The organism is Sulfurimonas sp., assembly GCF_050296975.1.
Taxonomy (GTDB): domain Bacteria; phylum Campylobacterota; class Campylobacteria; order Campylobacterales; family Sulfurimonadaceae; genus Sulfurimonas.
On the sequence record NZ_JBNKRX010000018.1, the window covers coordinates 1 to 57,671 of the forward strand.

The 57,671-nt window shown below is 34.3% G+C and carries 56 protein-coding genes (1 of these 56 running past the window's edge); 28 read left to right on the forward strand and 28 right to left on the reverse strand.

What is annotated here, in order from left to right; all coding sequences use genetic code 11:
- The 6 genes from rpoB to ACQY56_RS04970 form a co-directional block, all read left to right on the forward strand.
- Window positions 1-3,211 (forward strand): DNA-directed RNA polymerase subunit beta (rpoB, locus tag ACQY56_RS04945; protein WP_428743736.1); only part of this gene is annotated, 3,211 nt, incomplete at its 5' end.
- Window positions 3,204-7,724 (forward strand): DNA-directed RNA polymerase subunit beta', encoded by a 4,521-nt coding sequence (gene rpoC / locus ACQY56_RS04950; protein WP_428738350.1) that lies wholly within the window; start codon window positions 3,204-3,206, stop codon window positions 7,722-7,724. The genes rpoB and rpoC, both read left to right, overlap by 8 nt.
- A gap of 189 nt (window positions 7,725-7,913) precedes the next feature.
- Window positions 7,914-8,288, forward strand: a complete 375-nt coding sequence (gene rpsL, locus ACQY56_RS04955) for a 30S ribosomal protein S12 (protein ID WP_428738349.1) — start codon at window positions 7,914-7,916, stop codon at window positions 8,286-8,288.
- A gap of 92 nt (window positions 8,289-8,380) precedes the next feature.
- Window positions 8,381-8,848, forward strand: a complete 468-nt coding sequence (gene rpsG / locus ACQY56_RS04960; protein ID WP_428738348.1) for a 30S ribosomal protein S7 — start codon at window positions 8,381-8,383, stop codon at window positions 8,846-8,848.
- Window positions 8,849-8,866: 18 nt separating this feature from the next.
- Window positions 8,867-10,957, forward strand: coding sequence for an elongation factor G (fusA, locus tag ACQY56_RS04965; protein ID WP_428738347.1), 2,091 nt, complete (start codon window positions 8,867-8,869; stop codon window positions 10,955-10,957).
- A 114-nt stretch (window positions 10,958-11,071) separates the two neighbouring features.
- A complete protein-coding gene (locus ACQY56_RS04970) occupies window positions 11,072-11,743 on the forward strand; it encodes a hypothetical protein (protein ID WP_428738346.1) in 672 nt (223 codons plus the stop codon).
- A 6-nt stretch (window positions 11,744-11,749) separates the two neighbouring features.
- Here the strand turns inward: ACQY56_RS04970 and ACQY56_RS04975 are convergent, their stop codons facing one another.
- The gene (locus tag ACQY56_RS04975; RefSeq protein ID WP_428738345.1) at window positions 11,750-12,469 is read right to left on the reverse strand and encodes an arginyltransferase; all 720 of its coding nucleotides are present in this window, start codon (window positions 12,467-12,469) and stop codon (window positions 11,750-11,752) included.
- A gap of 43 nt (window positions 12,470-12,512) precedes the next feature.
- On the opposite strand from ACQY56_RS04975, the gene ACQY56_RS04980 reads away from it, so the two are divergent.
- A complete protein-coding gene (locus ACQY56_RS04980; protein WP_428738344.1) occupies window positions 12,513-12,839 on the forward strand; it encodes a hypothetical protein in 327 nt (108 codons plus the stop codon).
- A gap of 2 nt (window positions 12,840-12,841) precedes the next feature.
- On the opposite strand, the gene prfB is transcribed toward ACQY56_RS04980, so the two are convergent.
- Window positions 12,842-13,942 carry a peptide chain release factor 2 gene (prfB, locus tag ACQY56_RS04985; protein WP_428738343.1) on the reverse strand — a complete coding sequence of 367 codons (1,101 nt, stop codon included), beginning with the start codon at window positions 13,940-13,942 and terminating at the stop codon, window positions 12,842-12,844.
- Between the two features lie 131 nt (window positions 13,943-14,073).
- On the opposite strand from prfB, the gene ACQY56_RS04990 reads away from it, so the two are divergent.
- Genes ACQY56_RS04990 through panC form a run of 5 tightly spaced genes read left to right on the forward strand, consistent with a single transcriptional unit; the run spans window position 14,074 to window position 18,145 of the window.
- Window positions 14,074-14,706, forward strand: a complete 633-nt coding sequence (locus ACQY56_RS04990) for a hypothetical protein (protein WP_428738342.1) — start codon at window positions 14,074-14,076, stop codon at window positions 14,704-14,706.
- Between the two features lie 44 nt (window positions 14,707-14,750).
- Window positions 14,751-15,380 (forward strand): response regulator transcription factor, encoded by a 630-nt coding sequence (locus tag ACQY56_RS04995; RefSeq protein WP_428738341.1) that lies wholly within the window; start codon window positions 14,751-14,753, stop codon window positions 15,378-15,380.
- Complete coding sequence (locus ACQY56_RS05000; RefSeq protein ID WP_428739910.1) at window positions 15,367-16,416, forward strand: sensor histidine kinase; 1,050 nt, start codon at window positions 15,367-15,369, stop codon at window positions 16,414-16,416. Before ACQY56_RS04995 ends, ACQY56_RS05000 begins: the two co-directional genes overlap by 14 nt.
- 51 nt (window positions 16,417-16,467) lie before the next feature.
- A complete protein-coding gene (locus tag ACQY56_RS05005) occupies window positions 16,468-17,280 on the forward strand; it encodes a transporter (protein WP_428738339.1) in 813 nt (270 codons plus the stop codon).
- A 43-nt stretch (window positions 17,281-17,323) separates the two neighbouring features.
- A complete protein-coding gene (gene panC / locus ACQY56_RS05010; protein WP_428738338.1) occupies window positions 17,324-18,145 on the forward strand; it encodes a pantoate--beta-alanine ligase in 822 nt (273 codons plus the stop codon).
- Here the strand turns inward: panC and ACQY56_RS05015 are convergent.
- Genes ACQY56_RS05015 through flgB form a run of 4 tightly spaced genes read right to left on the reverse strand, consistent with a single transcriptional unit; the run spans window position 18,122 to window position 21,164 of the window.
- On the reverse strand, window positions 18,122-19,882 hold the full coding sequence (locus ACQY56_RS05015; protein WP_428738337.1) for a peptidoglycan D,D-transpeptidase FtsI family protein: 1,761 nt from the start codon (window positions 19,880-19,882) through the stop codon (window positions 18,122-18,124). The two genes, panC and ACQY56_RS05015, sit on opposite strands and share 24 nt — an antisense overlap.
- A gap of 18 nt (window positions 19,883-19,900) precedes the next feature.
- Window positions 19,901-20,206 (reverse strand): flagellar hook-basal body complex protein FliE, encoded by a 306-nt coding sequence (fliE, locus tag ACQY56_RS05020; RefSeq protein WP_428738336.1) that lies wholly within the window; start codon window positions 20,204-20,206, stop codon window positions 19,901-19,903.
- Between the two features lie 20 nt (window positions 20,207-20,226).
- Window positions 20,227-20,721, reverse strand: a complete 495-nt coding sequence (flgC, locus tag ACQY56_RS05025) for a flagellar basal body rod protein FlgC (RefSeq protein ID WP_428738335.1) — start codon at window positions 20,719-20,721, stop codon at window positions 20,227-20,229.
- 11 nt (window positions 20,722-20,732) lie between these two features.
- Window positions 20,733-21,164, reverse strand: a complete 432-nt coding sequence (flgB, locus tag ACQY56_RS05030; RefSeq protein ID WP_428738334.1) for a flagellar basal body rod protein FlgB — start codon at window positions 21,162-21,164, stop codon at window positions 20,733-20,735.
- A 197-nt stretch (window positions 21,165-21,361) separates the two neighbouring features.
- On the opposite strand from flgB, the gene ACQY56_RS05035 reads away from it, so the two are divergent.
- The 3 genes from ACQY56_RS05035 (at window position 21,362) to ACQY56_RS05045 (ending at window position 24,338) form a co-directional block, all read left to right on the forward strand.
- A complete protein-coding gene (locus ACQY56_RS05035; protein WP_428738333.1) occupies window positions 21,362-21,883 on the forward strand; it encodes a type II secretion system protein in 522 nt (173 codons plus the stop codon).
- 103 nt (window positions 21,884-21,986) lie between these two features.
- Window positions 21,987-22,493 carry a type II secretion system protein gene (locus ACQY56_RS05040; RefSeq protein WP_428738332.1) on the forward strand — a complete coding sequence of 169 codons (507 nt, stop codon included), beginning with the start codon at window positions 21,987-21,989 and terminating at the stop codon, window positions 22,491-22,493.
- A 3-nt stretch (window positions 22,494-22,496) separates the two neighbouring features.
- The gene (locus ACQY56_RS05045; RefSeq protein WP_428738331.1) at window positions 22,497-24,338 is read left to right on the forward strand and encodes a primosomal protein N'; all 1,842 of its coding nucleotides are present in this window, start codon (window positions 22,497-22,499) and stop codon (window positions 24,336-24,338) included.
- A 107-nt stretch (window positions 24,339-24,445) separates the two neighbouring features.
- Here ACQY56_RS05045 and ACQY56_RS05050 read toward each other — a convergent pair whose 3' ends face one another.
- Together ACQY56_RS05050 and ACQY56_RS05055 are read right to left on the reverse strand one after the other, a co-directional pair.
- Complete coding sequence (locus ACQY56_RS05050) at window positions 24,446-25,003, reverse strand: NUDIX hydrolase (protein ID WP_428738330.1); 558 nt, start codon at window positions 25,001-25,003, stop codon at window positions 24,446-24,448.
- The gene (locus ACQY56_RS05055) at window positions 24,996-26,195 is read right to left on the reverse strand and encodes a peptidoglycan DD-metalloendopeptidase family protein (protein WP_428738329.1); all 1,200 of its coding nucleotides are present in this window, start codon (window positions 26,193-26,195) and stop codon (window positions 24,996-24,998) included. The genes ACQY56_RS05050 and ACQY56_RS05055 overlap by 8 nt, the downstream gene beginning before the upstream one ends.
- Before the next feature lie 126 nt (window positions 26,196-26,321).
- Between ACQY56_RS05055 and ACQY56_RS05060 the strand changes: the two genes are divergently transcribed.
- From ACQY56_RS05060 to ACQY56_RS05070, 3 genes are read left to right on the forward strand one after another with little or no spacing between them, the layout of a single operon-like run.
- Window positions 26,322-27,128: a plasminogen-binding N-terminal domain-containing protein gene (locus ACQY56_RS05060; protein ID WP_428738328.1), complete on the forward strand. Its 807-nt coding sequence runs from the start codon at window positions 26,322-26,324 to the stop codon at window positions 27,126-27,128.
- Window positions 27,129-28,514: an FAD-linked oxidase C-terminal domain-containing protein gene (locus ACQY56_RS05065; RefSeq protein ID WP_428738327.1), complete on the forward strand. Its 1,386-nt coding sequence runs from the start codon at window positions 27,129-27,131 to the stop codon at window positions 28,512-28,514.
- A 1-nt stretch (window position 28,515) separates the two neighbouring features.
- Window positions 28,516-29,379 (forward strand): YihY family inner membrane protein, encoded by an 864-nt coding sequence (locus tag ACQY56_RS05070; RefSeq protein ID WP_428738326.1) that lies wholly within the window; start codon window positions 28,516-28,518, stop codon window positions 29,377-29,379.
- Here ACQY56_RS05070 and ACQY56_RS05075 read toward each other — a convergent pair.
- Both ACQY56_RS05075 and ACQY56_RS05080 read right to left on the reverse strand, forming a co-directional pair.
- Entirely contained in the window at window positions 29,281-30,567 is a 1,287-nt protein-coding gene (locus ACQY56_RS05075; protein WP_428738325.1) for a ComEC/Rec2 family competence protein, read from the reverse strand. The genes ACQY56_RS05070 and ACQY56_RS05075 overlap by 99 nt on opposite strands.
- A 3-nt stretch (window positions 30,568-30,570) precedes the next feature.
- Window positions 30,571-32,025: a replicative DNA helicase gene (locus tag ACQY56_RS05080; RefSeq protein ID WP_428738324.1), complete on the reverse strand. Its 1,455-nt coding sequence runs from the start codon at window positions 32,023-32,025 to the stop codon at window positions 30,571-30,573.
- A 120-nt stretch (window positions 32,026-32,145) separates the two neighbouring features.
- Here ACQY56_RS05080 and ACQY56_RS05085 point away from each other — a divergent pair, with 120 nt between their 5' ends.
- Genes ACQY56_RS05085 through ACQY56_RS05095 form a run of 3 tightly spaced genes read left to right on the forward strand, consistent with a single transcriptional unit; the run spans window position 32,146 to window position 35,680 of the window.
- Window positions 32,146-33,228, forward strand: a complete 1,083-nt coding sequence (locus ACQY56_RS05085; RefSeq protein WP_428738323.1) for an outer membrane beta-barrel protein — start codon at window positions 32,146-32,148, stop codon at window positions 33,226-33,228.
- The gene (locus ACQY56_RS05090) at window positions 33,228-33,641 is read left to right on the forward strand and encodes a hypothetical protein (RefSeq protein WP_428738322.1); all 414 of its coding nucleotides are present in this window, start codon (window positions 33,228-33,230) and stop codon (window positions 33,639-33,641) included. The genes ACQY56_RS05085 and ACQY56_RS05090 overlap by 1 nt, the downstream gene beginning before the upstream one ends.
- Entirely contained in the window at window positions 33,638-35,680 is a 2,043-nt protein-coding gene (locus tag ACQY56_RS05095) for an ATP-binding protein (RefSeq protein ID WP_428738321.1), read from the forward strand. Before ACQY56_RS05090 ends, ACQY56_RS05095 begins: the two co-directional genes overlap by 4 nt.
- Here the strand turns inward: ACQY56_RS05095 and ACQY56_RS05100 are convergent.
- The 10 genes from ACQY56_RS05100 to ACQY56_RS05145 all read right to left on the reverse strand — a co-directional run bounded on the left by ACQY56_RS05100 (window position 35,659) and on the right by ACQY56_RS05145 (window position 45,893).
- Window positions 35,659-36,324 carry a response regulator transcription factor gene (locus tag ACQY56_RS05100; protein ID WP_428738320.1) on the reverse strand — a complete coding sequence of 222 codons (666 nt, stop codon included), beginning with the start codon at window positions 36,322-36,324 and terminating at the stop codon, window positions 35,659-35,661. The two genes, ACQY56_RS05095 and ACQY56_RS05100, sit on opposite strands and share 22 nt — an antisense overlap.
- Before the next feature lie 6 nt (window positions 36,325-36,330).
- Window positions 36,331-38,073, reverse strand: a complete 1,743-nt coding sequence (gene dsbD, locus ACQY56_RS05105) for a protein-disulfide reductase DsbD (protein ID WP_428738319.1) — start codon at window positions 38,071-38,073, stop codon at window positions 36,331-36,333.
- 15 nt (window positions 38,074-38,088) lie between these two features.
- Window positions 38,089-39,009, reverse strand: a complete 921-nt coding sequence (locus ACQY56_RS05110) for an FAD:protein FMN transferase (RefSeq protein ID WP_428738318.1) — start codon at window positions 39,007-39,009, stop codon at window positions 38,089-38,091.
- Window positions 39,009-40,118, reverse strand: a complete 1,110-nt coding sequence (locus tag ACQY56_RS05115) for a DUF3570 domain-containing protein (RefSeq protein WP_428738317.1) — start codon at window positions 40,116-40,118, stop codon at window positions 39,009-39,011. Before ACQY56_RS05115 ends, ACQY56_RS05110 begins: the two co-directional genes overlap by 1 nt.
- On the reverse strand, window positions 40,109-40,330 hold the full coding sequence (locus tag ACQY56_RS05120; RefSeq protein ID WP_428738316.1) for a DUF4266 domain-containing protein: 222 nt from the start codon (window positions 40,328-40,330) through the stop codon (window positions 40,109-40,111). Before ACQY56_RS05120 ends, ACQY56_RS05115 begins: the two co-directional genes overlap by 10 nt.
- A gap of 2 nt (window positions 40,331-40,332) precedes the next feature.
- Window positions 40,333-40,827, reverse strand: coding sequence for a TlpA disulfide reductase family protein (locus ACQY56_RS05125; RefSeq protein WP_428738315.1), 495 nt, complete (start codon window positions 40,825-40,827; stop codon window positions 40,333-40,335).
- Between the two features lie 10 nt (window positions 40,828-40,837).
- Window positions 40,838-41,419: a hypothetical protein gene (locus ACQY56_RS05130; protein WP_428738314.1), complete on the reverse strand. Its 582-nt coding sequence runs from the start codon at window positions 41,417-41,419 to the stop codon at window positions 40,838-40,840.
- Window positions 41,420-41,433: 14 nt separating this feature from the next.
- Window positions 41,434-42,693, reverse strand: a complete 1,260-nt coding sequence (locus ACQY56_RS05135; protein ID WP_428738313.1) for a hypothetical protein — start codon at window positions 42,691-42,693, stop codon at window positions 41,434-41,436.
- A 79-nt stretch (window positions 42,694-42,772) separates the two neighbouring features.
- Window positions 42,773-43,831, reverse strand: coding sequence for a flavodoxin-dependent (E)-4-hydroxy-3-methylbut-2-enyl-diphosphate synthase (gene ispG / locus ACQY56_RS05140; RefSeq protein WP_428738312.1), 1,059 nt, complete (start codon window positions 43,829-43,831; stop codon window positions 42,773-42,775).
- Window positions 43,832-43,916: 85 nt separating this feature from the next.
- Window positions 43,917-45,893, reverse strand: coding sequence for a TonB-dependent receptor (locus ACQY56_RS05145; RefSeq protein ID WP_428738311.1), 1,977 nt, complete (start codon window positions 45,891-45,893; stop codon window positions 43,917-43,919).
- A 189-nt stretch (window positions 45,894-46,082) separates the two neighbouring features.
- Here ACQY56_RS05145 and ACQY56_RS05150 point away from each other — a divergent pair, with 189 nt between their 5' ends.
- Window positions 46,083-46,238 carry a hypothetical protein gene (locus ACQY56_RS05150; RefSeq protein WP_428743737.1) on the forward strand — a complete coding sequence of 52 codons (156 nt, stop codon included), beginning with the start codon at window positions 46,083-46,085 and terminating at the stop codon, window positions 46,236-46,238.
- Here the strand turns inward: ACQY56_RS05150 and ACQY56_RS05155 are convergent.
- Window positions 46,188-47,177, reverse strand: a complete 990-nt coding sequence (locus ACQY56_RS05155; RefSeq protein ID WP_428738310.1) for an agmatine deiminase family protein — start codon at window positions 47,175-47,177, stop codon at window positions 46,188-46,190. The two genes, ACQY56_RS05150 and ACQY56_RS05155, sit on opposite strands and share 51 nt — an antisense overlap.
- 14 nt (window positions 47,178-47,191) lie before the next feature.
- On the opposite strand from ACQY56_RS05155, the gene ACQY56_RS05160 reads away from it, so the two are divergent.
- On the forward strand, window positions 47,192-48,205 hold the full coding sequence (locus tag ACQY56_RS05160; protein ID WP_428738309.1) for an alanine racemase: 1,014 nt from the start codon (window positions 47,192-47,194) through the stop codon (window positions 48,203-48,205).
- Here ACQY56_RS05160 and ACQY56_RS05165 read toward each other — a convergent pair.
- Genes ACQY56_RS05165 through ACQY56_RS05185 form a run of 5 tightly spaced genes read right to left on the reverse strand, consistent with a single transcriptional unit; the run spans window position 48,202 to window position 50,513 of the window.
- Window positions 48,202-48,714, reverse strand: coding sequence for a C40 family peptidase (locus ACQY56_RS05165; RefSeq protein WP_428738308.1), 513 nt, complete (start codon window positions 48,712-48,714; stop codon window positions 48,202-48,204). The two genes, ACQY56_RS05160 and ACQY56_RS05165, sit on opposite strands and share 4 nt — an antisense overlap.
- A complete protein-coding gene (locus ACQY56_RS05170) occupies window positions 48,714-49,103 on the reverse strand; it encodes a hypothetical protein (protein ID WP_428738307.1) in 390 nt (129 codons plus the stop codon). The genes ACQY56_RS05165 and ACQY56_RS05170 overlap by 1 nt, the downstream gene beginning before the upstream one ends.
- Entirely contained in the window at window positions 49,103-49,324 is a 222-nt protein-coding gene (locus ACQY56_RS05175) for a PP0621 family protein (protein WP_428738306.1), read from the reverse strand. Before ACQY56_RS05175 ends, ACQY56_RS05170 begins: the two co-directional genes overlap by 1 nt.
- On the reverse strand, window positions 49,321-49,905 hold the full coding sequence (gene rsmG, locus ACQY56_RS05180) for a 16S rRNA (guanine(527)-N(7))-methyltransferase RsmG (protein WP_428738305.1): 585 nt from the start codon (window positions 49,903-49,905) through the stop codon (window positions 49,321-49,323). Before rsmG ends, ACQY56_RS05175 begins: the two co-directional genes overlap by 4 nt.
- A gap of 44 nt (window positions 49,906-49,949) precedes the next feature.
- Window positions 49,950-50,513: a PAS domain-containing protein gene (locus ACQY56_RS05185; RefSeq protein WP_428738304.1), complete on the reverse strand. Its 564-nt coding sequence runs from the start codon at window positions 50,511-50,513 to the stop codon at window positions 49,950-49,952.
- Window positions 50,514-50,616: 103 nt separating this feature from the next.
- On the opposite strand from ACQY56_RS05185, the gene ACQY56_RS05190 reads away from it, so the two are divergent.
- Window positions 50,617-51,063 (forward strand): CZB domain-containing protein, encoded by a 447-nt coding sequence (locus ACQY56_RS05190; RefSeq protein ID WP_428738303.1) that lies wholly within the window; start codon window positions 50,617-50,619, stop codon window positions 51,061-51,063.
- Here the strand turns inward: ACQY56_RS05190 and ACQY56_RS05195 are convergent.
- Window positions 51,058-53,532: a sensor domain-containing protein gene (locus tag ACQY56_RS05195; protein WP_428738302.1), complete on the reverse strand. Its 2,475-nt coding sequence runs from the start codon at window positions 53,530-53,532 to the stop codon at window positions 51,058-51,060. The two genes, ACQY56_RS05190 and ACQY56_RS05195, sit on opposite strands and share 6 nt — an antisense overlap.
- A 9-nt stretch (window positions 53,533-53,541) precedes the next feature.
- The gene (gene ribA / locus ACQY56_RS05200) at window positions 53,542-54,105 is read right to left on the reverse strand and encodes a GTP cyclohydrolase II (protein WP_428738301.1); all 564 of its coding nucleotides are present in this window, start codon (window positions 54,103-54,105) and stop codon (window positions 53,542-53,544) included.
- A gap of 77 nt (window positions 54,106-54,182) precedes the next feature.
- On the opposite strand from ribA, the gene hemB reads away from it, so the two are divergent.
- The 4 genes from hemB to ACQY56_RS05220 all read left to right on the forward strand — a co-directional run.
- A complete protein-coding gene (gene hemB, locus ACQY56_RS05205; protein WP_428738300.1) occupies window positions 54,183-55,154 on the forward strand; it encodes a porphobilinogen synthase in 972 nt (323 codons plus the stop codon).
- A 36-nt stretch (window positions 55,155-55,190) separates the two neighbouring features.
- Window positions 55,191-56,114: an ornithine carbamoyltransferase gene (gene argF / locus ACQY56_RS05210; RefSeq protein WP_428738299.1), complete on the forward strand. Its 924-nt coding sequence runs from the start codon at window positions 55,191-55,193 to the stop codon at window positions 56,112-56,114.
- A gap of 3 nt (window positions 56,115-56,117) precedes the next feature.
- Window positions 56,118-57,302 (forward strand): multiheme c-type cytochrome, encoded by a 1,185-nt coding sequence (locus tag ACQY56_RS05215; RefSeq protein WP_428738298.1) that lies wholly within the window; start codon window positions 56,118-56,120, stop codon window positions 57,300-57,302.
- 68 nt (window positions 57,303-57,370) lie between these two features.
- Window positions 57,371-57,671 carry the 5' portion of a response regulator transcription factor gene (locus tag ACQY56_RS05220; RefSeq protein ID WP_428738297.1) on the forward strand. Its footprint extends 368 nt past the window's final position, so the window shows 301 of its 669 coding nt (coding positions 1-301); it begins with the start codon at window positions 57,371-57,373; its stop codon lies beyond the right edge, outside the window.

Genomic DNA, 57,671 nt, shown 5'->3' on the forward strand with positions numbered 1-57,671 from the left:
AGTATTGTATGATACTTTAACGCAACTAGATGAATCAAAACTTGCAAAAATTATCGAACAAGGCTGTGAAAGCGTTGAGATAGCAAATGACTTGGCAACAGGTGTTGATGATGCTATTATTAACTCGTTCATTGCAGATAATGAAACATTAAAGCTTCTTCGCCAAACAGAAGGTATAGAAGATGAGAATGATTTAGCAACAATTAGAATTTATAAAGTTATGAGACCTGGTGAGCCTGTTACAAAAGAAGCTGCCAAGTCTTTCTTCAATGATTTATTCTTTAACTCTGAGAGATATGACTTAACAAAAGTCGGTCGTATGAAAATGAATCATAAACTTGGTCTAGATGTACCAGAATATGTAACAGTGCTTACTCATGAAGATATCATTGAATCTGTAAAATACGTTATTAAAGTTAAAAATGGTCAGGGTCATATCGATGATAGAGATCACTTGGGTAATAGACGTATTCGTGCAATTGGTGAGCTTTTAGGAAATGAGTTACACAATGGTTTAATCAAAATGCAAAAAGCTATTCGTGATAAACTATCTACTATGAGTGGACCAATGAATGAGCTTATGCCGCATGATCTAATCAACTCTAAAATGATTACGTCAACTATTATTGAGTTCTTTTCAGGTGGACAATTGTCTCAATTTATGGATCAAACAAACCCATTGTCTGAAGTTACTCATAAACGTCGTTTATCAGCTCTTGGTGAAGGTGGTCTTGTAAAAGAGCGTGCTGGATTTGAAGTACGTGACGTTCACCCAACTCACTACGGACGTATCTGTCCGATTGAGACTCCTGAGGGTCAAAATATTGGTCTTATCAATACTTTAGCTTCATATGCAAAAGTTAATGAGCATGGATTTATTGAAGCACCATATAAAGTGATGAAAGATGGTCAAGTTACAAATGAAATCGTGTACTTAACAGCAACTCAAGAAGAGGGTGCAATGATTGCAGCAGCTTCAAATGAGTTAGATAAAGATGGTCAATTTGTAGCAAATCTGATTACAACAAGACATGATGGTGAGTATTTATTACGTCCAGCAAAAGATTGTCAATACGCAGATCTTTCATCTAGTATGGTTGTTGGTGTTGCAGCTTCACTTATTCCATTTTTAGAGCATGATGATGCCAACCGTGCACTTATGGGTTCAAACATGCAACGTCAAGCAGTTCCATTACTTAAAGCTCAAGCTCCAATGGTTGGAACTGGTGTTGAAAAACTTGTAGCTCGTGATTCTTGGGAATGTGTAAAAGCTAAGCGTGGTGGTAAAGTTGAAAAAGTTGATGCAAAACATATCTATGTAATGGGTGAAGATGATGGTGAAATTTTTATTGATTACTATCCATTACAAAAGAACTTAAGAACAAACCAAAATACAACTTTTACTCAAAAACCAGTTGTAAATGTAGGTCAAATAGTAGAAAAAGGGCAAATTATTGCTGATGGTCCAAATATGGATCAAGGTGAGTTGGCTCTTGGTGTAAATGCTATGGTTGCTTTCATGCCTTGGAATGGGTATAACTTCGAGGATGCGATTGTAATTTCAGAAAAACTAATTCGTCAAGATGCTTTTACGTCAGTTCATATCTATGAGAAAGAAGTTGAAGCACGTGAACTTAAACATGGTGTTGAAGAGATCACTCGTGATATCCCTAACGTTCGTGACGATGAATTAGCTCATTTAGATGAGTCTGGTATCGTTAAGATCGGTACACAAGTAAAAGGTGGCATGATCTTAGTTGGTAAAGTATCTCCAAAAGGTGAAGTAAAACCAACTCCAGAAGAGAGACTTTTACGTGCAATTTTTGGTGAAAAAGCTGGTCACGTTGTAAACAAATCTCTTTACTGCCCACCATCGATGGAGGGTGTAGTAGTTGATATTAAAGTATTTACGAAAAAAGGTTACGACAAAGACCCTCGTGCATTAGAACTTGAAAAAGAGGAGCGCGATCATTTAGAGCGTGAGCACTATGATAGACTTATTATGATTGATAAAGAGGAGATGTTACGTGTAACAAAACTTCTTACTCGTGAACCTTTAGAAAGTGATGTAAAAATAGGTGATAAAAACTATAAAGCAGGTGAATTAATCAATGGTGATGATTTAGCTGGAATCAACCGTTTTGCTATGAACAATGTTGTAAAAGCATTTTCAGAAGATGTACAAGATCAGTACAATAAAACGAAAAACCATTTCCAAAAGCAAAAAAGACTTTTCAGAGATGAGCATGAAGAAAAACTTTCTATTTTAGAAAAAGATGACATCCTTCCAAACGGTGTTGTGAAATACGTAAAAGTTTACGTTGCAACAAAACGTCACTTAAAAGTTGGTGATAAAATGGCTGGACGTCACGGAAATAAAGGTATTGTTTCAAATATTGTTCCTGAAGTTGATATGCCATATATGGAAGATGGAAGAAGTGTAGATGTATGTCTTAACCCACTAGGTGTACCTTCTCGTATGAACATCGGACAGATTTTAGAGATGCACCTTGGTATGGCTGGTCGTGAATTAGGAAACCAAATTCAAGCTGAGTTTGAAACGAAACAAAAAGATTTCTTAGACAATTTACGTACAAAAATGGCTGAAATTGCTGATGTTGCTGGTCTTATGAACGCAAAAGCTACAATTGCAGCTATGGATGATGAAGAGTTCTTAAAACATGCGCGTGACTGGGCAAAAGGTGTTAAGTTTGCTACTCCTATTTTTGAAGGTGTAAATGCACTAGAGTTTGCTAAACTTTATGAGGCTGCAAAAATGGCTGAAGATGGAAAAGTTGTACTTTATGATGGTAGAACTGGTGAGAAGATTAAAGAGCGTGTAAACGTTGGTTATATGTATATCTTAAAACTACACCACTTAGTTGATGAGAAAATCCATGCTCGTTCAACTGGGCCATATTCGCTGGTCACTCAACAGCCTGTTGGTGGTAAAGCACTATTTGGTGGACAGAGATTTGGTGAGATGGAAGTTTGGGCTCTTGAAGCATATGGTGCTTCAGCAGTACTTAAAGAGATGCTTACAATTAAATCGGATGATGTTGATGGTCGTGTACGTGCCTATAAAGCACTTACAAAAGGTGAGTCAGTACCAGCTTCTGGTATCCCTGAGACTTTATTTGTATTAACAAAAGAGCTACAAGCGTTAGCTCTTGATGTAGAGATTATGGACGAGGTAGAAGACGATGAGTAAATTAGTGCCAGTAGAAGTAACAGAAGATAATAGACCAACTGATATTAAACAGCTTCAGTTCAAGTTAGCATCGCCTGAAAAAGTGATGTCTTGGTCAAATGGTGAAGTTAAAAAACCTGAAACTATTAACTACCGTACATTAAAACCTGAGCGTGACGGACTTTTCTGTGCAAAGATTTTTGGTCCTGTTCGTGATTATGAGTGTCTTTGTGGAAAATATAAAAAGATGCGTTACAAAGGTGTTGTATGTGAGAAGTGTGGTGTTGAAGTAACATCAACAAAAGTTCGTCGTACTCGTATGGGTCACATTGAACTTGTAACTCCAGTTGCACATATTTGGTATGTATCTTCATTACCATCTCGTATCGGTACACTTTTAGGTATCAAAATGAAAGACCTTGAGCGTGTACTTTATTATGAGGCATATATTGTAGAACAAGGTGGTGAGGCATATTATGATGCTGAAGCAAAAACACCAGTACTTAAATATGATGTACTTAATGAAGAGCAATACAGAACGTTAGTTCAAAGATTTGGTGAACTTGGTTTCAAAGCTCGTATGGGTGGTGAAGTTGTTCGTGATCTATTAGACTCGATCGATCTAGTTGAAGTATTTAATCAACTCAGAGAAGAGATCGAAGAGACAAAAAGTGAAGCAAAAAGAAAAACTATCAATAAACGTTTAAAAGTTATTGAGTCTTTCTTAAATAGTGGAAATAATCCAGCGTGGATGATGCTTACTATTTTACCAGTATTGCCACCAGATTTACGTCCACTTGTTTCACTTGATGGTGGAAAATTTGCAGTATCTGATGTAAATGATTTATATCGTCGTGTTATCAATAGAAACCAACGTCTTAAGCGTCTAGTTGAATTAGAAGCTCCTGAAATTATTGTTAGAAATGAGAAGCGTATGCTTCAAGAATCTGTTGATGCTCTTTTTGACAACGGTCGTCGTGCAAATGCAGTTAAAGGTGCTAATAAACGTCCTCTAAAATCTCTTTCAGAGATCATTAAAGGGAAACAAGGACGTTTCCGTCAAAACCTTCTTGGTAAGCGTGTTGACTTCTCTGGACGTTCTGTAATTGTTGTTGGACCAGATTTAAGAATGGATCAATGTGGACTTCCAAAGAAAATGGCACTTGAACTATTTAAGCCGCATCTTATTGCTAAGTTAGAAGATAAAGGTTATGCAACTACAGTTAAAGCTGCGAAAAAAATGATCGAAGAGAAAACTAATGAAGTATGGGAGTGTTTAGCGGAGATTGTTGATGGTTATCCAGTAATGCTTAACCGTGCACCAACACTTCACAAGTTATCAATTCAAGCATTCCATCCGAAACTAATCGATGGTAAAGCTATTCAGCTTCACCCATTAGTTTGTGCGGCGTTTAATGCCGACTTCGATGGTGACCAGATGGCTGTTCACGTGCCTTTAAGCTCAGAAGCTATTGCTGAAGCAAAAGTTCTTATGCTTGCATCTATGAACGTTTTACTTCCAGCTTCTGGTAAAGCTATTGCTACACCTTCACAAGATATGGTACTTGGTATTTACTACCTATCTTTAGAGAAAAATGGTGTTAAGGGATCAAATAAACTATTTGCTAATGTTGATGAAATTAACATTGCACTAGAAAATAAAGCACTTGATCTTCATGCAAAAGTAAGAACAAGAGTTGATGGAAGAATTATCCATACAACTGCTGGTCGTCTTTTAATTAAAGCGATTTTACCAGATTTTGTTCCAGCAGATCTTTGGAATAAAACTATGAAGAAAAAAGTGATCAACGAGATTGTTGATTATGTACAAAAACATGGTGGTATTGGTGTAACTGCATCATTTCTTGATAGACTTAAGAATCTTGGTTTCAAACATGCAACAGAAGCTGGTGTATCTATCTCAGCTGATGATATTCGTGTACCAGATATGAAAGCTGGAAAAATCAATGAATCTAAAAACCGTGTAATTGAGATCCAAAAACAGTTTGAAGCAGGTCTTTTAACTGAACAAGAACGTTACAATAAAATTATCGACGTTTGGACAGATACAAACAATACACTTGCTGCTGAGATGATGGAACTTGTACAAAACGATAAAGATGGTTTCAACTCTATTCATATGATGGCTGATTCAGGTGCGAGGGGTTCTGCCGCTCAGATTCGTCAGCTTGCGGGTATGCGTGGTCTTATGGCTAAGCCAAGTGGAGATATTATTGAGACTCCGATCGTTTCAAACTTTAAAGAGGGTCTAAACGTAATCGAGTACTTTATTTCAACACACGGTGCACGTAAAGGTCTTGCCGATACAGCACTTAAAACAGCAAATGCTGGTTACTTAACTCGTAAACTTGTTGATGTTGCACAAAATGTGAAAATTGTTGAGCATGACTGTCATACTCACGAAGGTATTGAAATTTCAGATATCTCTGATCAAAATACATTGATCGAGTCTTTAGAAGATAGATTGAACGGTCGTGTTTTAGCTGATGATGTAATCGATCCAATCTCTAATGAGATCCTTTTTGCAGAGGGTACGCTTCTTGATGAAGAGAGTGCAAAAGTTATTGCTGAGGCTGGAATCAAATCAGCACACATTAGAACTCCTACAACTTGTAAAAGTGAAGATGGTATCTGTGCACTTTGTTATGGTGTGAATCTTGCAACAGGACATATTGTACGTCCTGGTGAGGCTGTAGGTATTGTGGCTGCACAATCAATTGGTGAGCCTGGTACGCAGCTTACACTTAGAACATTCCACGTTGGTGGTACTGCGAGTTCAACTGCGCAAGAGCGTCAAGTTGTAGCTGAAAAAGAAGGTTTTATCCGTTACTATAACCTTAGAACTTACCAAAATAAAGAGGGTAAAAATATAGTTGCAAATCGTCGTAATGCGGCAGTGTTACTTGTTGAGCCAAAAATTAAAGCACCATTTAATGGAAAAATTGACATTCAAACTATCCATGATGAAGTGTTATTAAGTATCACAAATGGAACTGATACAGTTCGTTACTCTTTACGTAAAAATGAGATTGCTAAACCAAATGAACTTGCTGGTGTAAGTGGTCAAATTGAAGGAAAATATTACTTCCCATATGAGAGTGGAAGTGATGTAGTTGCTGAAGATTCTATTGTTGAGACTATTAAAGATGGATGGAATGTACCTTCTCGTATCCCTTATGCATCTGAATTATTAGTTGATAATGGTGCTCCAGTTACTCAAAAAATCTATGCTAAAGAGCAAGGTACTGTGAAGTATTTCTTACTTAAAGGTGACTATTTAGAGAGATTTGAAGGGCTTAAAGCTGGTTATGAAGTAAAAGAGAAAGGTCTTTTTGCAGCTGTGATTGATGAGAACAACCGTGAAGCTGTTCGTCACTATATCGCTCGTGGTTCAGTGATTGTAACTGAAGATGATGAAGTCGTTGAGAGTTCAAGTTTAATTGCTAAACCTGCATCTGATGAGTCTGTTGTTATTGCAGAATGGGATCCATACTCAAATCCTATTATCTCTGAAGCAAATGGTACAGTTAAATATGAAGATATTATCGTTGGAACTACTGCAACAGAGCAGTTAGATGAGTTAACTGGTAAAACACGTTTAATGATCAACGATCACATCTCATCTGAGTACAAACCGACAATCGTTTTAGCAACTGAAAACGGTGAATTGTTACGTTATGCGATTGAGCCTAAGTCTTCTTTATTTGTTAAAGACGGTCAAGAGGTGAAAATTGCAGATATTATTGCTAAAACACCAAAAGCACTTCAAAAATCATCAGATATTACAGGGGGTCTACCACGTGTATCTGAACTTTTTGAAGGTCGTCGTCCAAAAGCTACTGCACTTATTTCAGAGATTGATGGAACGGTTAGTTTTGGTAAACCTTTACGTGGTAAAGTTCGTATCGTAGTTAGCAATAGTGAAAATGGAATTGTAAAAGAGTATTTTGTAGATAAATCACATGAGCCAGTTGTAAATGCTGGTGACTTCGTTCATGCTGGTGAGCGTTTAACTACGGGTATCCTTTCTTCACACGAGTTACTTAGAATTATGGGTGTTAAAGCACTTTATAACTACCTCGTATCTGAAGTACAACAAGTTTACCGTTCTCAAGGGGTTAACATCGCTGATAAACACATCGAAGTTATCTTTACTCAGATGTTAAGACAAGTTAAAATCTTAAAATCAGGTGATACGAAGTTTATCGAAGGTGATCTTATCTCTAAACAAAAATTTGCTCAAGAGAATGAAAAAATTATTCGTCTTGGTGGTCGTCCAGCTATTGCTGAGCCATTCCTTGTTGGTATTACACGTGCTGCAGTTTCAGCGGACTCTATTATCTCTGCTGCATCATTCCAAGATACAACAAAAGTTCTTACTGAAGCTGCAGTAAGTGCTAAAGTTGATTATCTTGATAACTTAAAAGAGAATGTTATTATTGGTAGAACTATCCCTGTTGGAACTGGTATCTACAAAAATAAAACTATCAAGTTTGAATCTACACAAGAGTAAGCCTTTAGGCTCTCTTGTACTATCTACAGCTTTTCAAAAATCTACTCAACTTTTTAAATAAATTAAAAAACACTTAAAATAAGCTAACTTTAATTCATTTTTCTGTAAAATTGCGCGTCTATAACTCCCTAAAAAGTATCGCTTTATAGAGAGTTACATTCTACTGGAAAATTCAGATAAAGGAAATATATGCCTACAATCAATCAATTGATTCGTAAAGAGCGTCAAAAAGTAGTAAAAAAATCAAAATCTGCTGCTTTAAAAGCGTGTCCACAGCGTCGTGGTGTATGTACTCGTGTTTACACAACTACACCTAAAAAACCTAACTCGGCTTTAAGAAAAGTTGCAAAAGTTAGATTAACTACTGGAATTGAGGTTATCTCATACATTGGTGGTGAGGGTCACAACCTTCAAGAACACTCTATCGTACTTGTACGTGGTGGTAGGGTAAAAGATTTACCAGGTGTTAAGTATCACATTGTTCGTGGTGCACTTGATACTGCTGGTGTTGCTAACCGTTTAGTTGCTCGTTCTAAATATGGAACGAAAAGACCAAAAAAATAATTTAAATTAAAGTTCAAAGATAGCTACAGGGTACTAGTAGAAGTATTTTGAGTAAATTTTTTGAAAAAAATTGAAGATAAGGAAAAAAACAAATGAGAAGAAGAAAAGCTCCTGTTCGTGAAATTATGCCAGATCCAGTATATGGAAGCAAAGTTTTAACGAAGTTTATTAATAAAGTAATGTTAGATGGTAAAAAATCTACTGCAGAAAAAATTATCTACAGTGCGTTAGATGTAATCTCTGCAAAAGGTGAAAAATCAGGAATCGATACATTTAATGAAGCTATTGAGAATGTAAAACCTATTATTGAGGTTAAAAGTCGCCGTGTTGGTGGTGCTACTTATCAAGTTCCAGTAGAAGTACGTCCAGTACGTCAGCAATCACTAGCTATTCGTTGGTTAGTTGATGCGGCACGTAAAAGAAATGAAAGAACAATGGCTGAGAGATTAGCTAACGAGTTTATGGATGCAGCAACTGAAAAAGGTTCAGCATTCAAGAAAAAAGAAGACACATACAAAATGGCTGAAGCAAATAAAGCATTTGCTCACTACCGTTGGTAATAATAAGGTAATTTAAAAATGGCAAGATCTCATAAATTAAGCGATGTAAGAAACATTGGTATTGCTGCTCACATTGATGCTGGTAAAACAACAACAACTGAGCGTATCCTTTTCTATACAGGTGTTGAGCATAAAATCGGTGAAGTTCACGATGGTGCTGCGACAATGGACTGGATGGAGCAAGAGCAAGAGCGTGGTATTACAATTACTTCAGCTGCAACAACTTGTGAATGGGCAGGAAAACAAATCAACATTATCGACACTCCGGGTCACGTTGACTTCACTATTGAAGTTGAGCGTTCTATGCGTGTACTTGATGGTGCTGTTTCAGTATTTTGTGCTGTTGGTGGGGTTCAGCCACAATCAGAAACTGTTTGGAGACAAAGAAACCGTTATGGTGTGCCTTCAATCGTTTTTGTTAACAAGTATGACAGAACTGGTGCTGATTTCTATGAAGTTGAACGTCAAATTCGTGAGCGTCTTAAAGGAAATCCAGTTCCAATCCAATTACCAATCGGTGCTGAAGATAAATTCGAAGGTGTAGTTGATCTTGTAAAAATGAAAGAGATTGTATGGGATGAAGATGCTGCTATGGGTTCTGCTTACCATACACAAGATATCCGTGCTGATTATCAAGATAAAGCTGAAGAATACCGTGAAAAGATGATCGAAGAGATCTCTTCAGTTGATGGTAATGAAGAGCTTATGGAGAAATTCTTAGAGGGTGAAGAGATTTCTGAAGAGGAGATTAAAGCAGCTATCAAGCGTGCTACAATTGCAATGCATATCGTTCCAATGACTGTTGGTACTGCATTTAAAAACAAAGGTGTTCAAACTTTACTTGACGCTGTTGTAGACTACCTTCCAGCTCCAACTGAAGTACCACAAATTAAAGGTACTATGATGGAAGATGAGACGAAAGAAGTTACTGTTGAATCAACAGATAATGGACCTTTCGCTTCATTAGCATTTAAAATTATGACTGATCCATTCGTTGGACAGTTAACATTCATCCGTGTATACCGTGGTTCGTTAGAAGCTGGTTCTTATGTACACAACTCTACAAAAGATAAAAAAGAGCGTATTGGTCGTATCATGAAAATGCATGCTATCAAACGTGAAGAAGTAAAAGAGATCTACGCTGGTGAAATTGGTGCGGTTGTTGGTCTCAAATTTACTACAACTGGTGATACTCTTTGTTCTGAAAAAGATCTTGTTGTGTTAGAGCGTATGGATTTCCCAGATCCAGTTATTTCTGTTGCTGTTGAGCCAAAAACAAAAGCTGACCAAGAAAAAATGGGTATAGCTCTAGGTAAACTAGCTGCAGAAGATCCATCTTTTAGAGTTGCTACTGATGAAGAAACAGGTCAGACTATTATTTCTGGTATGGGTGAGTTACACCTTGAGATCATCGTTGATCGTATGAAACGTGAGTTTAAAGTTGAAGCTGAAGTTGGTGCTCCACAGGTATCTTACCGTGAAGCTCTTGGAACTGAAGTTGACAAAAACTACAAATACGCTAAACAATCTGGTGGACGTGGACAATATGGTCACGTTGTATTCAAACTTAAACCAGGTGAAGCAAATACTGGTCTAGTATTTCACAACGAAATTAAAGGTGGGGTAATTCCAAAAGAATATATCGCAGCAGTTGAAAAAGGTATGGAAGAATCTATGAAAAAAGGTGTTCTTGCAGGTTTTCCTATTGAAGATGCTGAAGTTACACTTTATGACGGTTCTTACCACGAAGTTGATTCGAATGAGATGTCATTCAAAATCGCTGCATCAATGGGATTTAGAGAAGCTGCTCGTGAAGCTAAACCAGTTATTCTAGAACCATTAATGAAAGTTGAAGTTGAAGTACCAGAAGACTACATGGGTGACGTTATCGGTGACCTTAACCGTCGTCGTGGTCAAGTTAACAACATGGGTGATAGAAGCGGTAACAAAATCGTTGATGCATTCGTTCCACTTTCTGAGATGTTTGGATACTCAACTGACCTTCGTTCAAATACACAAGGTCGTGCTACTTATTCTATGGAATTTGATCACTATGAAGAAGTTCCAAGAAATGTATCTGAAGAGATTATCAAAAAACGTAACGGATAATTTTAATTATCTACTTCTAAAAAGACCTCCTTTATGGAGGTCACCTTTCTTTCTTTGATTTCTATGTCAAAAGTTTGATATAATGCTGGAAAATAATTTTTTAGGTTATCTCAAATGAAAAAACTCATTTTGTCTTTTATATTACTTTCTTCATTACTATTTGCTAAAAATCCAAGTGTTTATGCTGCTTTAGGTGATGTTATATATAATAATGTTGATGGAATTGAAAATCTTCAAAATATAGATCAATTTAGTGTGTTTAAACAAAAAATTCAAGATTATGTAGCAAAAGTCAAAACAACAAAAGAACAAGGTTTTGAAATTGAAAGTGGTAAAACTGAAAATAAAAAAGAGTATCTAAATAGTCTTCGAGATCTTTCAAAAGAGAATGATTTTTTTGTAAGAACAGCCAATAAATTCTATAACTCTTCACTGAGATATGAAAACTCTACACTCTTTACACAAATGGTTAATAGTGGACTTGTTGATACAAAAGATAAAAAACAAGAGATCATAGACTACTATTTTGCACATACAGAAGATATCAATACTACAGGTGTAATTCAAGAATTTTTAGATGAAGATGCAGCCCTTAAAGCACAAAAAGAAGCAGAATTAAAAAATCGAAAATCAAAAAAAGAGCGTGATTTAGAAAGAATAAAACAGATCAGAGAAAAAGATCAACAAGAGCAAGAAGCACTAGAAAACAAATTACAAAAAGAGTTAGAAGAGAAAAAAAAGCAACTTCGTAAAGAACAAAAAATAGAGCTTCAAAAAACGAGGTAGTGCAAGTTACTTTTTAAACCAGTGAAACTCTTCATATTCACTGGGTCTTCCATCTAAAGTAAGGTAAGGTTTGTATTCTGCTTTATATTCAAGAGATGGGCACCCTTCAACATAGTATCCTAAGTAGATCCATTTTTTATCGTAGCGTTTTGCAAACTCTATCTGTTTATATAATGATAATCTCCCAGGGGAATATTTTGCAAAATCTGGATCGTAATAAAAATAGATAGAGGAGATACCATCTGCCAAGATATCTATAAGATCAACTCCAACTAGTTTATCTTTAAAAAAGTAGAGTACTTCATACCCAAAATCTTCATGTCCATTTACAAAAGAGTTAAAATAGTGTTCTGGTGTTGAAGGATTAAAATCCCACCCTTTTTTTTCATGCATATGTTTATGGTATTTATCAAACACATGAAGATGCTCTTTTGAAATAGTTGGACGTTGGAGAACAATTGAAAGCTCTTTAGATTTTTTGAGAACTCGTTTAGCAGATTTTGAAAATAAAAACTTATCTACTTCTATTTTAATACTTTGACACTCGTTACACTCAGCACATATAGGTCTAAAATACATCTGTCCAAATCTTCTGTAGCCACGCTCAACTAAATCTTGACATGTTGTAGCAGAACATTTTTCTATAATTTTATAGTGGCTTGTTTGCTTTTTATTGTCTAGATAGGAACATTTGTCTTCAAGTAAAAATTCTTTAAGTAAGTTCATAAGGGAATTTTGACATAATTTTGCTTTATAAAAAAGGATATTTATGGATTTTTTTTTAAAACATCAAAAAATAATTTTAAGAAGTGTAGGTGCATTTTTACTTGTTTTAGGCTTGACACTCTTTTTTTGGGCAGCCCCGCAAAAAGTGATGAATGAAAATGAAAAAGCAGCAGCAAATTTAGCAAGAATGGAATCTTCAGTCAGTGGAGAAGGTTCTTCAAAATCAACGACACAACAATCAAACCATTCAACTATTTCAGCATCTATGGTTGAGACACAAAAAAAACAATTAAGAATGTTAATGATTATGGTTATGGTATTTGGTGCAGGATTTTTAGGATATAGTTTTTTGAAAAAAGAGGATAAGTAGTTTTATCCCTCTTTATTCATTGAGATGAGTACACCCTCAATCATTTTATCTATATCACCATCTAAGATTGCTGGTACATTAGAGTATGCTTCATTGCTTCTTGTATCTTTTACTTGTTGGTAGGGTTGCATGACGTATGATCTAATTTGATGCCCCCAACCGATCTCACTTTTCTCAACTCCAGCCTCTTTAGCTTTTTGCTCTTCAAGTTCAAGCTCATACAAACGAGATTTTAGCATTTTCATCGCAGTTGCTTTGTTTTTATGTTGGCTTCTATCGTTTTGACACTGTACTACAACACCAGTAGCGATATGTGTAATACGTATAGCTGATTCAGTTTTGTTAACATGTTGTCCACCAGCTCCACTTGCACGGTAAGTATCGATACGTATATCTTTATCTTCAATAACGATGTCAATATCATCATCAATCTCTGGCGAAACCATAACAGATGAAAATGAAGTATGACGTTTTGCATTTGAGTCAAACGGAGAGATACGTACAAGTCTGTGGATACCGTTTTCAACTTTTAAATACCCATAAGCATTTTCACCCTTAATGAGAATAGATACATCTTTGATCCCCGCTTCATCTCCAGCTTGATAATCAAGTACTTCCACTTTAAAATCATGTCGCTCAGCCCAGCGTTTATACATACGAAGTAAGATACTTGCCCAATCTTGTGACTCAGTTCCACCTGCACCTGGGTGGATAGATAAAATAGCATTTGAGCCATCACTTTCACCACTCAGTAATACTTCAATCTCCATAGAGCGAATTTGCTTCTCTAAAGTTGGTGCATCTTCAAAAAGCGCTTCAATCGAGTCTTCATCATTCTCCTCTTTAGCCATCTCATAGAGTTCACTTGCATCTTCAACAGCTAAACGAGCTATATCATATTTGTCTAGTTTTCTTTGTAATTGGGTCTTTTCTTTTTGAATTTTTGCAGCATTCGCGGCATCATTCCAAAACTCTGGATCATTTTCTAGTTCTTTAATTTCAGCTAGTCTTGTCTGAATTTTATCTGGTTCAACAACACCTGTAATGTTTTTCATTTTAATAGTGATATTTTTTAAAAGTTCTGTGTATTCGTAGTTATCCATAAATTTCCAATATAAAATTGTATAAGCGAGATTATATTATATTGAAGCATAAAAAATCTATAATAACTACTAACACTTCACTAACGTAAAGATTTTATACTGTCGCTGTAACAAAAATTAAAGGAGATGTTATGAAATTTAGAAATTTAGTTATCGCGAGTTTATTACTCGGAATCAATGCACCAGCTGTTTTTGCAGATGATACGACAACAACTACAACAGATACGACAACTACTGAGGTTGTTACAGATACTTCGACAGATACAACTGATACTACTGCAGAAGAAACTGTAACAGAAGAGACATCTGATACTACAGATACGACAGTTACAGAAGATACTACAACTGATACGACAGATGCAACAGCTACAACAGAAGTAAGTAGTGAAATTACAACATTGATAGATTCGTTAAAAGATGCAACTCCAGAGGAGCGTTTTGAGATTATGAATCAATTAAAAGAGTTAATTTCAAGTTTAAATGAAGAAGATCGTGCAGCTGCAATAGCATTGCTTAGAGATTCAAGACCAGATGGTGGTGAGCATGGAATGCATGAACACCATGGAGAACATCGTCCACCAATGCCACCACCATCTGAAGGTATGCAAGGTGATGGTGAAATGGGTGAAGGTATGATGGAACGTTCACAAGAGCGAGAGATGATGCAAAATTTTGATAGTGCAGATATGGGTATGCAACAAGATTCAATGATGCAGCAAGATCGTATGCAAGATCAAATGATGGATCGTGGTGGTAGACACTAAGGTAATAAATATCCCTTTTTTAGGGATATTTTTAAGGATAAAAAGTGAAAATTTTATTATTAGAAGATGATACTATTTTAGCTGATACTCTAGAAGAACTTCTCAAAGAGCATAACTTAAGTGTCAAAACTGTTCACACTGGAGGAGATGCTGTAGATGAGGTGTTTGATAACAAGTATGATATGTATATTTTTGATATAAATTTACCTGACTATAATGGCATAGATCTGTTGCGTTCGCTTAAAGATACTGAAGATACTACACCAACTATTTTTATAAGTGCTAATGTTGATATATCAACTATTGCAAAAGGGTTTGATGCAGGAGCATTTGATTATTTAAAAAAACCATTTTTACCTGAAGAACTTTTGATCAGAGTTAATGCGAGATTGGTTGAAAAACATATTATCAGATATAAACATATACAGTTTAATACACTCTCACAAGATATTTTTATTGACGGAAAAAAGGTATACTTGAGTTATTCACAATTTAAACTTTTTGAAGTACTTTTTAAAAATATTGGACAAGTTATTGCAAAAGATGAACTTTTTGAATATCTTGAAGGTGGAAATGATAGTGCACTTCGTGTAGCCATGAATAAACTAAGAGGTACGATAAATGTTGACATTAAAAATGTAAGAGGGGTGGGTTATACCATTGAACCATGTTGAAAAAGAATCTTTTTTAAAAGGCTTTTCCTTATTTTTTATCTCACTGAGTATCCTTGTGGGGTTTATTTTATTTATAGAGTATGAAAAAGATGTGCACACTTTAGAAAGCAATATTTTAAATGAGATGAAACTATGCAGTTTTGATCTAAAGTGTAAAAAATACGATATAGAATTTGAAAACAAACAAAAGCATCTCGTTTATACTCTTTATAAAAATGACAAAGAACTTTTCAGCTATTATACAATCCCAAATGTTGAGAAGTATAACCTAAAAATAGCATATAAAAATGATCTATATTTGCAAGACTTAAAAAATTTACAAATAAAAAGATTACAATATTTTTTATTCGCCTTAATTATAATTATTTTACTTTCAGTACTTTTTTCTTTTTATACATTAAGCCCTTTACGAAGAGCATTAAGTCTTACAAATGAATTTATAAAAGATATCTTACATGATCTTAATACCCCTATCTCCTCTTTACTCATAAATGTAAAAACACTTGAAAAAAGTGAAAAAAATTATAAAAAGATTGTACGTATAGAGCAATCAATAAACACCATTGTTTCTTTACAAAAAAATTTCAAAACCTATATCAAAAACTCTTCTGTAGAAAAAGAGGAGTTTGATTTAAAAGAGATAGTAGAGTATAAAGTTGAATATTTACAAGGGCTTTATCCTCATATCAATTTTATAGTTGAAATCTCACCATTGAAGCTCTATACCAATCTTGCTGCAATTGAGCGAATCATAGAAAATCTTTTAACTAATGGTGCAAAATACAATAAAGCTAACGGATTTGTATCTGTAAAATATGAGGATAATAAACTTATCATTCAAGATTCTGGTAAAGGGATAAAAAATCCAGAAAAAATATTTGATAGATTTTATAAAGAGCATCAACGAGGTCTTGGTATTGGCTTACATATTGTAAAAAAACTTTGTCAAGATCTTGGAGTACCAATAACACTAAAGAGTAAAATAGATGAAGGTTCAACATTCATTTTAGATATCTACTCGCTAACACTTCGCTAATGTTTTGCTAATACAATTATATATATACTTTCTAAGGCTAAGGCAAAAATCATGAAAAAACAAATACTACTTTTACTTTTATCTTTTAACACTTTACTCTTGGCAAATGATGCTGATTTTGATGGTGTTGAAGATGATGTTGACAAGTGTCCAAATACAGCTTTTAGCGACCTTGTAGATAAAACTGGTTGTAAAGTAGATACAACTATTTCAAATCATCATTTTGATATTATTTTAGGATATAGTCAAAGCAAAGAAAAAGAGAGTGATACTACATCTGAATATACATATAATTCAAAGCTTGTTAATTTAGACTATTATTATAAAAAATTTTCTCTTTCTGTGGCGTCGTCTGATTATAACTATGACACATATAGCTCTAGTAGCAATGGTTTTAATGATTTTTATGTAAACGCAAAATATAAATTTCGACCTCTAAATAATCTTAGTTTTAAACTAGGTGCTGGGGTTATAGTTCCAAATGATGATAGTCAAACAAATAAGCTTGATTACTCTGGTTCTGCTTCACTTACTTTTAAAGCAAACAAATATATCTCAGTGTTTGGTGGAGGTTCATATACAGTTGTTGGAGATGAAAATACAACCTCTACAGAAGAGATATATCAAAATAGTACAGTATATTATGGAGGGATAGGATTTCATAAAGGCTCAAAAGCTTATGCATCACTCTCTTACTCAAATGTTTCAAGTATATATATAGGTTCAGAAGATCGTGAAACACTTTACTTCTCTGCATCTTATAACATTACGGAGAATTGGTTTATGATAGGAAGATATGGGTATGGCTTAAACGATGCAGCAGCAGATCAGTATCTCTCTTTACAAATAGGATATTTCTTTTAAAGTTTTATGTATAATTCCATATATATTATATGGGAATTTTTACATGAAAATTATTCACGAGCCACAAGAGTTACAAAGATATCTAAAAGAGCAAAATAAAACTATAGGATATGTACCAACGATGGGTGCTTTACACGAAGGGCATATCGAACTTATAAAAAATGCTCGTAAAAACAATGAACTTGTAGTTGTCTCAATCTTTGTAAATCCAACACAGTTTTTAAAAGGGGAAGATTTAGATAACTATCCCCGTCGTGATGAAGCAGATAAAAAGATATGTGAACTCGCAGGTGTTGATGTGATCTTTTTCCCAACAAAAGAGAATATCTATTTTGAAGACGAAGTAAAAATTGAAGCTCCAGAAGTAAGAGGTTATGTTTTAGAAGGTGCTACACGTCCTGGGCATTTTTCTGGAGTTTTACGTATAGTGATGAAACTTTTAAATATCGTAAAACCTACACGCGCTTATTTTGGGAAAAAAGATGCACAGCAACTCAACCTCATTCAACTCATGGTAAAACACTACTATATGGATATTGAAATTATCCCTATCAATACAGTTAGAGAAGCTGATGGTTTAGCACGAAGCAGTAGAAATGTTTATCTCAGTGTTGATGAGCGAAAAGAGGCACTGAAAATCTCTGCATCACTCTATGCAGCTTCTAAAATGATCTCTAAAAAAGAGTTTGATGTTCAAACGATTAAAGATGAGATGTTGAAAATTTTAACACCATTAAAAATTGGTTATGTAGAGGTTGTTAATCGTGAGTTTGAACCTATAAATACAGTTGAGGTGGGTAATACTATTATTTTAGTTGAAGCAGTTGTTGGTAAAACAAGATTACTCGATAATATCTGGCTGTAGATATCCATCTTCAACCATAATATCGATCGCTTTTTTAAACACTGGCACTGCGGTTTGTGCAGCAAATTGACTTTTTTTAGGTTGTACAACTACAACACCCATAGTATATTTATGGGTCTTGTCATTTACAAAACCTATAAAAGAGGTATTGTATTTATTGACATACCGCCCATCTTCAACAATATGAGCAGTCCCTGTTTTTCCACCAACTTCTAAACCTGGAGTAATTGTTTTTACACCTGTACCTTTATTTACTGTTTTGATAAGGATACGTTTCATCCTTTGAGCTGTTGTGCTTGTAATAGCTGGTACACTTTTTTCATAAGGTAGAAGTGTTTCTTGGTTGTATTCATTTATAAAAGAGTGTAAAAGTTTTGGATATACCATTCGCCCATTGTTGTTAAAAGCTGAATAGGCACGTAATAGTTGCATAAGATTTGCTTGTAGTCCATAACCATAAGCTGATGTAGCTTTATATATCTGATTTTCCAAACGTTTTACACTTGGGATTGAACCTGCTTTTTCATAGATAAGGTCAGGTGTAGAGCGTTTTGCAAAACCAAACTTTTTAAGCCCTTCATAAAATTCGTACCCAGAGAGTTTTTGTGCTAGTTGTGCAATACCCACATTTGATGAGTGGACAATCACATCTTCAGCACTCAACCAATCAAACTTATGTTCATCTCTAATCATTTTTCTCCCTATTTTAAAACGACCATTGTGTCCATTTACAAGATCGTAGGGATTGACAAGTTTTTTTTCTAAAAGCAATGAAAAGGTAATGGGTTTGAGAACACTTCCAGGCTCAAAGCTATACTCTATCATCCCACTGTTTAATGAGGGATAGTCACTTTTTTTGATCTCTTTTGGAAGATAACGGTTTGAACTAGCCATTGTCAAAACATCACCTTTTGTAGAATCCATAAGCGCAAACATCACTTGTTTCGCATCAAGTTCTACTTTCATTTGATCTAACATTTTTTCAATTTTTATCTGCAAGGCAACAGGAATAGTGATCTTAATATCTAACCCATTGATTTGAGGTTTTGTAAAACTTTTTTTATTTAATATGATATAACTATTGACATCACGTTTACCACGTGAATACCCATCTTGTCTGGCTGAAAGTTCATCATCAAAACGTTTTTCCAAACCTTTGACACCTTTAACAAAAGTGTATCCATCCTCTTCAAGTTTATGAGGGTAGCCGATGATAGGGGTCAATAAATTTCCATAGTTATACTCTCTACTCTCACCACTTTCAATTATATTAAGCCCATGTACAGAGAGCAAACCAGTTCTAGGGTTTTTTAGCGCTAAAAAAACATTGAGGCGTCTTAACTCTGCTGAGAGCTTTTTTAAATAGTGTGCTTGAATTTGGGGAATGTTATAACTCAAGACCACTACACCTTTATGTGCATTTATCTTTTTCGTAATCTCTTTTTTATTTATTCCAGAGTAGATAGAAAAAAGTTCCACAAAAAGATCTTTTTTTTGTGGATCAATATAGCGAGTATTTACAACAGCTTTAAAAAGTTTTTTGGTCGTTGCTATATGAAAACCATCAGCACTAATGATACTTCCACGAGATGCTTTTGAAGTATCGGCTGTATATTTGGAAGGTAGATGTCTAGGGTCTAGTACTGTAAAAAGCATTACAGAAAGAAAAACTAAAAAACCTATAAATACGATGACATATAAAAGGAGAATTTTTTTGCTTTTGTTGCGATTAACCATTTAGAGTGTGAGTTAGGACTAGAGTTGCGTTCTGCTGATCTCTTTATAAGCATTAAGTGCTTTATTTCTGATCTCTAGCATTAGTTTCATACTTGTTTCCGCTTTGCCGATTGCCATAGCTGCTTGATGAAGGTCTTTTACTTGTCCTGTCGCTAAATCTGCAATAGCATTTTCTTTATCTTCTTGCAGAGCATTTGTTTCATTGATAGCAGATTTGAGTTCTTTAGCAAAGTCAACACCACTATTTTTTGAAGTTGTTTTGGTGTTATTATTTAATAAGTCTGCAGTAGAAAGACCAGAGATATTATTGATATTGTCACTCATAATTTACAACTTCCTTTCTTTTACTGCAATAGTGAGATAGCATTATTAGCCATAGTTTTTGCACTTTCAAACGCTGCAACATTTGCCTGATAAGAGCGTGTCGCTTCAACTAGATCGGCCATCTCTATCACAGGATTAATGTTTGGATAGGCTACATACCCAGAAGCATCTGCATCTGGGTGGTTTGGCTCATATTTTAGTTGCGGCTGTGAATCATCACGCGATATCTTATCAACTATTACACTCATTATAGCAGGATTTACCTTTTTTCCAAAATCACCTTCATCTAAAGGGTCTGAATACGATGCACTTTGTGTCTGCTCATTTAAAGCTTCGTTATAATAATCATTAAAATCAATAGCTTTAAAAACAACCTCTTTACGACGATACGCTCCGCCCTCATCAGTACGAGTTGTTTGGGCATTGGCGATATTTGATGAGATAACATTGACACGGACACGTTGCGCAGATAACCCATATCCACTTATATCAAAGCTATTTAAAAAGTTACTCATAATTATCTACCTTAACTTAGTTTTTGCGATGCTTCAATCACAGAGCTGAAAATTGCTTTATCTTTTTTATGTGCTTGGATAAGTGCATTGAACATAATGGAGTTTTTACTCATCTCTGTTGTTTCTACATCTATATCTACACTATTGCCATCATTTCTAGCCATATGCCCATCTCTAAAATAAAGTGTTGGTTTTGTTGTAGCACTTTGTTTTTCTGAAGTAAGATGTTTGGCATCTGTTGTAGCCATTATTAGTTGATTACTATCTTGATTATAGAGTTCAGCTTTTTTTGATGCAAGTGCACTTTCAAAGCTTATATCTCTTGGTTTATAAAAAGGTGTATCGGCATTTGCAATATTTGAAGCGATCATATCTTGACGAGCTGCACGGTAATCAAGCGCAGCTTTGACAAGTGAATCAGCTTTTGATATCTCTATACTCATTTATATACACCTTATTGCGAATTGATTTATAGTAAGCAAATTATATTCCAAAATAAAAAAATATGATAGTTTCTTAAAAAAAGTGATAAATTTCATAGAGAAAGGAATACTTTAAGCATAGTTTAATAGATATGGTTCCATAATGATAATTAAGATTACAAGAGTAATCCAAATTTCTTAACTTAAAAGGAGTTCTTATGAAAAGAGCTGGTTTTACAATGATCGAATTGATCTTCGTTATCGTTATCTTAGGTATCCTTTCAGCGGTTGCTTTACCAAAATTTGTTGGTGTTTCTGAGCAGGCTAATGTTGGAAAAGGAAAAGCATTTATAGGTACTTTAAATCGTACTACTGCGGCTGCACTTTGGTCTGACTCTATTGCAAATGGCTATAGTGGAGGGGTTGTCTCAGTAGGTGGTTCATCGGGTACAGGTGTATCCCAAGCTGATATGGAAGCACAAATTGATTTTCCAGATATCGGGGAAAGTACAGATAAATTAACAGCATTTAGTTTAGCAAATTGTGGAGCAGCAACTACTAGTGACACGATAGATGGTATTACTGTAGGCAATCCAGATACTACAGGTAATGCAAACGTAAGTACTTTTACGATAGGTACAACTCAGTATGGGATAAGATGTTCTGATGGTGATATGACTAGAGCGCCTCGTTTTTGGTTAATTGATGTTACTAATGGTAATAATTTATTAGCAAAATAATTTTTCCTCGTTCCCAAGCTCCCGCTTGGGAATGCATATATGTTAAAATAATAATCTTCAAATTATTCTCGAATAGTTTTAAAATTATTATTTAAGGTTTTTTATGAAACTTTCCCGCGCTTTTACTGTTATAGAACTTATATTTGTTATCGTTGTTCTTGGTATTCTCTCAGCGATTGCACTACCAAAATTTGCAAACACTGGTACACAAGCTAGAGTGACAAGTGGAAAAGCAGATGTTTCTGCAATCCGTTCTGCGATTATGAGTGAAAGACAAAAAGGGATTATCAAAGGTCAGTCTAGCTTCATTGGGGTTGGTACAGGAACAGATGGTGATGGGAATAAAGAGCTTGATAATGGTGGCTTATTTGGTGGTGTGTTAACTTATGCAAAACAAGATTCAACAGGTGTAGGGCAATGGCATAAAACAGGATCAACAGGAACTACAAGTACATATACGTTTAATGTTGATGGGGCAACTACAGTTTCTTTTACATATTATGAAGTTGCTACGACTGTTGGTGCAACAACATATAATGCAGGGACTTTTACCTGTAATCCAGCAGCTGCTGGTGATGCAGGAAAATATTGTAAACAAATGATTTACTAAAATTTGAACTACTACACAGTTTCTCTTTTAGGCTCTATATTAGAGCCACTTACTTACTCTTTCTCAGAAAAAATCCCATTATTTACTAAAGTTAAAGTTACACTTAACAATAAAGAGCTATATGGTGTAGTTCTTGAAGCAGTTGATGCTCAAGAATTTAAAACTTTAGAGATTTTAGAAATAACACAAGAGTTTTTCTCAAAAAAACAGTATGAGTTAGCGAGTTTTATCGCTAGTTATTATATTTGTTCACTTGGAGAAGCGTTTGGTTTGATGTTGCCTTTTTCTTCTGCTGACACATCTACACATGAGTTTGCTGAAATTAACTCAAAAATTATCCTCTCAGAAAAACAAACAAAAGCACTCGATTTTTTACAACAACATAAAGTTGCTTTACTATTTGGCGATACGGGCAGTGGAAAAACTGAGATATATATGAAATATTTTGAAAAGGTTTTAGCACAAAAAAAACGTATACTTTTTCTTATGCCTGAAATTTCTCTTACACCTCAAATGGCTCATCGACTGCAAGAGCATTTTGGTAATGCATTTATAATGTGGCACTCAAAACTAACCCCTAAACAAAAAAAAGAGACTTTAGAAAAAGTGTATGATGGGAGTGCGAAGATCATAGCAGGAGCAAGGTCAAGTCTTTTTTTACCTATAAAAGATTTAGGTTTAATCGTTGTAGATGAGGAGCATGATGATAGTTATAAATCCTCCTCACGACCACGCTATAATGCACGTGATTTAGCGGTTTATATGGGGCAACTTTACGATGTGAGCGTTGTGCTTGGAAGTGCGACGCCTTCACTTACATCGTATGTGAAATTTCCACACATAAGACTTAAAGGTGGGCATTTTAACTCTACAAAAGAGTTTATCTATGAAGCAAAAGAGGAGAGTTTAACACCACTCATTTTTCATCATCTAAAAAATACCCTTTTTCAAAAAAAACAATCAATCGTTTTTTTGCCAACACGGGCAAATTTTAAATACTTAGTGTGCAAAGATTGTGGTACGACACATCAATGTCCATATTGTAGTGTTGGGATGAGCATACACCAAAAATCAAATGCTATTAAATGTCACTATTGTAATTATATGGAGCCGATTCCAAAAATCTGCTCAAAATGTGGGAGTGATGATCTTTCAAGCTCACGTCTAGGAACGGCAGAAGCTTTAAAAGAGATACAAGAACAGATAGAAGATGTAAGAGTGGAGCAGTTTGACCGAGATACAATTACCACTGCAAACAAGTTAAAAAAAGCACTGAAGCGTTTTAATGATAAAGAGGTAGATATCTTAGTTGGTACACAAATGCTCTCAAAAGGGCATGATTATCACGATGTAGAACTCGCAGTTGTACTTGGGATGGACAATATGTTGAGTATTCCAGATTATCGCTCCCGTGAGAAGGCACTAGCTTCACTTATACAAATAGCTGGAAGAAGTGGACGTGCAAGTGATGCAAAAGTTTTGGTACAAACTTTTAATGAAGAGTTTTTTAAAGCATATATAGAAAACTATGAAGAGTTTTTAGAGTTTGAGAAGCTCTTTCGAGAAGGATTATATCCACCCTATAAAAAACTGTGTCGTATACTTTTTGCCGATAAAAATGGACTCAAAGCACAAGAAAAAATGCGTGAGATGGAAGAGAAACTAAGAGTTTTTGAAAACATAGAAGTAGTCGGTGCAAAAAAATGTGCAATTGAAAAAGTTGCTAACAAATACCGCTTTGAGATACTACTTCGATCAGATAAAGCGGTTGATTTGATCAAAGCGATACGTATGTGTAAAAACACTATGGCGGAGATCGATATGGACCCCATAGATTTTTCATAACTATTTGCTACATCAAAAGGTAAAAGTTTTGCAGAGGTTCTAGGCGTGAATGAGGAAGCATATTGTAATATGTGACGAATGAACAACGACGAAAATCTGTGAAAATTTTATCTTTTATTATCGAACCACCAATAAAATGCCATCATCATCCCTGGTGTCTTTTGAAAACTCTCATCAAACATAAACTTTTTTGCTTCGCTTGTTTTGAGGTAAATGACTTCTATCTCTTCATCGTGAATACCACCACCATCACTGACGTGCATATCTTCATCAATTTCTCCATAAAAAAAAGATTGTTTTGCACCAGTAGTGCCAACTGAGGTAAAAAAGCTTGTTAAATAGTGTAAATTTTGCACAGGGATATCGTAGCCACACTCCTCTAAGACTTCCTCTTTTGCAATTTGTGCTAAAGAGATATCTTTATCTATGATTCCAGCACATAGCTCATACATATACCCATCCTCTTGCATATGCAGTACTGCAGGACGAAGTTGTTTTACGAGTATAAAACTATCTTTTTGTTTATGCCATAAAAGTATTGCAACAGAATCGTATGAGATAATTGCTTCCCATTTTTTCTCTTGATTGTTTTGTGTGTAGATGAGTTCAACTGGTTGAATAAATTTTGGGTTTTCGAGTTGATTGACTTTTGTAATTTTACTCATTCTCTTCATCCATCATATAGATGTAACACATATCTTCAAAACGCGGAGGTTTTACATAAGGAGTTTTATTTTCTAAATGTAAAGCGATAGTTTCGTCATAATTTTGTTTGAGTTGTAAAAATGCTTTTTTCTCTTTACCTTTAAGTTTTTTAGTTGTCACTTGCACAACTCTAAGTGGGTTGATGGCAACTCCACGTTTACGAAGTTCAAAATGCAAATGTGGACCAGTTGAGCGACCAGTTGTTCCTACATAACCGATGGTTTGTCCTTTTTTTACATGTTTGCCTCTATATATTCCACGGCGAAATGATTTGAGGTGAGCATAACGTGTTTCATATCCATCATTGTGCCTAATTTTAATAAGATTTCCATATGTTCCAAGTCGTGCTGCATAGATAATAGTACCACTTCCAGCAGCAACTACAGGTGTACCACTACGTGCAGCATAATCAACACCTAAATGCGCTTTCCATTTATGTAAAACTGGGTGCCATCTTCTTTTTGTAAAATAGGAAGATATTCTAGCCCCTCTTACAGGTCGAGCGAGTAAAAAACCCTCAACCTCATGTGCATTTTCATCATAATATCGCTCATCATCATTGAGATAGATATAGTGTTTTTTATTTCCCATCTCAATCATAGCTGCATCGAGTGTTGGCATAGAAAAAGGTTGTCCAAGACGATACTTTTGTGAATACACCATCACAAGTTCATCCCCTTTTCGTATGTCGTTTTTAAAATTGAGTGAGTGTTTAAAAGCAGCAACAAAAACACCAGCTACTTTTCTACTGCCTGTTTTTTTAAGTATTGCATAGTTTGGCGAAGAATCTATCTGTGTATATAAAACTTCTTTTTTCGTAGTACTAATGATAGGGATTGGCTCAAATTTATAATTGTCATTTTCTTTGTAGATATGGATTTGAAGTTCGTCATTTAAAGGGAGTAAAATTTGTAAGATATTGTTGTTATTATCTTTTAAAACTTGATAATGAACACCTGTTCTCATCTCTTCAGTGAGGCGTTGATCGTCTTTATCTAGATTGTAGTAAAGCCCACGTACTGGTAAGTTTAATTTTTCTAAAAATACCAGGTAAGTTTCTCCATTTAACCAGCGATGACGCTCTACATGTGCAGCCATCAGTGAGCTTGATATAAATAGAGTAAGTAAAAAGAGTATGAAAAATCGTACCATAAATATAAAACCTGAAATAAAATTCTAATAAATAATTGTGTGAGATTAGCAAATTTTGGCTTAGTCTGAGGTTTATTTGATATAATCTCAGAGATATTATATAGAAGTCTAATAAAGAGAAGAAAAATGAGATATATATTTTTAACAATTTTAATTCAGTTTAATTTATTTGCAGGATTAGTGGGTGCTAAAATAGTCTCCCTTGATCTAGAAAATGAGAGTGCAAAAATCGATATAGAGAAGATAGATGTGGGGATGAGTTGTTATGTAGTGCATCATATAACCCCAGAACATAGTGCTATTTTAAAGAGTTGTGTAGTTGAGAGTTTTGATGCTGCTACAAAAACAGCAGTGGTAAAAATGAGTGAGTTTGATTTACTAAAAAACAATGCACTTCCAAGTGGAAAATGGGAAGTCATAGTTGGTGATAGTGTAGAGTTGGCATTTGGTTATACACGCTCACTTTTAATCGCTCCAAGTGAAGAGATATTTTATCAGATTTCAAAATCTATAAAAACACAGTGGATACATCCAGATACATTTGCAACATTACTTTCAATTCATGGACATCCAACACCATTACAAGAAGACTTTAGTAATCTCTCTTCTGCATCAAGTGCTGGACTTGTTTTTATCTATTTGGACAAGAAACTTTATACTGTAGATATGAAAAGTTTTAAAATTTTAGCTATTAGTGATGCCCCATTAACACAAGATAGTGTGAAACTTCCTTTTTATTCAAGAGTAGAAAAAATTGAAACTTCTTGGTTTATTTTTGGTGAGGGGAGTGATGAGATGCAGAGTTATGAGCCTCATTATTACGAGTTATTAGTTGAAAACAATAAAAACAATAAAACGCTTTACGAGATTGTTAGAAAAAGTACAAATGAAGAGGTACACTCTTTGATAAATGAGTTTGAGATTGGAGAATAGATGTTAGATACAAAACATATTGTACATTTTAACTCTATAGTTGGTGAGGATAATGTATATAGCGATAAGGCACATCTGATTGCGTATTCATACGATGCTACACGTGAGCATTTTGAGCCTGATGCAGTGATTTTTCCACGAAGTGAAGAGGATATCAGTGCAATTTTAAAGTATTGTAATGAGCATAAAATAGTGATTGTACCTCGTGGGGCTGGGAGTGGTTTTACTGGCGGTGCACTTCCTAGCAATGGTGGGATTGTACTTGCGATGGAAAAACATATGAACAAAATCCTAGAGATTGATATGAAAAACATGGTAGCCGTTGTACAACCTGGTGTAGTCAATATGGACTTACAACGCGCAGTTGAAGAGGTGGGACTTTTTTATCCACCAGACCCAGCAAGTCAAGACTACTCTACAATTGGTGGCAATGTGAGTGAAAATGCTGGTGGAATGCGTGCGGCAAAATATGGAATCACAAAAGATTATGTGATGGCAACTCGTGCAGTGCTTCCAAATGGAGATGTTATCAAAGCTGGAAAACGTACTATTAAAGATGTTGCAGGGTATAACATTAGTGGTATTTTGATTGCAAGTGAGGGGACGTTAGCAGTGCTCACTGAGATTACACTCAAACTTATCCCAAAACCAAAGATGACAAAAACGGCAATGGGGATTTTCTCAAGTGTAAATGATGCAATGAACGCGGTATATAAAACAATGGCGAGTGGCGTAACTCCAGTTGCTATGGAGTTCTTAGATAACTTAACAATTCGTGCAGTTGAGCAAACATTTCATAAAGGACTTCCAGTTGATGCAGGAGCACTTTTAGTAACAGATGTTGATGGAAATTTAGAGGATGATTTAAACTTCCAACTAGAGCAGATTGAGAAAGTATTTAAAGAAAATGGTTGTAGTGAGTTTAAAGTTGCAAAAGATGCAAAAGAAGCAGCTGATCTTTGGTTTGCACGTCGTAATGCTTCTCCAGCACTGAGTGTATATGGAAGTAAAAAACTTAACGAAGATGTAACAGTACCGCGTGCAGTATTACCAGAGCTACTTGAAAAATTTTATGCGATAGCTGAAAAGTACAACGTAAATATCCCATGTTTTGGACATACAGGCGATGGAAATGTACATACAAATGTTATGGTTGATGGAAAAGACCCAGAACAAGTGAAAATAGCATATCAAGCTATTGAAGAGGTTTTTCAAGCTACCGTTGATCTTGGTGGTACACTCTCAGGTGAGCATGGTATAGGTCTTGCCAAAGCACCATATATGTCGATGGCATTCACCCCTGAAGAGATGGCACTTTTTAAGTCTATCAAACAAGCATTTGACCCAAATAATATCTTAAACCCCGCAAAAATGGGGCTGAATTAAAATGAAATTGAAAGCTCAAGAACTCTATAAACAAGTAAAACTTTTTGTTTTATCGTTTGTAGATAAAGAGCTTACACTTTTTGCAGCGTCACTTAGTTTTTATACGATCTTTACGATTATCCCTTTACTTATCATTATGATGTCACTTTTAACATCATTACCTAGTTTTCAAGAGCATTATGAGTCTATCAAAACATTTATTTTTTCTAATCTTGTTCCAGTACAATCGGAGATGATTATAGAAAAAATTGATGGTTTTTTAGAGAACTCTGCAAAGATGGGGATTATGAGTTTAGCAGCTGTACTTGTGGCTTCACTGCTTTTTTTCAAAAACTTTGAATACATTGCAAATAGAATTTTTCATGCTAAATCACGTGGATTATGGGAGTCAATTACAACTTATTGGACAATGATGACACTCACCCCTATAGGACTTGGTATCTCGTTTTACATTACTGGAAAGATTGCAACTTTGATGGGGTCAAATGAACTTACATCAAGTTTAAATATCTTACCGCTTATTCCTTACATCATCATTTGGGGACTTTTCTTTTTAATTTTTCAAATAGGACCAAATGCCAAGGTTGATCCAAAAGCTTCGGCAGTTAGTTCATTTATAGTCTCTGTTATCTTTAGTTTTAGTAAAAATGGATTTATCTATTATGTATTTTTAAATAAGTCCTATACAACGATGTATGGTTCATTTGCAATCGTGATGTTTTTGTTTTTATGGATATATGTCTCTTGGATTATCTTTTTATATGGTTTAAAACTGTGCCAGATTATAGATACCATATATAAAAACAAAAAAAGCAAAGAGATTGAGGCTGTAAAAGAGGAAACGGTTAAAAATACTAGCGAATGAAAATGCTATAAACAGATATAAAATCCACATATTTAGATAGATCATTACACCATTTTCTCCAGAAGAAACTAAGCTTAGTAAAACACCATCTAAAACTCCTCCAACTCCTAAAATATGTAAAATAATCGATAATGGATAAAACAGAGTGAAGAGTGTTGTGAAGATGATTGAAGCTGGATGTAAACTTGAAAAGTTGCCAAATAAAGCAAGTGAATATGGAAGCATCATCAAATAGACAAAAATAGGTAAAAGTAAAAACTGCCACAATTTTCTCATATTTTGTGCATAGATAAAAAAGAGGAAGATGTAACCAACCCCAGATACGCTTAACCAAAAACCAATTGCAAAAAACAGACGTGGAAAAAGTGCTAAAATAAGCAAAACTGTAAGAAGCAAAGTTTGCATAGAGATGATTTTAATACCCCGATCATACAGAAAAAATCCTATAACTAACATCACAAAAGCACGTAAAAGTGAGGGTGGGGCATCTAAGAAAATAGTGTAGAGTAAGAGTGCAAGAGATATAATGATAAAACTATCTACTTTATAGCTTCTATATGGAAAAAAGTTATTGTGAAAATATCTGTAAGGATACTTTAGAAGAAAAAATAAAACGGCTGAGAGAATACCTAAGTGAAACCCACTAATAGCAATTAGGTGCATAATTCCTAAATTTGAGAAATTTTTTTGGAGTTCAAGTGGTAGAGGTTTTGCAAGGTAAAGAGCTTCATAAATGGCAGCTATTTTTTTGGTAGTGTGTTGTTTTTGGATAAGCTGTGAAAGCTTTTCTTTTAATGTTGGAGTGTTGTAGATTTGGAGAATTTTGCTATAGGCATAAAAACCTTTGAGATAATCGTAAAAGCTCACATTTCCAAGTTTACCTGTAAAAATTTCAAGCTCTAATGAGTGAACCTTTGGTAAATCTTTTTTTACAGTTGTGTAAAAAATAAAACCATCAGAGGATTTGAGTTTTAGCACTTGATAACTCTTTGTTTTTCCCGTTTTTGTGATTTTAGTTTTGTTATATTGTCTCAGAACTTGTGCATCTACGATTGCAGAGTCAAATTTTATAACTTGTTTGTAGTTAGAGTACTCATAAAGGAGTGAGAAAGTTAAAAGGGTCGTAAAAATGATTGCTAAAAAGAGCAAGTCTTTTTTTCTTTGAAAAAGCTCTACTCTCTCAATCATAACCTAGAGTGTTGGCATATCAATTGTATCGGGGATACCAACATCCATTTTTGCGGATTTTGTGTCGACATTTTCATAAACAATCTCTGTAGCTTGTGCAAATGTTGGAGCATCAACAAAGCGTGTGAGTTTTTTCTGAAATACTAGTTTTACATGACCAGTTGGACCATTTCTTTGTTTTCCAATAATGATCTCAGCATCCTCTTCCTCTTTTTCCACATAAGTTGGAATAAACTCTTTACCCTCAGCTTTTGCAGCTTTTTCACGCTCTTTTTCCTCTTTGTAAAGATACACATCGTCACGGTATACAAAAAGAATGATATCGGCATCTTGCTCAATAGAACCAGATTCACGAATATCACTGAGCATTGGGCGTTTATCGTTACGGCTTTCAAGTCCACGGTTAAGTTGTGAAAGTGCAACTATAGGAATACCAAGTTCACGCGCTAACATTTTTAGTCCACGTGAGATATCTGAAACTTGAAGGTGTCTATCTTGATTTCCAAGTCCTTGCATAATTTGCAAGTAATCAATCACAGCGAGTTCTATCTCTGGATGTTGAGCTTTTAGTTTTCGTAGTTTACTTCTTAATTGGTTGATATTTACACTACCAGTATCATCAACAAAAAGTTTTGCATTATTCATCTTGTCTATAGCACCGTTGAGTTGACTCCATTGCTCATCACTCATATCACCAACTCGCAGTTTTTGTAGTGGGATAGAAGTTTGGATAGAAAGAAGTCTGAGCATTAGTTGCTCAGCTGGCATCTCTAGTGAGAAAAAAGCGACTCCTTTTCCATGAACAATGAGGTTATTTACTGTATTTAAAATAAAAGATGTTTTTCCCATAGCTGGACGAGCAGCTACGATAACTAAGTCCCCTTTACCAAAACCAGTTGTCATTTTGTTGAGCTCTTTAAATCCAGTATCTACTCCAACTAAAACAGAATTTCCACGAGCTTTCATCTCTTTGATGTATTCCATCGTTGCAAAGGTCATGGTAGGGGAATCTAAAAAGTCGCTTGTTTGGTTGTTTTGTGTAATCTCATAAAGTTTTTTCTCAACAATATCAACAACATCAGCAGAGGGTAACTCCTCTTCAACTGTTACACGTTTGATCTCTGTTGTAAGTGTTAAAAGATGACGTTTAAGGGACTTGTCTTTAACTTCATCTACATATGCTTTTGTGTTAGAGATAGGGTTTGCTGCAAGAATTTCAAGCATAACCTGCTCATCAAATTTTTTCATTTTGATAAGCTCTTTTTTGATGAACTCTTCATCTATAGGGAGATCATTTTGAAAAAGTTTCATAATCGCTTTGAAGATATCTTGGTGTGCTGGAAGATAAAAGTCATCTACTTGAAGCATTACACTCAAATCATCAAACTGAGATGGTTCAAATACAATCGAACTAAGTATACTTCTTTCAAAAGCGAGGTTATAAAGATTATCTTGCAAAATTTCCCTTTTTTTGGTGCGTTTTTTGAAAAAATATTCTAACATATTTAACATAAAACTTTATGAAGAGGTTCTTCATAATTAGTGGTTATAATATATAAAAATTTTAAGGGTTTGTTTGTGAGATATATTATTTTACTCTTGATATCTTTATTTGTATTACATGCAGAAGATAATACTTATGAACTTGGTCAAGGGATGCAAATAGAAGAGTTGCCTCTATATGTGGGCGGATATACCTCTATACAATATAAAGAAGACCGACAAAGTGAAACTTTTTCACTTGATGATGTAGCTCTAATGCTCTATGGAGGTGTTGGAGAATTTTCTTATATGACTGAAGTGGAGTATAAAGATCTTTATGTAAAAAAATCGAGTGAATTTGAAGATGTTCAAAATAGTGATAGAAATCTTTATATTGAAAGACTTTATCTTGATTATACAAATGGGGAAAATTATACGCTTCGTGTAGGAAAGTATAATTCCCCTATAGGGTATTGGAACATGCTTCCTATTAATGTACTTCGAGAAACCACTTCAAACCCTAAAACAACTGATATACTTTACCCACAATTTACAACAGGTGTAGGAGTTTCATATAGTTCATACCAAGATGCAGAGATCAAATATGATCTTATGCTACAAAGTAATCGTGATTTAGATGATAAATATAATAGTTATGAAATTGATCGCCATTTTGGGGCTGGAATCACTTATAAAAAGAATGATTTTTCGATAAAACTCAATGGTGGTTATTTTCGTCAAACTGAGCAAAAACTTCAAGAGAGTGATCGCTATTATCTACTCACAGGTTTTAAATATGAGATCAATAAACTTTCACTGATGGGTGAAATAGGGACTCAAAAATCAGATACACGCTATACTACACCATATGCCTTTTATCTCCAAACATCGTATACGATAACTCCTAAACATAGCCTAAACTTTCGTTTAGAAGGCTACGAAGATAAAATTATGCAAAGTTCAGATGCTCATGAGGAGCAGTATGAAGATGAAGAGAATGAAGATGAAGAAGATGATGACAACTATAATGACGCAGACTCCATAACCAAAAAAGATATTATAGGTGTTTTTGGTTATACCTATAGACCATCATACCCAATAGCTTTTAAAATAGAGTATCAGCTACATAAAGAGAGTGTAGATAATCAATTTTTAACTTCATTTTCGGTGTTGTTTTAATGAAGTATTTCATTGGTTTATTATTTTCTGCGACTATACTTTTTGGAGGCGATTATGTAATAATTGTCAACAATAGTATGAAAGATTTAACAAATTCAGAGATTAGAGCTATTTTTTTAAAAAAAATTATCTATATAGGCGACACAAAAATAGTGCCAATCAATTTAGAAGCTGGAGACCCTATTCGGATAAACTTTCAAGAACATTTTTTACATATGAATTTTAGACAACTTAAAACATACTGGATGAAACAGCACTATCTTGGGCATCGCCCTCCAATTAGTATGAAATCTCAAGAGAGCATAAAAACTTTTGTTCATAAAGTTAATGGTGCTATAGGTTACATAGATGCAAAAAATGTTGATAGTAGTGTTCGAGTTGTCTATAGATGGAGTGATGGGTACAAATTATGAGTTTAAATTTTTTAAATAAATATCTACGAAGCAAACTGTTAGTGATGTTTATTGCTATTGGGGTAGTTCCTTTTGTAACTTTACTGATTTATATCATACATTTAAGTCAAACAAAGATGGTTGATAAACTTGTAGTTGAACAGTTTGAAAAGACGCGTTTAGTTGCGAAGTTTATAGACAATCGTCTGACATCACTCTCAAATGAAGTAAAATTTTTAAGTGCTCTTGATGTGATGGATGATCTTTTAGTAGAAGATATGGATAAAAGAGTTTCAAGACTGCTTACACAAAAAGCAAATGATTTAAAAAATACAGTAGTAGCTTTTTGTGTCAATCCAAAAGGGCAAATTGTAGCATCCTCAAGTACAAAGAGATTACAAAAAGAATATAAAACAAAAAATTTTCATGGAACTTTTGGCAGTTATATAAGAGAAAAAAAACTCTATATTTATAATCAAATTTTTGCCTCTTTTGATAAAAAACAATCTTTAGGTTACTTAGTTTTTGAATACAATTTAGATGACCTAGATAACTATCTACTCCATAGTAGCCATACGCATGCATATATCATTAACAAAGATTCAAATGAGAAGATTGGCGATGATTTTTTACTAAATGCTAGTTTCATAGAGTCTCAAAAAAGTATTATAGATTCACAACATATTATTGTTTATACAAGTTTAACAAATGTTTTGAAAGATTGGTATATTGTGTATGCAGTTGATAAATCAATAGCTTTAGAGTTTTTATTTGATTTTATCCGTTTTATGCTTTATATATCGGGCTTTATCGCTCTGATAATTATCTATGCATCTTTCAAATTTTCAAAAGATGTTGTTAAACCGATCCAAACACTTACGAAAACTGCACAAGAGATTACACAAACACAAAACTATGCAACACAAGTTGAGATTGATTCAGAGGATGAACTCTCTATTTTGACATCTTCATTTAATGATATGTTGCAAACCACTTCTGATGCTTTAGAAAAACTTGAAGAGGAAAATCAACTTCGTCTAAAACGTTTCATTCAACTCATAGAGGTATTTAATACTATTATTCAAACAAAAGATGAACAAGAGTGTATCAATATCGCAACCCAGCAGATCAAGATTTTGACAGATAGAGAAGCTTTTTATTTTCAAACAGATAAGAAACTCAAACTTAATGAGGAGTATATTAAACTCTATGTAACCAATTTTGAAGAGTATAAAAAAGTCTATTTTGGTTCGATTGAACTTGGGATTAAAAGTTTTAGAGATGAAAATGAGAAAAAGTTTTATGACTCCATCGGAACTATGATTACTTTGCAACTTGATCGAATTCGTTTGATAGATAGAACTATGGAAGCTTCACGTGCAAAATCTACATTTATATCAAGTATGTCACATGAACTGCGCACACCACTCAACTCCATTATAGGATTTTCACAGTATATGATTACTTGTGAAGAGCTTAATGATGAGCAACAAGATGTGATGGCAAATGTAGAATCATCAGCACAGTATCTTTTGGGGATGATTAACGATATTTTAGATATTGCAAAAATTGAAGCTGGAAAAATGGAAGTGAAGTTTCAAGATGTTGATTTGGTAGCTATTTTAGAAGGTATTTATAATATGCTTATGCCATTAGCAAGTGAAAAAGAGTTAGGTTTTCTTTTTGATTATAAAAATTTTACTTTACAAAACTATAAAACTGATCCAAAACTTTTTCAACAAGTTGTTGTAAATCTTATCTCAAATGCTATAAAATTTACACAACAAGGTGTTATTGAGATAAGTTTATACAATGATGAACAGAAGGTATATGTAAAAATAAAAGATACAGGTATAGGAATCTCTAAAGAGGATAGCGATAAACTTTTTAATGATTTTTCTCAACTTGATAATCCTTTACAAAAAAATCATCAAGGTACTGGATTGGGACTTTCAATTAGTAAAAAAATGGCGAAACTTTTAAAAGGTGATGTTGTGCTTTCAAGCCAAGGGGAAGGTAGAGGAAGTGAGGCAGTATTTTACTGCTCTTTGAGAGTATAACCCACACCTCTTACAGTTTGGATCACATTATAATCCCCTAACTTTTTACGGATGTTTTTTATATGAACATCAACCAAATTACTTCCACTCATAGAAGCAAAATCTTTCATGATATGATCGCTAAGCTGATAACGGGTAAGTACTACATTTGGATTTTGGATAAAAAGTTCTAAAAGATCATATTCCGCTTTTGTGAGTTTAAGAAGTTCACCTTTTAAAAATATCTCATGTGTAATGGTATTGAGTTCTAAAATGTCAAAATTGATAACGGAGGTTTTATTACTCATCTCTCTTCGAGAAATTGCGCGGATACGTGCAAGAAGTTCAACACTTGAGTAAGGTTTGGTGATATAATCATCACTTCCTGCATCAAGTGCAGCTACTTTTGCTTCTATATCATCTTCGCTCGTTATCATAATAACAGATGTCTGCAAATCAAGGGAACGTAACTCTTTTAATAAATCATAGCCACTCCCATCACCCAAATTCCAATCAAGTAAAATTATGGAAAAGAGATTCTCTTGTAAAATTTCATCTGCCTCTTTATAACTACGTGCTATTTGCACATCATACGCATGGGAATGGAGAGTTTTATATAAAAAATCAGCACTATTTTTATCATCTTCAACTATTAAAATTCTCATATAGTATTATACTCCATTTGCAAGGATTGAGAGAAACTCTTGGGGTGGTTTATACCCTATAATTTTTTGTTGCTGGATAACTTGACTCTTCTCATCTACAAAAATAACAGCAGGGGGTCCAAATACACCATACTTTTTTGCAAGAGCTTTTGTTTGATCGGAATTGTCAGTGAGGTCAGCACGTACAAGTACATAGTTGTTTTTAAGTGTATTGATTACTTGCTTGTCCTCAAATGTAATCTCATCATACTCTTTACATGCTGTGCACCATTTTGCAGAGAAATCAAGCATGATTTTTTTCCCTTTGTTTTGATCGAGTACACTGTCGAGTTGATTTATAGAAGAGACAACTTGAAAGTTGAGTTTTTCACTTGGTGTATTTTGAGATGTTGCACCTTGAGTGAAGTTTTTAAAAGGGTGCAACATATCTGTAGAACCGCTAAAAAGACCAACAAAAAGACTTAAACCAAAAACTAAAGAGATTACACCTAAACCTTTTGTAAAAGCATTCCAACTTTTTTTCTCTCCAAGAGGCTCAAACACTCCCATATAGATAGCAGAAATGACAAATAGAGTTGCCCAAAGTGCCATAGTGACATTTGCAGGAGCGATTTTTTCAAGTATCCAAATAGCAATCCCAAGCATAAATACACCAAAGATTTTTGAAACAGTATTCATCCATTCACCAGGACGTGGCATAAATTTTCCAGTTCCAAGTCCTATAAGTAAAAGAGGCATACCCATCCCTAAACTCATCACAAAAAGTGCGAGTCCGCCAAAAAGGGCATTACCAGTTTGACCTATGTAGATAAGTGTTCCAGCAAGTGGTGGCGCTACACACGGACCAACGATAAGTGCAGATAAAAATCCCATGATTCCAACACCGATAAACCCACCTTTATTTGAAGCACTATCGGAAGCTTTAGAGATTTTACTTTGCAGTGATGCTGGTAGACCAATCTCGTAAAAACCAAACATAGAAAGTGCTAATGCTACAAAAATAAGCGCAAAACCGCTCACTACATAAGGGTTTTGCATCGCAGCTTGAAGGTTTTGTCCAAAAAGTCCAGCTAAAACACCAGCGATTGTATAAGCACTTGCCATCGCTAAAACATATACAAGAGAGAGCATAAACCCTTTTTTAGCAGTCATCCCCTCTTTTTGAGAGACAATGATTGAAGATAAAATCGGAATCATTGGAAAGATACAAGGTGTCATAGACAACAAGAGACCAAAACCAAAAAATGTTGCAAGTACAACGAGCATACTTTTGTTCTCAAAGCTAGATGAGATCATATCTGTATCTGTTTGTTGGACAGGTTTTGTAGCACCTAAAATTGTTGTATCGATACTGAGAGGATATTTTTTAAAGATGGGCTCATAACAAAGACCTTTATTTGAGCACCCTTGAAATGAGAGTATTACAGTAAAATTTTCATTTTTTAAAGCACTCTCTTTTTTGCCTATAAGGGCACTAAACGTTACATCATTTTCATATACTTCTTGATTATGAGATGTTTTTGTAGCTTGAGGAAGCACTAACTCTTTGATAAAAAGTGAATCTGTATCTTGGAGTTTCACTTTAATTTTTTGTTTGTAAAGCTCAATATCTTGTGCTAGTTTTATATCGATAACTACTTTATCTTGTTCAAGATGTGCAGAGGGTTTAAACACCTCATCTGGCATCAAAAAATCAGCACTTCCAAAAAGAGTGGAAAGTAAAATAAATAAACTGAGTAGAGTTTTCATAATTTGCTCCTTGCGTTAAAATGGATAGATATCTATATTTTTGATATCTAAGTTTTGTAAATTTTTCATATAAATCTCTTTTTCTTTTGAGATTGCAATAATGGCTATATTAAACTTTTGTGCAATGCTTTGTAGGTGCTCAGGTTTGGAGTTAAATGCTATAGTTGAAACACCATCAAGCAAAGTAGCATCTACGCCGTTTTGTATCAAAGTTATGCTGCTATAAAAATGGTTTTGTTTTGCACTTTTATTGTCCAAAATATGATGATGCTCTTTTGAACCTATAAAGCGTTCATAATCACCACTTGTTGAGATTGACAAAGGTGTTTTTGAGCTATGAATCACGCCGATATTTCCTTTTTCAAAAGGATTTTTGATAGCAATGGTATAGTTTTTTCCAAAAGTTACTATCTCTCCACCAGCAGAGACGAGCCCTTTAGTAGCACCTTTACGGAGTAAAAACTCTACCACTTTATCGGCGATATACCCTTTACCGATGCCACCAAGGTCAAGTTGCATCCCCTTGTCCTCTAAAAACACTTTGTCATTATCAATTTTGAGTTTTTTATAATTCACAAGTTTTTTGACCTCGTAAATCTCTTGCTCATTTGGTATTTTTGAATGATCTGTACCAAAACCGTATAAACCTTGTGTGAGTACACCTATAGTTGGATCAAACAATCCATCAGAAGTCTCTGCAATATCCAAAGCTTTTTCAAATATCTCTCTGTCTTCATCACTTAGAGGGATAGCCTGTACACCAGAGTAGTGGTTTATAAGTGAAACTAAGGAGTTACTTTTATATGCTGAGTATTTCTCCTCAAATTGTTTCACTAAGTTAAGTGCTTCAAAAAGTATTTTTTTTGAAACATTGGCTTCGATGATAAGTTGTGTACTCATAACTTTGGCTTTGAGCCCGTTTTCAAAAAATGACATCAGTAATCAAACTCGTATGTTAAAGTAGTATAGACGGCTCTTAAAGCATCAACACCGTACCAATTTTTGATGTAATCATTATTCGTTGTTTGGTAGTAGTCTATACTTGCTGTTAATTTTCCACTTTCTGTTTTATAGATAAATGGGATACCTACATCAAATGAATCAAAAGCACTCATTCTATAATCAATTGCATAGTATTTATCTGTTGGGGTATAACTATCAAGCTCTTTTACAAAGTTTGATTTTGTTTGTGTGTAATATCTCAGTCGTATCCCAGATGTAAAATCCTTAGAAAAATCATGTAACTCCTCGATATTCACAGTATGGGAAGCGATATCCCAATCATCAAAATAGTATCTATATGAAAAGTTCATAGCATTATCTTTATTTAAAAGATACACACCTTTAAGTGCTACTGCATGACCTGTTCTATTTTCAGGGTAATACTCAAACTTAGCAATATCATCTTGTAATACATAATGATATGGCGAAGATAAAAACCCTTTTGAGTACATAAATGAATATACACCTTGTAAAGAGAACCCTGGAGTTATAAGTTGGTTGATTGAGAGATCAACTTTACTCTCTTGTCTTTTATCATCTGGTAATGCACGATTAAAGATAGGCTTCCACTTATCAAATGATTGTGAAACTCCTATACCAAGAGCTGTATTTTGTTCATTGAGTTGTTTTACATAATTGACAAATACAGATTTTCCAGAGTAATCTACCTCCTCGGAGATATAACCACCAAAACTAATCATATCATCGCCATTTTCATATGTAGCCATGAGTGTTGGAGCATAACGGATATCATCAGCTACACTCTCAGAAGCAGAAGCTCCAGTTACCACATCTACATGATCCGCACTACTTCCATTTGAAATACTTGCAGCCGTAATTGCATCTATTCTCATTTTAAAACCGAGCATCCAGTGAGATGAAACTTTTTTAAACAGTGATAGAGTGGGAGAATATACTTGAACATCACCATTATCTATATAAGTGTTTACACCCAAGCTCATTGAATCTTTGAGGTTTGAAGCAAAAAGGTTAGCTTTTAGTAGCAATAGTGATAAAACAAAAACTATATATTTTATCTGCATCCACAACCCCCTTGAAATGAACTCTCACCACCAGCACTTGCTTCACGTATAAGGAAAATATGCCCCTCTTGCTCTGAGCGTTCACCTACTGGTGAGAGACTCATCTTATCTTGCGCAAAATACTCTTTTTCATACGGCATAACGAGTGCCAATTTATCTGAACAAGCAGAAAAAAACACTATATACAAGCCAAAAAATACCACTTTATACATAACTATTTTCCTAACAGTTTTTCTAACTTTTCTTCTAGTTTTTCTAAATCACTTTCATTTAAACTACCAGCAAAAACCTCTAAGATATTTCCATCTTTATCAACTAAAAATGATGAGGGCATCCCAGGGCATCTATACGCTTTTGCCATCGATTTTTCTACATCATACAAAGCAGTTAGTGTTTTTGATTTATCCACATCTGCTAAAAAATCTATACCATTTTGTTGTTCCGTATCTATATTGATAAGTACAATTTCAAAATTCTTTTTACTAAACTTTTTTTGCAACTTCACAAAAAGAGGCATCTCCTCTTGACATCCTGTACACCAACTTGCCCAAATATTCACTAACGTTACTTTCCCATGAAAGTTTGTATTTGAGAGTTTTTGATCTGCTTTATAAAGATTTGGCAATGTAAATCCGACCTCTTTATCTCCTACATTTGGCATAGCACACAGTGCAACGGATGTGAGTAGCATCATTAGTAATTTTTTCATTTTTATCTCCTTAGTTACAAAGATTTACGTTTGCTTGAACGTAAATAGGGGATTGAATCCCATTGTTTGAATGACATGCGTTACATACGAGTCTATTGTTTAAATCATCTGGGTTGTTTATGTCATAATCAGCTGATGTATAAAGGTGTGAAGCACTCTGTGATACTGCCATAACAGTGCCATTTTCATCCGTAATTTGGACATAATAACTCCCAGAAGCAATACGCGGTAGCATTCTTTGCAAAACAAATAAATTTCCTTTTGCTTTATACCCTTTAGAATCTGATACCTCATAATCAGTAGAAGAGTAGATAGTATTAAAACTAGAATCTAAAAAGTTAATCACAAACTTTCCTCCACATACATTTGTTAAATCATCTTGATTGGAAACACTCTCATTTTTATAAAGTGTCCCGCCAAAAAGAAGATGTTTATCATCCCCTAAATCTATGTTGTGACAAGCTAAACAATCGCGTCCTTGAAAATGCCAACCTTGTTCTGCCGTAGCACTTGTATTTGTTCCCTCTTCACCACATCCGCTAAATGTTAAAAACATCGTTATAAGTGTGAAGAGTAAAGCTATATATTTCATATGTTCATACCCTTTTAATTGTTTAGTGCACCTTGAGATATCCAGTCTCGAATGGTTGTGTACTGTGTTGAAGTTGTGCTATAGACTCGACCGCCACCATGAGAAACTTGCGCAGAAGCTTTTTGTAAAAGCGATGAAGCAGTTGCACTTGATGTATTTACAAAAGGTGTTACTCCAGCGTAAGGTGTGGATGAACGAGTAATTGAGAAATTTCCAGAACTTCCATGACATCCTGAACAACTACTTTGTAATAGTGGCAATACATCACTTGCAAAAGAGATTTGTGTTGAGGTAGTTGTTGTAGTTGGCGTAGTCGTTGTTGTCGATGAAGAAGTACTAGTACTATTGCTTGTATCTAAAGCACCAGCATCAATCCAATCACGAATAGTTATATAATCTGCTGATGTAGTCGCGAGTACTGTACCTCCAGCATGACCTACAGTTCCAGAAGCTTTTTGTAAAAGGGATGAAGCAGTTGCGTTTGTTGTATCAACAAAAGGGAGTACACCAGCATACGGAGTAGATGAATTTGTAATGGAAAAGTTACCAGAGTTTCCATGACACCCTGCACATTTTGCTTGTAAAATTGGTAAAACATCTGTAGTAAATGTACCTGTAGTTGTTGTCGAAGTGGTTGAGTTTGTATCAGTGGTTGTAGTCGTCGTGGTTGTTGTTGAAGCTAAACTAGCATAATAATCATATGAGACAATTCTTCCTGGTGCACTGCTGATTCCTGATTGTGTATGACAGCTATTACAATTAAAACGCGTAGCATCATGAGAATATTCTAAAGATTTGTTTACAACATTGCCATTAGAATCAATTACCGCTGCTGTATATTTGTCAACACCTGCATTTATCCACCCTTTATAAACATTACCAGTACCACGAGCAGTTGAGTATGTTATAGTTTGCCCATTATTTAAAAGAAGTTTTATTTTATAATTAGCGGCTGCATGGGAACCATCTTTATTGGCTGCATTTAGAGTGTAAAAAATAGTACCGCCAGAAGCAAAAGATTCTTCACCGTTAGTATGACAATTTCCACACGCGATACCTTGATTATGTGTGGAGTATCTTAAATTGGTAGTTGTAGTATCTCCTGATGTTGTTGAACTACTAGTGTTAGATGAATTATCATTACTATCGTCATCATGATCACTATCATAATCATGGCTAGAACTTTCAGAATCTCCTGAACTGCTAGTACTTGGATTACAACCTGTAAACATAAGTGAATTTATAAGTAAGAATAATAAAAGATAAGCTCTCATAAAGAACTCCTTGTAAAAGTTTTTCTTATGTAACTTTAAAAGGAGTTGATGAAGATATTATGAAGATTTATAATTTTTTTTAATTTTTTGCAGACATTTTTTCAATCTCATCGACAAATCTATCGACAAGTTCTTTTTCATCAAGATTGGCAACAACTTCGCCTTTAACCATAACAAGACCTTTACCTTTACCATAAGCGATCGCTACATCAGCATGTGCAGCTTCCCCTATAGCATTTACAACACAGCCCATTACACTAACATTTAAAGGTGTTTTAATGTGCGCTGTACGTTTTTCTATCTCAGCAACAGCACTTACAAGATCAGCTTCAATACGTCCACATGTTGGACAGGAGATGATGTTAAGTCCATCAGGCAATGCACCACTATCTTTAAGGATTGCACGTCCAACTTTGATCTCCTCTTCAAGCTCACCAGTAATGGAGACACGTAAAGTGTCACCGATTCCATCAAGTAACAGTGCACCAAGTCCGATTGAACTTTTTACTGTCGCATGAAACAATGTTCCTGCTTCAGTTACACCTAAATGGAAAGGATAGTGGTTTTTAGGGCGTAACATTCTATATGCTTCTACTGTTCTTTGCACATCACTCGCTTTGAGAGAAACTTTAATATCATCAAATCCTAAATCTTCCAAATATTTGATATTATACTCAGCACTTGCTACCATCGCCTCGGCAGTTGCTCCATATTTGTTTGCAAACTCTTTTTCTAAACTTCCAGCATTTACACCGATACGAATAGGAAGATTACGTGTTTGACACGCTTTTACAACCTCAGCAACTTTTTGTTTGCTTCCAATATTACCAGGATTTATACGGATACAATCAACTACTTCCGCAGCGATAAGGGCTAGTTTATGGTTAAAGTGGATATCTGCAACAAGTGGAAGTGAGATTTGCTCTTTAATGCTTTTAAGGGCAAGTGCATCTTCCATATCAGGAACCGCAACACGAACAATGTCACACCCTGCAAAATGGAGACGATTTATTTGCTCAACTGTAGCTGTAACATTGTGTGTATCTGAGAATGTCATAGATTGCACAGAGATAGGTGCATCACCACCAACTGCTACATCACCTACATATATTTTTTTTGTTGGGTATCTAGTTATCATAAAAAGGATTTTAGCTTGTTTGATATAAAAGGGGGATTAATTTTTTTCTTCAGAATATAGCCCAAAAATTTGGGCTATAACTTGTTTAGAATTTAAAATCTAAGTTTGTATATATATAACGTCCTGGTTCATTAAGTAACATAGTTTCAGTAGCACCAGAAGCGATAAGTGTTAAATCTACATATGTGTTACTTAGAGCATATGTTACATCAAAGATGTTATTTACACCAAGAGTAAAGTCAAATTGTTTATTTACTGCATGTTTGATTTTTGCATTTACAATTGCCCAACCAGCTAACTCTTGCTCACCATTATCAGAATCTATTTTGTCCCATCTATCACTTGCTTGTAGTTCTAAAGTTGCTATAGAATTAGTCATATACTCATAGTTTACACCAATATTAGCGCGTAGAGGTGCGATATCAGCTAAATCTGTATCTGTTTGACCAGTTAAAGCAGTGTCTTTTTCACCAACTTTATATGATGCACCCATATCAACAGTGATCTCATCAGTTGCATATAGAGAAGCACTTAACTCTGCACCATAAAGTGTTGCATCGATATTTTGGAAGTTATTTGTAGATAAACCTTTTTGGAAATAGATATAGTCACTAAGTTTAGAGTAAAAAGCTTTTGCTTTTAGTTTAAAGTATTGGTTATTTGTTTCATATCCTAAGTCAACCTCTTGGTTTGTTGTTTCATCTAAAGTATTTGTACCAACATGAGCACCAGCTTTAGACATAAAGTACAATTCTCTTGCATCTGGTACACGTGTCGCTTGACCAAGACCTAAGAAAAGTTTGTTTTCTTTATTAAAGTTGTAAGTTGTCATGATATTTGCACTTGGATAGAAAAACTTTCTACCACCAAAGCTATCACTTTTAACTTTTGCATAGTCATATCTTGCACCTACACTTACATCAAAAGCACCAAAAGATTTATCAAGTTTAGCAAAAATAGCACTATCTTTTGTTTTTGTATTATCTATACTTTTAATTGTTTCCATATGGTTCATCTCATAATGCCCATCCCATTTTCTTTCACTACCATCAAAACCAAGCACAAAGATTGAATCCATGATATCAAAAGTATTTTTGAGTTTTACACCATCCATCTCTGTTGTTAGAGCATTTGTCATTACCATCATACTTGATGACATTCTATAATCAGTTCCCATTGGATGATCTACATCTGAGTGGTAATATTGGAGGTTTAAATTTTTAAAGTTTTCATTGATAGCATCAACATTATACTCAGCACTATAAATATTTGAATCATCATAAATAGCATCCATAGGTGTACTTGGGTATAAAACATTATCACTTCTATTTGCTGTTACACTTAAGCGAAGCTCTTGATTTTGGGCAGTTGTTATAAATGCTTTTACCATTGCACTATTTTTGACGTATGCTGGCATATCATGGTAAGCTGTTTTGAATTTATATTTATTTAAATTCGTAGGATCAAGTGTTGCTTGATTGTCAACTTGTTCTGCTAAAGTGTCCCCATTTCCATCTTTGTATTGGTCACTTGATTCTCTTGAAACTGTAGCCATCATTCTAATAAAATCATTTCCTCCACTAGCAGTTGCACCAATTTTATTGTATCCCCATGCACCTGCAGCTAGATTAACTGAACCCTGCAATTCTTTAGATGGTTTTTTCGTAGTTACTTTTACTTCCCCACTTAAAGCACCAAATGTTTCAACATCATAAGGACCTTCAATAACTTGGATACTATCAATTTGATTTGCAACGATATGTGATGTTGGTGGATCCATTCTATTTGGACATGCACCATATGTTTTTGTACCATCAACCTCTACAACAATATTATCTCTTTTTTGCCCACGAATGTAGATATCATTAGCGATACCACTTCTTCTATTCATATCTACACTTGGCACTTTATCACTGAGTGCTTTTGCTGTATCAGCAGATGTTTGTGCATTCTCTGCAACCTCTGAAATCACTGTAGATTCAACAGTAATTGTATCAACTGTAACGTCACTAGCTGTAAGGTAAGACACTGCTAATAACGATAATGGAATTATTTTTTTCATATATAAACCTCTAAACATAAAATCCTTGCCATTGTATAAAAAGAAGTGTTACAGAAGTGTTAAGAGAACTGCTAGAAGGCTTTTGAACAGATATTATTTATGGCGACAAATCCTCCCTTTGGTCTGAGCACCAAATACAAAACTTTTTAACAAACATTTGGAATGAATGATATCTGGTATAATTCTACCATGACAAAAATGGAAAAATTTAAACGTACCGTAATAATTGCATTAGGTTTTGCCATCTCCACTTATTTGATTATGAGTGGAATGGCAATGTTAGATCAAGAAAAATCAGTTGATGGAAATTTCACTAGCAAAGTTCATAGTGACACAGTGGAGTGATCCATGTTGTCGGATGAGTGTTGCACACTCAACTCCAACAACTTCCCTATCAGGCATAGCCCATCTAAAAATTTCCAAAGCCTCCGCATCCTCTTTAACATTGTAAGTTGGAACAAGCACACCATTATTTACAAATAAAAAGTTTGCATATGTAGCAGGTAGGCGTTCATTATCATCATACACAGCAGAACTCATTGGAAGTTTTATAAGTTTTAATTTGTGCTCAATCACAAACTCTTTAAGTTCATCTTCCATCTTTTTTAGTGCTTCATAGTGTTCATCATTTTCATCATCACATGCAACATACATAATGGTGTCTTTTGAGATAAAACGTGCCAAAGTATCTATATGTGAATCTGTGTCATCTCCAGCAAGATAACCGTTATTTACATACAAAATCTCTTTTGCTCCAAAATACTCTTTGAGCTTTTGTGTGATTTGCTCTTTGTTAAATTTGCTGTTTCTATTTGGATTGAGCATACACTCTGAGGTTGTTAAAATAAGTCCCTCTCCATTACTCTCAACACCACCACCCTCTAAAATAAAATCAATATCTTCCATTTCGCATGAGTAATACGGTGCAAGTATTTTTGACATTCTATTATCAAGCTCTGAGTTAAACTTTCCACCCCAAGCATTAAAGATAAAGTTTAAAAGCTTTATTTCACCATCTTTGTATATGCTTAGAGCTGAGGTGTCCCTTGCCCAAGTATCATTAGCGGTATATTCAACAAATTTGATATTTGTATGATCTTCAAAATAGTTTTGTACCTCATTGATGTTATAACATACTACTAAGCATGTCTGAAATTGTCTGATTGCATTAATAATATTTACAAAATTAGCTCTAGCATCTTCAATGCAACAAGACCAATCCATCTTTTCATGTGGAAAAACAACCTGAGTAAAACTTTGTTTTTCAAATTCAGCAATTAACATTGTATAATTCCCCTATGGCTTTCATAACTTTAAATAAAAACAACTTTTTTTATAATCTTGACATTATCGCAGATAAAACTAAAAGCAAAGATAAAATAGCGGTAGTTTTAAAAGATAATGCATATGGTCATGGACTTTGTGAAATGGCGACTTTGGCACGTGAGTATGGTATAACAAAAACAGTTGTACAAACGCAAAGCGATGCACAAGAGATTTATGATTTTTTTGAGTATATTTTAGTACTTGCCCAAATCCCAAAAGTTGCTGATCCAAAGATACACTATACGATCAATGAATTAGATGCAATTCAAAAGTTTCCAAAATATACAAAAGTAGAACTCAAAGTAAACACTGGAATGAATAGAAACGGTATAGAGATGTGTCAACTCCAAGAGGCTTTTGCTCTTATCGCTCAAAATGAACTAGAACTCAAAGGGGTTTTAACGCATCATTCTTGTGCTGATGAAGAGGGTGATTACTTCGATTTTCAGAGAAAAAATTTTCAAGAGGTTAAAGTTCAAGCAAAAGAGTTGGCAAAAACATATAACTATCAAATAGCTTTTCACTCTACTAACTCAGCAGCACTTTTTCGTACAAAAGATTTTGATGATGATATGACAAGAGTGGGCATCGCTATTTATGGTGGTTTAGTGATGCCTTGTAGTATTTGTAGTGTTGATTTAAAACCAGTGTTGAGTCTTTACGCTAAGCGAAATTCTTCTAGAGTTATAAATGCAGGTGATTGTGTAGGCTATGGAGCAAGTTTAAAAAGTGATAAACAACAAGTTGTAAGTAATTATGACTTTGGATATGGCGATGGTTTTTTTCGTGCATGTTCAAATACTTATAAAACTCCTGAGAGTGTAGCAATTGCTGGACGTATTTCTATGGATAATAGTTCATTTTTGTCTGATAAAGAGGAGTTGTTAATTTTCAATGATGCAAAAGAGATAGCAAAATATGCTGGAACTTTTTCTTATGAAATTTTGACATCATTAAAGAGTCATATTAGAAGAATAGTGGTCTAATAAGCGAGAACTCGTCTAGCTTGCCAATAATGTTGTTTCCAATAAGGGTTGTTGATATTTGAAATAACTACACCATGTTTAGTTGATGTATGTAAAAAATTTCCATATTCGAGGTATATTCCTGAATGTTTAGAACGATAACTTGTTTTAAATAGAACTAAATCTCCCTCTTTAATAGCAGATTTTTTTATAAAGTGACCAGCTTTTGCCTGATGTGTAGTATCTCTTGGAATTGTGACTCCAAAACCATCTTCATAGACATTTTGCACTAAAGCAGAACAATCAATCCCATGGCAAGAATTACCACCATACTCATAAGGAGTGTTATACCATTTCTTGTATTGCTCATAAATTGTTTGTGTGATTGGGTTATGTTTTTGAAGTTTATAGGGGACTTCATTATCTGTTTGTTCAGTATAAGGTTTAAGTGTAGCATATTTTGGTGTAGAACTTCTTGTCGAGCATCCATTGAAAAGTATCAAAGATGCTAAAAGAAGAAAAGTTTTCATTAACTTATCTTCACAATCGCCTCAGCAAAAATAACACCATCTATTCCAAGTAAGGCAAACTCTTCAATCTGATCTTCTTGTTCAATATGTACAAGGATTTTTGCATCAAAGAGATAATTTTCAGCAATATTTTGTGCAGTTTTTGCAAAACTTTTTTGTACCATTATAAAGTCTGCACCTAAAGCAGATGCATAAATAAGTTCAGTTATATTTTTGACATTAATCCCATATGAGATGTTGTTTTGTTGCAAATATTGGATAATATCAAGATTATTTTGTGAAAACTCCACATAAATTTTTGAAGATGGTGGTGTATGAGTAATATCTTCTATATCAAAGATATGGTAAAACCTTTGGCTTTGTATAAAACGGTGACCAAACAGTAGCATCAATTCCCCTTCTGTACACACTCTTTTGAGCAGTAATATTTCCCATTGCTGAGTATCGATTCACTTATCTCTACATAAACACCGCAACTACTACATTCGATCATGTCATTTGGTTGTGGTTTTGTATCTTTTGAGTCTTTAGTCGAAGAGATCGGCTTTTTTTTGATAAACATAAAGTACACAAAAGCGATAACTCCAATAACAACTAAATACTTTATCATATATTTTCTCCCAGTAGTAGGTAATGTCTATTTTGTTTTTCAATCACTTTATAGTGCATATTTTCTACAACATCATCCATCTCATCAAAAACTTTTTCACCTTTGTAAAAAAAAAGTTTTGTATCTGCATCACGGTGTTTTTTACTTAAGTTTAAAAGCATTTTTGTATCTGTAACAGCGCGAGAGGTAATCATATCAAATATTTGTGAATCCATATCTTCAACTCGTTTTTTGACAATAGTCACATTTTGAAGTCCCAGATCAGCCTTGATAAATTGTAAAAAACTTGCACGTTTTGCCAAAGGTTCTACAAGTGTAACGTGTGTATCGCTAAGTGCAAAAGCTAAAATCATCCCTGGAAAACCAGCACCCGTACCTATATCCATTAAAGAGTTTATTTTTGGAAGAAAACTTACAGGATACACTGCATCTACAATGAAACTATCTAAAGTCTTTTCATCTTTTGCACCAGTGAGGTTATGGATTTTATTCCATTTAAGTAGATGCTCTTTATATTTAGCAGCATAGTGAAAAAAACTTTCTGGTAAATGTAACTCTTGAAGTTGTAATCGTAGACCCAAGTAAAATATCCTTTTAAAAAGAATATTTTACCTAAAAAGTGTTGTTAAGAAAAGAATTTTTTCATCGCTTTAAAAAAGATTTTGAACAAACCTTTATTTCCAACAAGGTCTTCAATAAATTCATCATATGTAACACCTGCTTCTTCTAAGAAACCACGAAGATATTTTTCACTCGCTTCCATGCCACCATCTTTTTCAATCTCTACAAGTTTTTGGTAGATTGGTGCCATAACATCTATAGCTTTTCTAGGGGCTGCTTTTCTAAATGCCGTATGTGAAATGATCTCATTTGTTATAGGATCAACCTTTGGTTCAAACTCTGTTACAACCCAATAATAGCTACCGTCTTTAGCGAGATTTTTTACAACAGCCATAATGTTTTGTGCACGATTGATTCTATCCCACATCATTTTAAACACCACTCTTGGCATATCTGGATGGCGGATAATATTATGCGGTTTACCAATTAATTCTGTTTCTGTATAACCTGTTATCTCAACAAAATAGTCGTTTCCATATTCGATGATCCCTTTAGCATCTGTCTTAGAAACAATGTATTTTTTTGGGTCTAATACTTTCTCTTTATCTATAGGAGTTGGACGAGACATTAACTATTCCTTTAAAAAAAAATAAAGTTCATTATATAACTTTAATTGTTAAATTTAGATAATTATATTATAATTTTAAAATTTTTGGCAAAAGAGCAAGATTATGACGAGAAAAGAGATGTTAGATGCTATGGCAGTTGCAAGAGAGACTCATAAGCGTCAAATGGATAAAATAAAGCACATTATAAAAGGGGAGTTGGTAGAAGAACCAACAGCACTTGGAAAAATGGAGTGTGAATGTGGGCAATGGTTTTATTCAAACAAAGATGAGATGACAAAGATTTTAGGGCATCAAATGTTTGAACGTTTAGATAAAGTGCATGAAAAATGGCATCAAGATTATAGTAGAGTGTATGAGATATATCAGGCAAAGCAACAACGTGGTAGTGGTATCTTTGCTAAAGTTATCAATAAAGGTAAAGATAATTTAGAACACGATAAATTAAAACTATACTATAAAGAGCTTTCTGAATTAACAGATGAACTTATGCGAGAAGCTGATGCAGCTATGCGTAGGATAACTGCACTACCAGAGAGTAAATTTTTATAACTTTATTCTAGCTATTAAAAATTTTTCCATATTGTTTGCATCAAGTGGTTTAGAATAGTAATACCCTTGGATAACATCACATCCATTTGCTAACATAAACTCTTGTTGCTCTTTTGTCTCAACTCCCTCAGCTACTAACTTTAGATTTAAAATTTGAGCAAGTGCAATAATCGCTTTTGAGATCGCTATATCTTCATCATCATCTGGAAGGCCTTCGACAAAAACTTTATCAATTTTTAGTTTATTTACAGGAAGACGTTTTAAGTAAGCTAATGAAGAGTATCCTGTACCAAAATCATCTATCGCTATTTCTATACCTAGATTATTGATCTCTTTTAAACGTTTGATTGAATCTTCAGGGTTTTTCATAATTTGCCCCTCTGTGATCTCTAATGTGAGCCAAGCAGGATCAAAATGTAATGTTTTCATAGTATCTGAGAGTATCTCAATAAAGTTTTTATTTTCTATCTGTTTTGCAGAAAGGTTTAATGAAAGTTTTCCAGGTTCTAATCCTTGATCGATCCAATCTTTAAACTGTTTCATAGCGTAGCGTAAAACTATAAGGTCTATTTGTATAATCATCCCTGTCTCTTCAGCCAATGGGATAAATTTATCTGGTGAAATCATCCCAACATCACTATGTTCCCAACGAACAAGAGCTTCCATACCGACTACTTTATCTGTATTTGAATCTATTTGTGGTTGATAATGGACAACAAAACTCTCCTCTTTAATTGCAACACGTAAACTTTGCTCCATAATAACTCGTTCGAATGCTGATTCTGTCATGTCTGAGGAGTAAAATTGGTAGTTGCTACGCCCTTCATCTTTTGCTTTATACATTGCTGCATCTGCATATTTGATAAGGTTATCACCCTCTTTGGTATCGTCTGGATAGATTGAAATGCCAATACTTGAAGAGACATAAAGTTCTAACTCTTTGATAATGATAGGTTCTCTTAAAATATCTATAATTTTTTGCGCAACGATAATTGCATTTTGGCTCTCATGAATATCTTTTAGAATGATAGTAAACTCATCACCGCCAAGACGTGAAAGGGTGTCTTCTTCACGAATAACAGATGTTAAACGTTTCGATGCTTCGATTAAAACTTGATCCCCCACATGATGACCAAGTGAATCGTTAATATTTTTAAATTGGTCAAGGTCTATAAATAAAAGTGCAAATTTTTTATCATGTCTTTTTGCTGAAGCGATAGTTTGATCTAATCTGTCTCGAAATAAAACTCTATTTGGTAGATTTGTGAGCATATCATGATGCGCTTGATGTCGTAACTTCTCAGTTTGAATCTCAAGCATTCTTTGTGTCTCTTTTTGTTTAGTAATATCTTGAATATAGCCGATATAACCAATAATCTGTCCTAAATCATCTTTGGAAGCACTTAAAGAGACATCACAAATGATTTCATTTTGATTTTTATCTACTAGTAAGAGCTCTGCATTGAGATTGATACCATCATTGATGTTTTGAAAACATTGTGTTAGAGTGATCTCATTTTGATTACTGTAGATTATTTTTATATTTTTCCCAATAGCTTCAAAAGTATCGTAACCAAAAAGTTTTTTACTTCCATTGTTCCAAGTCAAAATATTGCCACAGTTATCTGTACTGATAACTGAATCATGGATATTTTCAAGGATTTTAGCTTGGCGTTGGTATTTTGATTCGAGTTCTATAATTTGGGAGATGTCTGTATCAAAAATAACATAACATTTTTTGTTTTTATAGGTAATGATATGCAAGTATGATTGTACATAATAAAGTGAACCATCTTTTCTTTTATGAATAGTTTTATTTAAAATATTTCCATTACGATCAAGAAGGTCTCTTAGTCTTTCTATCTCATCATTTTTAAGATATGGATTAACATCTTTTATACTCATAGAGAGTAATTCCTCTTTTGAGTATTGCAAAGATTTTGTAGCACCATGATTAACATACATATAATCAAGCGTTTCAAAATTGACTATATATATCTCATTAGAAGATTGTTCAACAAGTTCAGATAACTCTTTAGCTTCCTGTTCTAGCTCAACAATGGGGGTAATATCTTGGGTTGAACCTATAAATTTAAGAGGTTTACCATCTTCATTAAAAATAGTTTTTGCGTTGATTAAAATATCAATTATTTTTCCATCACCACGTTTTGCACGTGCTTGAAATGAAAATATATCTCTTGATTTTGCAGAGAGTTCTATAATCCTTTGTGCCTCTTCAACATACTCTGGCAAAATGATATTTAAAAAAGTTTCAAAACTAAGAGAAGTGTCTCTAGGGACTTGATAAACATTATAAAGATTATCTGACCAGATTGTTTTGTGCGTCTTAAAATCTATCTCCCAACTTCCAAGCCCAGAGAGCATACTAAACTCTTTTAAGATATCCTCTTGCGCTTTAAGTTTATATATAGCTGTGCTTAAATCATCCCGCTCAACATCTATAGCCATAGTCCCTCTTTAGATTAAATGTCCCATCTCATCACGTTTTGTGTTGAGGTAACCTTTATTATGTTCATTTGCTTTCATAATAATCGGTATACGTTCAACTATTTCAACCCCTTGAATAGAGTTGATTTTATCTGGATTGTTTGTTAATAATTTTATCTTTTCAATATTAAAATGATTTAAAACAGCAGTTACGATCTCATAACTTCGCTCATCTGCTGAAAATCCAAGTTGATGATTTGCTTCTATTGTATTATACCCTTGATCTTGCAGTGCATAGGCATTTATTTTATTTAAAAGACCAATATTTCTACCCTCTTGACGAAGATAAATAACCATCCCACCTGTTTCATTTGCCATCTCTAAGGCATACTCAAGCTGGTCACGGCAATCACATTTGAGACTCCCTATAGCATCACCTGTTAAACATTCTGAATGAACTCTTACAATTGGAATTTCATCTAAATTTTTTGAATATATAACTAAGTGTTCTTTATGCCCCTCTTTAAATGCTTTTACTTGAAAGTCACCAAAACGCGAAGGTAAATTTGCTACTTCTGAAATCTCTATGTTCATTTTAGACCTATTCTATAAATTATTTATCTTTATAATGGTAAAATAATCACAATTATAGCAAAAAAGGTTAAAAAATTATGTTTCAAAGATTTCGTAGAACTCGTTTAAATCAACATTTACGTGCATTAGTACGTGAAACACATGTACGTGTTGATGATTTTATCTATCCACTGTTTGTAAGAAGTGGAGAGGGGATAAAAACAGAGGTAGCATCTATGCCTGGTGTATATCAAATGAGTATCGATGTAGCTGTAAAAGAGTGTGAGGAGTTAAAAGAATTGGGTCTAAATTCTATTATTTTATTTGGAATTCCAGATACAAAAGACTCAGTTGGAAGTGATGCGTTATGTGAGCATGGAATCATAGCAACAGCAGTAAAAGAGATAAAAAAAGCACATCCAGAGATGTTTGTAGTAACTGATTTGTGTTTTTGTGAGTATACAGATCATGGGCACTGCGGAATCATTGATGAAGAAAAAGAGACAGTTATTAATGATGCAACATTAGAGATATCTGGACAACAAGCTATAGTTCACGCAAAAGCGGGAGTAGATATGATTGCACCTTCAGGGATGATGGATGGCATTATAGAAACACTTAGAGATGCACTTGATAGTGCAGGATACAATGACTTGCCAATAATGAGTTACTCAACAAAATTTGCATCAGGATATTACGGACCATTTCGTGATGTGGCAGAATCAACTCCAAGTTTTGGCGATAGAAGTTCATATCAAATGGATCCTGCAAACAGACGTGAAGCGATAGCAGAATCAATCGAAGATGAGGCACAAGGTGCTGATATTTTAATGGTAAAACCAGCCCTTGCATACCTTGATATAATTCGAGAGATTAAAGACAATACTACAAAACCGATGGCAGTGTATAATGTAAGTGGTGAATATGCGATGTTAAAACATGCTGGAAATGCAGGTTTAATTGATTATGATAGGGTTGTGATGGAAACTATGGTAGCGTTTAAACGTGCGGGTGCAGATATAATCATCTCATACCACGCGAAAGAAGTGGCAAAACTTTTAAAAAAATAGTATAATTTACACTTATTAAAAAATTTAGGAAAGAGAATGAGACATTTTTTAACACTAAAAGACTTTAGCAAAGAAGAGATTTTAGAAATTATTGAACTTGGTCTTAGTATTAAAAAAGATTTAAAAAAAGGGATTTATAAAAAAGAGTTAGAACACAAAACTCTTGCGATGATCTTTGAAAAAAGTTCAACAAGAACACGTGTTAGTTTTGAAACAGGGATGTTTCAACTTGGCGGACATGCACTTTTTTTATCAAACCGTGATATCCATTTAGGACGAGGTGAGCCTGTAAAAGATACTGCACGTGTAATAAGTAGAATGTGTGATATGGTAATGATTAGAACATTCGAGCACTCAATGATCGAAGAGTTCGCAAAGTACTCTCAAGTACCAATTATTAATGGACTTACAGATTCGTATCATCCCGTGCAACTTTTAGCAGATTATATGACAATTATAGAGTATGGTTTAGAAAAAGATCTTAAAGTTGCTTATGTTGGTGATGGAAATAATATGACACACTCTTGGTTGATGCTTGCTGCAAAACTTGGATTTGAACTTCGTATTGCAACACCAAAAGGGTATGAAGTTGATAGCGATGTTTTAAAAGATGCGTATGAACTTGCAAAACAAAGTGGAGCAGTTATTAAAGTCAGTAACGATCCAAAAGAAGCAATTTCTGGTGCGAGTGTAGTCACAACAGATACTTGGGCATCTATGGGTCAAGAGGATGAAAAAGAGCAGCGCATCAAAGATTTTAAAGGTTACATTGTAGATGGACTTATGATGTGCTTAGCACAAAAAGGTGCAAAATTTTTACACTGTTTACCTGCATATCGCGGACAAGAAGTGAGTGAAGAGGTTTTAGAGGAGCATAGCGATATTGTTTTTAGCGAGGCTGAAAACAGATTACATGCACAAAAAGGGCTTATGGTCTGGTTAGATAAACAAAGAGGATAGGATATGAGATTTTTTTTAGTTTTTTTATTGGCATTTAGTTTTAGTTTTGGTGCTAAAGTTGTTAAAGTAGATCAGCGTTATCAAGAATCTGTAAAATGTAAAGTTTGTCACCATAGAATTGTGGATGAATGGAGTGATTCATGGCATGCAAAAAGTCATTATAAAAACGATGAGTATTTTCAAAAGAGTATAGAATATGTAAGTAGAAAACATAGAAAAAGTCTCAATAGTGTAAAAGTTGAGTGTGCAACTTGTCACAATCCTAGAATCTCGGTTACAAATACAACTTTGGACTATGAACTAGCAGCTGTCATGGGATTAACTGAAGGAAGTAAAGTAGATAAAGCAGTTTCAGATGATTCACTTGGTGAAGGGATTAACTGTGTAGTTTGTCATAACATAGATAAAATTCATGATGAGTATGATGCAACAAAACGTGGTATACATAGAGTAGAATGGACAAAATCAGGAACTATGACAGGTCCATATACAGATGCAAAATCACCATATCATAAAACTATCCACCATGATTTTATGGATAAAAACCCAAATAAACTTTGTTTTGTATGCCATGCAAATGATAGAAGTGTAAGAGGTCTTGTGTTCACAAATATGGAAGAGGAATATGTGGGTGAACAAAAATGTGTTGAGTGTCATATGGGTCCACAGAAAAAAGACGTTGCAGCTACATATAGTTTTAATGGCAAAGCAAAGATACGAACGGTAAGAAATCACGGTTTTATGGGTGCACATTTTGACTCTATGTTAAATGGTGCATTAGAACTTTCATCTGAGAAAAAAGGCAGAAGCCTTATAATCACTATCTCAAATCCTCAACCACATAATGTCCCAAGTGGATTTGGTGGACGTGAGTTACTGCTTGAAATGGTATATAAAAATAAATCGGGTGAAGTAATTGATACAAAAACTCTTTCACTTACAACAACATATGAGAGAAAAAAAGGTAGAGAGGGTATCCCTCATATGGCTAAAAAAGCCTCTAAAGATATGAGTATCCCTGCAAAAGGCTCAAAAAGCTTTAAAGTTGAGAAAGTAGCTGGAGCAGCTATGGTTGAGATTACTCTAAGTTATAGACTTGTCAATGATGAGATCAGAGAGTTACTAGAGCTTAAAGAGCCTATTTGGAGTAAAAAATACTTTGTAGCAAAACTACGTCAAAAATTATAAGATACTTTATTTAGTATCTTATACCTCTTTCTTCCTCCCTCCTTACTATACAATGATATAATGTAGTTATGAAAAAAATACTCCTTCTTGAAGATGATATGGCTTTACATGAAACTGTTAAAGATTTTTTAGAAGCACAAGATTATGAAGTGCTTAGCAGTTATGATGGTGAAGATGCAAGTGAAAAAGCGTATGAGCATAATTTCGACCTACTTTTACTCGATGTAAATGTTCCAAAACTAAGTGGTTTTGAGCTTTTACATGAACTTAGAGAGAGACAAAACCAAACACCAGCTATTTTTATCACCTCATTAAATGGAATCGCAGATTTAGAAAATGGTTATGATAGTGGATGTGATGATTATATAA

Coding starts and splice junctions, on each gene's coding strand:
- ACQY56_RS05050 (WP_428738330.1), bottom strand. CDS start 25,003: ATGAGTAAAATTACAAAAGTCAATCAACTCGAAAACCCAAAATTTATT.
- ACQY56_RS05100 (WP_428738320.1), bottom strand. CDS start 36,324: ATGAGAATTTTAATAGTTGAAGATGATAAAAATAGTGCTGATTTTTTA.
- ACQY56_RS05005 (WP_428738339.1), top strand. CDS start 16,468: ATGAAAAAACAAATACTACTTTTACTTTTATCTTTTAACACTTTACTC.
- fusA (WP_428738347.1), top strand. CDS start 8,867: ATGGCAAGATCTCATAAATTAAGCGATGTAAGAAACATTGGTATTGCT.
- ACQY56_RS05115 (WP_428738317.1), bottom strand. CDS start 40,118: ATGCAGATAAAATATATAGTTTTTGTTTTATCACTATTGCTACTAAAA.
- ACQY56_RS05095 (WP_428738321.1), top strand. CDS start 33,638: ATGAGTTTAAATTTTTTAAATAAATATCTACGAAGCAAACTGTTAGTG.
- ACQY56_RS05145 (WP_428738311.1), bottom strand. CDS start 45,893: ATGAAAAAAATAATTCCATTATCGTTATTAGCAGTGTCTTACCTTACA.
- ACQY56_RS05125 (WP_428738315.1), bottom strand. CDS start 40,827: ATGAAAAAATTACTAATGATGCTACTCACATCCGTTGCACTGTGTGCT.
- ACQY56_RS05110 (WP_428738318.1), bottom strand. CDS start 39,009: ATGTCATTTTTTGAAAACGGGCTCAAAGCCAAAGTTATGAGTACACAA.
- ACQY56_RS05055 (WP_428738329.1), bottom strand. CDS start 26,195: ATGGTACGATTTTTCATACTCTTTTTACTTACTCTATTTATATCAAGC.
- argF (WP_428738299.1), top strand. CDS start 55,191: ATGAGACATTTTTTAACACTAAAAGACTTTAGCAAAGAAGAGATTTTA.
- ACQY56_RS05120 (WP_428738316.1), bottom strand. CDS start 40,330: ATGTATAAAGTGGTATTTTTTGGCTTGTATATAGTGTTTTTTTCTGCT.
- ACQY56_RS05040 (WP_428738332.1), top strand. CDS start 21,987: ATGAAACTTTCCCGCGCTTTTACTGTTATAGAACTTATATTTGTTATC.
- ACQY56_RS05185 (WP_428738304.1), bottom strand. CDS start 50,513: ATGTCTCGTCCAACTCCTATAGATAAAGAGAAAGTATTAGACCCAAAA.
- ACQY56_RS05065 (WP_428738327.1), top strand. CDS start 27,129: ATGTTAGATACAAAACATATTGTACATTTTAACTCTATAGTTGGTGAG.
- ACQY56_RS05130 (WP_428738314.1), bottom strand. CDS start 41,419: ATGAAATATATAGCTTTACTCTTCACACTTATAACGATGTTTTTAACA.
- prfB (WP_428738343.1), bottom strand. CDS start 13,942: ATGGATAACTACGAATACACAGAACTTTTAAAAAATATCACTATTAAA.
- ACQY56_RS05195 (WP_428738302.1), bottom strand. CDS start 53,532: ATGGCTATAGATGTTGAGCGGGATGATTTAAGCACAGCTATATATAAA.
- ACQY56_RS04980 (WP_428738344.1), top strand. CDS start 12,513: ATGGATTTTTTTTTAAAACATCAAAAAATAATTTTAAGAAGTGTAGGT.
- dsbD (WP_428738319.1), bottom strand. CDS start 38,073: ATGAAAACTCTACTCAGTTTATTTATTTTACTTTCCACTCTTTTTGGA.
- flgB (WP_428738334.1), bottom strand. CDS start 21,164: ATGAGTATAGAGATATCAAAAGCTGATTCACTTGTCAAAGCTGCGCTT.
- ACQY56_RS05160 (WP_428738309.1), top strand. CDS start 47,192: ATGGCTTTCATAACTTTAAATAAAAACAACTTTTTTTATAATCTTGAC.
- hemB (WP_428738300.1), top strand. CDS start 54,183: ATGTTTCAAAGATTTCGTAGAACTCGTTTAAATCAACATTTACGTGCA.
- ispG (WP_428738312.1), bottom strand. CDS start 43,831: ATGATAACTAGATACCCAACAAAAAAAATATATGTAGGTGATGTAGCA.
- ACQY56_RS05175 (WP_428738306.1), bottom strand. CDS start 49,324: ATGATAAAGTATTTAGTTGTTATTGGAGTTATCGCTTTTGTGTACTTT.
- ribA (WP_428738301.1), bottom strand. CDS start 54,105: ATGAACATAGAGATTTCAGAAGTAGCAAATTTACCTTCGCGTTTTGGT.
- ACQY56_RS05155 (WP_428738310.1), bottom strand. CDS start 47,177: ATGTTAATTGCTGAATTTGAAAAACAAAGTTTTACTCAGGTTGTTTTT.
- ACQY56_RS05035 (WP_428738333.1), top strand. CDS start 21,362: ATGAAAAGAGCTGGTTTTACAATGATCGAATTGATCTTCGTTATCGTT.
- ACQY56_RS05060 (WP_428738328.1), top strand. CDS start 26,322: ATGAGATATATATTTTTAACAATTTTAATTCAGTTTAATTTATTTGCA.
- ACQY56_RS05075 (WP_428738325.1), bottom strand. CDS start 30,567: ATGATTGAGAGAGTAGAGCTTTTTCAAAGAAAAAAAGACTTGCTCTTT.
- flgC (WP_428738335.1), bottom strand. CDS start 20,721: ATGAGTAACTTTTTAAATAGCTTTGATATAAGTGGATATGGGTTATCT.
- ACQY56_RS05165 (WP_428738308.1), bottom strand. CDS start 48,714: ATGAAAACTTTTCTTCTTTTAGCATCTTTGATACTTTTCAATGGATGC.
- panC (WP_428738338.1), top strand. CDS start 17,324: ATGAAAATTATTCACGAGCCACAAGAGTTACAAAGATATCTAAAAGAG.
- ACQY56_RS05135 (WP_428738313.1), bottom strand. CDS start 42,693: ATGAGAGCTTATCTTTTATTATTCTTACTTATAAATTCACTTATGTTT.
- ACQY56_RS05090 (WP_428738322.1), top strand. CDS start 33,228: ATGAAGTATTTCATTGGTTTATTATTTTCTGCGACTATACTTTTTGGA.
- ACQY56_RS04990 (WP_428738342.1), top strand. CDS start 14,074: ATGAAATTTAGAAATTTAGTTATCGCGAGTTTATTACTCGGAATCAAT.
- ACQY56_RS05170 (WP_428738307.1), bottom strand. CDS start 49,103: ATGCTACTGTTTGGTCACCGTTTTATACAAAGCCAAAGGTTTTACCAT.
- rpsL (WP_428738349.1), top strand. CDS start 7,914: ATGCCTACAATCAATCAATTGATTCGTAAAGAGCGTCAAAAAGTAGTA.
- fliE (WP_428738336.1), bottom strand. CDS start 20,206: ATGAGTGACAATATCAATAATATCTCTGGTCTTTCTACTGCAGACTTA.
- rpoC (WP_428738350.1), top strand. CDS start 3,204: ATGAGTAAATTAGTGCCAGTAGAAGTAACAGAAGATAATAGACCAACT.
- ACQY56_RS05150 (WP_428743737.1), top strand. CDS start 46,083: ATGACAAAAATGGAAAAATTTAAACGTACCGTAATAATTGCATTAGGT.
- ACQY56_RS05190 (WP_428738303.1), top strand. CDS start 50,617: ATGACGAGAAAAGAGATGTTAGATGCTATGGCAGTTGCAAGAGAGACT.
- ACQY56_RS05070 (WP_428738326.1), top strand. CDS start 28,516: ATGAAATTGAAAGCTCAAGAACTCTATAAACAAGTAAAACTTTTTGTT.
- rpsG (WP_428738348.1), top strand. CDS start 8,381: ATGAGAAGAAGAAAAGCTCCTGTTCGTGAAATTATGCCAGATCCAGTA.
- ACQY56_RS04970 (WP_428738346.1), top strand. CDS start 11,072: ATGAAAAAACTCATTTTGTCTTTTATATTACTTTCTTCATTACTATTT.
- ACQY56_RS05015 (WP_428738337.1), bottom strand. CDS start 19,882: ATGGTTAATCGCAACAAAAGCAAAAAAATTCTCCTTTTATATGTCATC.
- ACQY56_RS04975 (WP_428738345.1), bottom strand. CDS start 12,469: ATGAACTTACTTAAAGAATTTTTACTTGAAGACAAATGTTCCTATCTA.
- ACQY56_RS05215 (WP_428738298.1), top strand. CDS start 56,118: ATGAGATTTTTTTTAGTTTTTTTATTGGCATTTAGTTTTAGTTTTGGT.